This window comes from Coprococcus intestinalis, assembly GCF_023656595.1.
GTDB classification, from domain to species: Bacteria; Bacillota; Clostridia; order Lachnospirales; family Lachnospiraceae; genus Coprococcus_A; species Coprococcus_A intestinihominis.
In genome coordinates this window covers 1-57,671 of record NZ_JAMOKJ010000003.1, presented here as the reverse complement: position 1 = coordinate 57,671, position 57,671 = coordinate 1, and the positions used below count along the sequence as shown (strand labels likewise).

The following is a 57,671-nucleotide window of genomic DNA, read 5'->3' as shown; positions in this document are numbered from 1 at the left end:
ATACAGGTGATGCAGTTATGATTGAATTGCCTGATCCGGTTATTCTGGATATTCAGCCGGAGAATATACCCTTGGATATTTTATATGAGGATCAGGACATTCTGATTATCAATAAGCCAAAGGATATGGTTGTGCATCCAGCGCCGGGACATTATACCGGGACCCTTGTGAATGCAGTGATGTATCACTGCGGGGAGGACCTCTCAACCATCAATGGCGTATTAAGGCCCGGAATAGTGCATAGAATTGATAAGGATACAACAGGTGTGCTTGTTATCTGCAAAAATGACAGGGCGCATCGCGCCATTGCGGAACAGCTCAGCGTGCACAGTATTACAAGGGCCTATTATGCGATTGTTTATAATAATATCAAAGAAGATGAGGGAATCGTTGATGCACCGATTGGCCGTATGGATGCCGATCGGAAGAAAATGGGCATTAACCATAAGAACGGCAGACATGCAGTGACGCACTACCGTGTACTTGAGCGATTTGGCAAATACACCTATATTGAGTGCCGCCTTGAGACAGGCAGAACACATCAGATCCGTGTGCATATGGCCAGTATCGGCCATCCTCTGCTGGGGGATACTGTTTATGGTCCGTCTAAGGATCCGTTTAAGCTGGAGGGGCAGGCGCTTCACGCAAAGCTGCTTGGATTTATCCATCCGTCCACCGGTCAGTATGTGGAATTTGAATCACCGCTTCCGCCATATTTTACAGCACTGCTGGACAGACTGCGGCAGTCAGCCGGCAGATAAAGATCCTACTGTTCATGCAGTACAATATGTGATAAAATAGAGTCAGAAAAGGCAGGGGATAGAGATGAAGAAGCACAAGAAGGATCCACTCTATAAAAGTTTTGGTTATGCCTTTCAGGGAATTTATACATGTATCAGCAAGGAACGCAATATGAAGATTCATTGCTGTGTTTCACTGCTTGTAGTGATTGCGGGCATTATCTTTCAATTGTCAGTGACAGAATGGTGTATCTGTCTGACATTGTTTGGACTTGTGATGGCATTGGAGCTGGTGAACACATCGATAGAGGCAGTGGTGGATCTTGTAACAGAGGAGCGAAAGCCTTTGGCGAAGATTGCCAAGGATACGGCGGCAGGAGCTGTACTCATTGCAGCTATTATGGCAGCGATTATCGGCTGTGTTATTTTTGTTCCCAAGGTCATGCAGTTTTTGACAGGGCTTTAGTGATTTGTTGATTGGTTTCATGGATGCATTGCAGCTGCAGAGAGAGAATCCGGCGGTTGTGATGTCTGACAGTAAAGGAGAGATGTAAGATGGAAAAACTCGGAGAAAGCCTTAAGAAGCTTTTACTTATCGGTATCGGAACAGCAGCTGTTACAGCAGAGAAATCCAAGGAAGTATTAGACGATCTGGTGAAGAAGGGTGAGCTGACAGTTGAACAGGGCAAGGTCCTGAACAAAGAACTGAAGCACAATATCAAAGAGACATTGAAGGACAATGTGAATGTTTCTGTGAAAGCATCCACACCAGAAGAATTGCAGACCCTTCTTGAGAAGATGACACCGGAACAGATTGAACAGCTGAAACAGCAGATTAGCAATATGGAGCAGACCGCTGAGGAGAAGACAGAGACAGTGGAATCAGAAGAAGCACCGGCTGAAGCTACAGAGGACGCTCCGGCTGCGGAAGAGGCAGCTGATGCTGAATAAGAAGAATGAATACAAAGTCTGAAAAAGTCAGATCAAGCGGTTATGGAGAACGGTTGAAGGAGATTACAGCCGTTCTCCATAAACATGCTATTACGCGTGGTGTATCTCCGGAGAAGTTGAGAATGATTCTGGAGGACCTTGGACCGACATATATCAAGCTGGGTCAGATTATGTCGTTGAGATCAGATATTTTGCCGAAGCGATACTGCGATGAATTGATGAAGCTATGCTCGGATGTGGCACCTATGCCCTTTGACCAGGTGGTGGATGTGATCCAGGATGCCTTTGGTTGTCTGTGGCAGGAGGAGTTCCAGTCAATTGAAGAAAAGCCTCTTGGTTCAGCTTCTATTGCACAGGTTCATCGTGCGGTTTTGAAGAGTGGAGAACAGGTTGTGATCAAGGTCCAGCGTAAAGGTATTTACAGGACCATGGCCAGAGATATCGGATTGATGCATAAGGTTGTGCGTTTATTGCCACCGGTGAGTATCAAAGAGATGGTGGATCTGGATCTTGTTCTTGATGAACTGTGGAAGGTCACACAGGAGGAAATGAATTTCCTTACAGAGGCAGCCAATATAGAGGAGTTCCATCGCAAGAACAGAGATGTGGCTTTTGTGGATACGCCGGTGTTATATCGGGAGTATACAACTCCGCATGTTATTGTGATGGAGTATATCGATGGCTTTTCCATTGATGATAAGGAGAATCTTCAGGAAAACGGCTATGATCTGAATGAGGTCGGCAGTAAGCTCATTGATAATTTTATTAAGCAGGTTATGGTAGATGGCTTTTTCCATGCCGATCCGCATCCTGGTAATCTTCGTGTGCGGGACGGCAAGATCGTCTGGATTGATATGGGAATGATGGGCCGTCTGTCTGAGCATGACAGGGAAGAAATCGGACGGGCCATTGAAGGTATTGCGCTGAATGATATCGGTATGATCCAGGATGCTGTTCTGGCAATCGGAGAATTCCGTGGGAAGCCGGATCAGAGCAAACTGTTTGAAGATATACGCAATCTGATGGCCAAATACGGTTCGGAAGATCTTGGCAATATTGATATTGCAGAGATTATGCAGGATCTGATGGAGGTCATGAAGGAGAACAAGATTACAATGCCTCACGGTCTGACGATGCTTGCCAGAGGCCTGACACATATTGAGGGAGTCCTTGCAGACATCAGTCCGGAGATTAACATGATGGAGATCGCATCTGCCCGTGTGAAGAGCCAGATGTTTGAGGAGATGGACTGGAAGAAGGAATTGAAAAACAGTGGAAAAACACTGTATCGTTCTCTGAGAAAGGCGATAGATATCCCCACCTTGCTGGCAGATATTCTGCAGGGTCAGATGAAAGGTCAGACAAAGGTGAATCTCGATCTTCATGCCGGAGAAGATGTATCGAATCTGCTTCGAAGGGTAACAAGAAATATTGTTATGGGTCTGTGGGTAATGGCATTGCTTATAAGCTCCAGTATTATCTGTACCACGGATATGAAACCGAAATTCCTTGGCATACCGGCATTGGGGGCCTTTGGCTATTTCATTGCCGTTATTATCGTATTTTATGTGTTTGCAAAACATATTTTTTCAAAAAGAAAGTAAAAATAAACTGAGGCTATTACTGTGATTGGCAGCTAATTCCTCAGTTTATTTTTTGCGGATAGATTTATATAGATGGTTTTGTTGTCTTTTTTTCCCGGATAAGAATGAGCGGCGTACATTGGAGGCCCTGACCGGCAGGGTTGTCACTAATTTGCCTGATAGAACCTTTACTCATTGTTAATGCCTCCTTAAATATAGTATTTATTATTATAGAAAAAAGCTATAAAAATATGACGATGCATACTTTTATAGCTTTCCCTTTATTTTTCCCTTATACGATTAGTGGGTATCCATTTTGTATTTATACACGTTCTGCAATATCGTACAGCAGTCTTTCAGAATCTTCCCAGCCAAGGCAAGGGTCAGTGATGGACTTGCCGTAGACATGGTTCTCACCGCCCACCTTCTGGTTGCCTTCAACGATATAGCTCTCAATCATCACACCTTTGACAAGCTTGCGGATGTCATCGGAATGCTGACGGCTGCTTAAGACTTCCTTGACAATACGGATCTGTTCTTTATGCTTCTTGCCGGAGTTGGAATGGTTGGCGTCAATGATGCAGGCCGGATTCTTGAGTCCTTTTTCGGCATACATTTCATTGAGAAGCTGCAGATCTTCATAGTGATAGTTCGGATGTGTCTGACCATGCTTATCAACAGCACCACGAAGAATCGTGTGTGCATAAGGATTGCCGTCTGTTGTGGCATCCCATCCGCGGTAGAGGAAATTATGACCATGCTGAGCAGCAACAACAGAGTTCAGCATAACGGATAAGTCACCGCTGGTCGGATTCTTCATACCGGTTGGCACTTCAATGCCACTGGCAACCAGACGATGTTGCTGATTCTCAACGGAGCGTGCACCAACAGCAACATAAGAGAGGATATCGGACAGATATCTGAAGTTTTCAGGGTAAAGCATCTCATCAGCAATTGGCATATGAAATGTCTGCAGGGCATGCATATGGATCTTTCTGATGGCAATCAGACCATTTAAAAGATCGGGTGCCTTTTCAGGATCTGGCTGATGAAGCATACCTTTGTAGCCTTCGCCGGTTGTACGCGGCTTGTTCGTGTAAATACGCGGTACAAGGACAAGCTTATCTTTGACTTTTTCCTGAACTTTTGTAAGACGGCCGATGTAATCACAAACAGCTTCTTCGTTGTCGGCGGAGCAAGGACCGATAATGACCATAAATTTGTCTGAGGCACCTGTAATAATATCAATCAGTTCCTGGTCTTTCTCTGCTTTTAAAGCAGCCAGTTCTTCGGAAACAGGATATAATTCTTTGATTTCCATTGGTGTCGGAAGTTTTTTTGTTAATACAAAGCTCATAGTGTTTCTCTCCTTGGTAACATTTGTACAACGGCAAAAAGAATAAGCAGTTATACTTTTCTGCAATCAATTATAGCTGAAAAGGAAAATGATGTAAAGGCATAAGTTAACAGGCACAAACGTAAACTGTAAAAAAAGCACGGTGACAGTTATGAAGAATAAAATTATAGCAGCTATCCTGTTGATGGGTATTTTATGGAATGGACAAATGGTTTATGCAGAAGATACTGCTGTCGGAGAAGTGATAGCAACGGAATCAGAAAATTCAGAATCAACAAATGCAGAAACGACAGAGATGGAATTGGAAAGGAAGTCGGAAAGTCAGGGGGTAGTATCAACTGAATCGGCGGTAACTGTCATATCGGAGGCGGCTGTTTTAATGGAAGCAGGAACCGGAACAGTCATTTATGAGAAAAATCAGGATGTTCGGGTCAGTCCTGCCAGTATCACAAAGATTATGACACTGCTTCTGATCTACGATGCGCTGTATAACGGAAAAATCCAGCTGACAGATGAAGTTGTAACAAGTGCCCGGGCAAAATCCATGGGCGGCTCCCAGGTTTTCCTTGAGGAAGGCGAAAAACAAACAGTGGAAACGCTGATCAAATGTATTGTGATTGCTTCAGGTAATGATGCTTCAGTGGCAATGGCAGAGTATGTAAGCGGCAGTGAGGAGGCCTTTGTGGGGGAAATGAATCAAAAAGCCGCCGATTTGGGCATGAACGGGACACATTTTGTGGATTGCTGCGGGCTGACAGATTCAAATGACCATTATACAACGGCAAAAGATGTGGCCATCATGGCCCGGGCGCTTATTACAAATTATCCTGACATTTCGCAATATGCGACGATCTGGATGGAAAATATCACGCATGTAACAGCAAAAGGCAGTAGTGAATTCGGTCTTTCCAACACGAATAAACTTCTGAAAATGGCAAATAATTTTGAAGTAACAGGGTTAAAAACAGGCTCTACAGCAAAGGCGGGATATTGCTTTTGCGGAACAGCTGTCAAAGACGGATTGAGTCTCATTGCCGTGGTGATGGATGCACCGGATTATAAAATACGTTTTTCCGAGGCACAGCAGCTTCTGAATTACGGCTTTGCCAACTGCAGCGCATACAGGGATGATCATCCGCCGGTACTTTTGCCAATGGCGATAAAAGACGGAAAAACAGAAAGTGTTGAATTGATGTATGACGGCCAGTTTTCCTATGTGGCGCTGCGAGGGGAAAATCTTGAAAATATCCATTCAAAACTGCAACTGGATGAAAGCCTGTCTCCGCCTTTTGAAGCAGGAACAAAGGCAGGACGTCTGATCTATTATCTGGATGATACGGAGATTGGTGAAGTGCCTGTTGTGACAAAGGAGGGGATACAAAAAGCCGGTTTCAGTGATTATTTAGAAAAAGTTTACAGGAATTTTATGAGCATCTGCGGATAAATATAGGCTATTTTACAAAAACATGGTATAATGAACTTTATTGAAAAACATATCGGAGGTTTATGTGCGATGGAGCAGCGTGTGTTACTTATGGTGAATCCAATGGCCGGACGTCAGAAGATACGTAATGAATTGCTTTATGTCGTTGATACACTGACGAAAGCAGGGTATGAGACGATTATTTATACAACACAGGGTAAGGATGCAACAAGAGATCTGTTGGCTGAGAAGGATAGTCAGTTTGACAGAGTTATTTGCTGCGGTGGAGATGGCACCTTTAATGAGATTTTGTCGGCAACGATGCATTGGGATAAGCGCCCTATTCTGGGGTATATTCCTGCAGGAACCACCAATGATTTTGCAGCAGGTCTGAAGCTGCCTTCAGATATCAGGGAGGCAGCGGTGAACATTGTTAGGGGAACGCCGCATACCGTTGATGCAGGTTTGTTTAATACGTCCTATTTTTCTTATGTCGCTTCTTTCGGTGCTTTTACGGAGACATCCTATTCAACACCGCAGAACTTTAAGAATGCATTGGGGCATCTGGCCTATATTCTTGAGGGCATCAAAGAGATTCCGGCATTTACACCCTATACGGTCTGTGTGGAAGCGGATGGACAGATTTATAAAGATTCCTATATTTTCGGTGCAGTCAGCAATGCCAGAAGTGTGGGGGGTATTTTGAAGATCAGTGATTCTCTTGTGGATTTAAATGACGGTGTGTTTGAAGTGATGATGATCAAGATGCCGAAGACATTGATGGATCTCAGTGCAATTGTGACATCGCTGACATCTTTGAATCCGCTGAAGTATGATCCGTCCATGTTTTTATTCCTGCAGACAAAGGAATTGAAGATTACTTTTGAACAGGAGATGGTGTGGTCCCTGGACGGAGAACGTGTAAGCGGCGGTAAAGAGGCAAGAATTGCCTGCATCAAAGATGCATTCAAAATATTAACCGTATAATGGAGGCCGAATGAAAGATAAAAAGAAATGGATGATGGCTGCCGCAGCGGCAACCGGTGCCCTCATAGGGCGGATATGCTATGAATGCAGACATTTTACGACAGAATATTATGATGTAGCATCAGATAAAATACCGGAAGCTTTTGAAGGCTTCCGTTTTGTTGTGCTGTCGGATCTTCACAACTATGACTTTGATCAGGGCAACAGGCAGCTGCTTGGGGCGATAGAGCGTTTGAAACCGGATGCAGTGATGATTGCCGGCGATATGATAGATGCACATCCGGGAGCGGATATGTCCGCAGCAGTTCGGATGGTCCGTGATCTCTGTGACCGATGGCCGGTTTATTTCGGCAATGGGAATCATGAACAGCGGATTACCCTGTATCCGGAAACATACGGTGACATGCATGCGCGTTGGTGCAAAGCGATTCGTCATCCGAATCTTCATTTGCTGCGCAATCAGCATACGGTGATCAGGAAAGACGGCGCATACATCAATATTTATGGATTAGAATTGAACAGAACATATTATAAACGTTTCAGAAAAGTGCCGATGAAGAAATGGTATCTTACGGAGCAGCTGGGCATCTGTGACAGAAAAGCATTCAATCTCCTTTTAGCCCACAATCCGCTGTATTTTGATGAATATGCTGATTGGGGGGCTGATCTGGTCCTCTCAGGGCATGTGCATGGCGGTGTTGTGATCTTGCCGTTTTTGGGCGGCGTGATTTCGCCGCAGGTGCGTTTGTTCCCTAAATATTATGCGGGAACTTATTTTCATGGCAAAAGCGAGATGATTCTGAGCCGTGGACTGCACATGCACAGTTTTCGTATTCGATTGTTCAATATGCCAGAGCTGTCATGTGTCACACTGCATCATTCCTGAAGAAAATGATTGACAGAAATGCCGGAAGATGCCACAATAGATAGACGAAAGGTAACGATTCAGTGAATACTGCCTTCTGGATAGTTACGACGAAAGGTTCAAAAGCAGAATATGATGGAAATGACATTTAAATTAGAGGTTTTTGAAGGTCCTCTGGATTTACTGCTTCACCTCATCGATATCAATAAGATCGATATTTATGATATTCCCATTGCGATGATTACGGATCAATATATGGATTATATTCATCGCATGCAGATTGAAGATATGGATGTGACCAGTGATTTTCTGGTGATGGCGGCGACACTTCTTCGGATCAAGTCCAAGATGCTGCTGCCGGTGGAGAAAGCCGATGCAGAGGAAACAGGTGAGGATCCGAGAATGGAACTGGTGAATCGCCTGTTAGAATACAAAACCTACAAATACATTGCCCAGGAACTGAAGGACAGGGCTTTTCTGGCTGCTCAGACGCTGTATAAACCGACAACGATTCCTGATGATATGGTTTATACAGAACCGCCGGTGGATTTAGATGCGCTGGTGGGGGATATGAATCTTGAGAAGCTTCACAGGATTTTTCAGTCTGTGATGAAGCGACAGTTTGACAAGATCGACCCGATCAGAAGCAAATACGGACGGATTGAGCAGGAGCCGGTGAAATTGTCGGACAAAATGACCAGTATCCGCCGTATCGTGACAGACAGGAAGAAACCGGTCAGCTTCAGGGGCCTTTTGACGTCGCAGTCAACAAAAGAGGAAGTGATTGTGACATTTCTGGCGATACTCGAATTGATGAAGGATGGCTCTGTGACGATCGTGCAGGAGCATCTTTTTGATGATATACTGATTTCGCCGGGGGACAATATGGACAAATCCGAAGAGAATCAGATATCCGATGAAAATGCAACAGGAGTGACAGAGTAGACATGGAAGAAGTTTTAAAGCCGGATGAGGCGGAAGCGGCCATAGAGGCGCTTCTTTTTACGATGGGAGAAGCCATCAGCGCAGAGGCCATCGGTGCTGTTATTGGACATGATAAGGCGACAGTGATCAGGCTTGTACATCATCTGATGGACAGATATCAGAATGAGAAGAGAGGCATCCGTATTATTGAGCTGGATGGCTCTTTTCAGATGTGTACAAGCCCTGAGATGTATGATTATGTGATTAAGCTGACGCATCAGCCGAAGAAGCAGGTACTGACAGATGTCATGCTTGAGACGTTGGCGATCGTGGCTTACAAGCAGCCTGTGACAAAGGCGGAAATAGAACAGATTCGAGGCGTCAGCTGCAGCCATGCCATCAATAAGCTGTTGGAGTACGGTCTGATCACAGAGGCCGGAAGGCTGAATGCTCCGGGACGGCCGATTCTTTTGGCAACAACTGAAGAATTTTTAAGAACATTTGGCGTTCAGTCGGTGGAGGGATTGCCGTCCGTTTCACCGGAAGAGATGGAGACACTGAAGACAGAGGCGGAAGAAGAAGTTCAGATGACACTTGATGTATAGAGAGGAACAGTTATGAAGAATTCTAAGAAAAAAACAATGCGTTTTTATTTAACGCTGGCAGGTATCAAAGTATTGATCAAAGTTCTGCAGCTTTGCGGCAGGAATGCCACACATGTACCCGGCCGAAAGGCGATTAATATCTGTCCGGATTTTCTGGATCAGATTGATAAACCGGAGTTTATCATCGGTATTACCGGTACCAACGGCAAGACAACCGTTTCAAATCTGATTGCGGATGTGATGCAGGATAATGGCTATGATATTATTGACAATCGTTTCGGCGGCAATATCGATTCAGGTATCGCTTCTTCGCTGATCAAGAATTCTACTATGGGCGGTCATATGAAGAAGAAATATGCTGTTCTTGAAATTGATGAGCGAATGACAACGAAGATATTTCCATATGTGAAACCGGATATTCTTGTATGTACGAATCTTTTCAGAGACTCTTACAAGAGAAATGCCCATTCTGAATTTATTGCAGGTATTTTGAATCAGACGATTCCATCAACATCCAAACTGATTTTAAATGGAGAGGACTTAGTGAGCAATCATCTGGCACCGGACAATGACAGAGTTTATTTTGGTATTGCCTGTGAGGATGAGAAGACAACTTCCACCAACAACATCATCAAAGATGTGGTTGCCTGCCCGAAATGCGGTGCAAAACTGAACTATGAATATATCCGTTATAACCACATCGGACGTGCGTTCTGTCCGAACTGTGATTTTGGTTCACCGGAGATGGATTATGCCGTGGAAGCAATTGATTATGAGAAACGTAAAGTGCATATCCGTACACCGAAGGGCAATATGGAAGTGAAGCTGCTGGGTGATAATATTACAGATGTTTACAATACCGTGACAGCTGTTGCTGCCTTGGAGGAGTTTGGCCTGTCAGCGGAGGCTATCAGTCGTTCCTTCGAGAAAATGAAGATTGCAGGTACACGTTTTAACTGTGTGGAAGTCAAAGGCAAGAAGCTGATCACAGATGTTGCAAAGGGTCAGAATCCGATTGCAGTATCAAGAGTTTGTGACTTCGTGCGTCATGAACCGGGTCAAAAGGCAGTTGTACTGATTGTGGATGATTTCTATGATCGGCAGGAGTCATCAGAGAATATTGCATGGTTTTTTGATACAGATTTTGAATTTTTAAATGATCCCGGCATTGAACAAATCATTGTGGGTGGTTTTCGCTGTCCGGATATGCATCTGAGACTTCTGATGGCCGGCATTCCTGAGGAGAAGATCGTATGTTGCGATAAAGAGCCGGACACAGCAGCGTATGTGGATTTTGATAAAGTTGACAATGTGTATATTCTGCATGATATTTACACAACGCAATATGCTAAGGCTATTCAAAAGAGCTTAAGTGAACAGTTAGAAAAGGAGGGCAGATAATCATGACACGTATTGAAGTTTTATTTCCAGAATTCTGCAGTCTTTTTGCGGATTCCAGTAATATCCGTTACCTCGAAAAATGTCTGCCTGATGCGGAATTTGTGTTCACGTCTTATATGGATGAGCCGTTGTTTGTAAAAGAACAGCCGGATTTGATCTACATGGGAGCCATGACAGAAAGTGCCCAGGAGAAGATCATCAGGAAACTGATGCCTTATAAGGCGCGTATTGCAGAGCTGATCGCAGCAGATGTGCCCATGTTATTTACCAATAATGCAGTCGAGATTTTTGGACAGTATATTGAGAATGAAGACGGTTCAAAGATCGAAGCGCTGGATTTATATCCGATTTATGCCAAAAGGGATATGATGCATCGTTTCAACTGCCTGGAGAGAGGCCATTTTGATGATATTGAGATTGTCGGTTTTAAGACACAGTTTACTATGGCTTACGGTGAGACGGAGAAATATCCGTTTATTCATGTCGATAAGGGAACAGGCATGAACAAAGGAACAGCCAATGAAGGCATTCGTGACCATAATTTCTTTGCGACTTATCTGGTAGGCCCTTTCTTGATCCTAAATCCGCTGTTCACGAAATACCTGTTGAATGATGTGATGAAACTGGATGCAAAGTTGGCCTTTGAACCGGTGATCATGCAGGCATATGAACGCCGCGTCAAAGAATTTAATGATCCGAAGACCGAATTTTAAAATCTAATCTTATATACTGCATAGGCAGCATATTTTTGCACAGACTAAGAGCAGCTTACAGAACTGTTTTTGGAGGTGTGCAAAAGTGATGAATATACAGAAATGTGCAATTGTAGGCTGCGGCGCCGTTGGGGCGACCGCAGCCTATACTTTACTTGGGAGCGGTCTTTTTAATGAACTGGTGCTGATCGATATCAATCAGAAAAAGGCAGAAGGAGAAGCCATGGATATCGGTCACGGTGTGCCCTTTATCCATCCCGTGGAAATTTATGCGGGTACCTATGAGGATTTGGCGGATGCGTATCTGGTGATTGTAACAGCCGGAGCCAATCAGCTGCCGGGAGAGTCGAGGATCAATCTGACAGAAAAAAATGCCCGGATTTTTCAGTCCATTATTCCGGAAATTGTCCGTTACAATACGGAATGCCTGCTGCTTATTGTTGCCAATCCGGTGGATATTCTGACAACTGTGGCCCTACGTCTGTCCGGTTTTCCACCGGAGAGAGTTATCGGCAGCGGAACAGTACTGGATTCTTCCAGGTTCAAGTACCGTCTGGGAGAGTATATCGGTATCGACCACCGCAATGTTCATGCATTTATTATTGGGGAACATGGTGACAGTGAGGTGGCGGTCTGGAGTTCAGCCACAGTATCCGGCATAGCTGTGAGGGATTTTTGTGATGAACTGGGGATTGTCTTTACACGGGAGCAGATGGATGAGATCGTCCGGGACGTGAAAAACAGTGCCTATGAGATTATAGAGAAAAAAGGAGCCACATTTTATGCAGTAGCGCTGGCAATCCGCCGTATTGCGGAAGCGCTGATCCGGGATGAACATTCCCTGTTGACCGTGTCCGGGTATTGCAGTGGAGCCTATGAGATTGAAGATGTCTGTATTGGGCTTCCGATGATCCTAGGCAGGGATGGCATTGAGAATATTGTGGAAATTCCGTTGAATCAGTTAGAAAAAGATAATCTTCATGAATCTGCCGATGCGCTGAAAAAGGTTTTGACGGATATGGGTATTAATTAAGATGAAAAATGCATAGATTAAGCCAGGAGTATCAATAGATAAGGTGATGCCCTGGCCTTTCAATAAAAGGCGGCAGGCAGAACCTGAAAGGACGGTTTGTGAGTGAATGACTGGATTAAACAAATAGGTCAATTCCTAATGGTTGCTTTAGGCATATTCTGTACATTGTTCATTCTAATACAAAATCCTGCGGCAGCGGCGGAGACTGGGCAGCAGGAGGAAAAAGAGAAGCTGTCATTAAACGCCCGCGCAGCAGTACTGATGGATGCTGACAGTGGGCGTATTCTTTACGGCAAAAATGAAACAATGGTCTTTCCTATGGCCAGCACAACAAAAATTATGACATTGATCGTGGCATTGGAACATAATGAACCGGATCAGATTGTGATGGCTTCAGCAGGGGCATCTGCTATGCCGGAAGTTCGTCTGGGTGTTCATGAGGGGGAACGCTACCGTATGGAAGATCTGTATTATGCCATGATGCTGGAATCTTTTAATGACGCAGCTATGATGATTGCTGAAGGTACCGTCGGCAGCGTAGAAAATTTTGCAGAACTGATGAATGAAAAAGCGATATCCCTTGGATGTACGCAGACATATTTTATAACGCCGAACGGGTTGGACGCTGCGGACGAAAAAGGTGTGCACAGCTCTACAGCAGAGGATATGGCGAAGATCATGCGATATGCGATCGACAATGAAGATTTTTTAAAAATTACACAGACAGCGGATTATTCTTTTACGGATTGTGATAGGAAAAGAAGTTTTGAGGTACATAATAAAAACGTCCTTTTGACCATGATGGATGGTGTACTATCCGGAAAAACCGGGTATACGGCAGATGCGGGCTACTGTTATGTCTGCGCTGTAAAAAAAGATGACCGTACATTTATCGCAGCACTTCTTGGCAGCGGATGGCCGCCGCATAAAGGTTACAAGTGGTCGGATGTACAGACACTGCTGGACTATGGCGACAAGAATTATCGTTATCAGACTATTGATATCAGCAAAGGAGTTCCGGATAGGCAGGTACATGTTATGAAGGGGGAACATGATTTTGCTACCGTGAGAGCAAAACAGACAAATTACAGGTTCCTTTTAAGTTCGGAGGATAAAGTACATGTGGAGAGCGTGCTTCCTGGACAGTTGGAAGCACCGGTGGAGGCAGGACAGTCAGTGGGCAGTATTCGGATATTTGTGAATGGTGATTTGACGGCGGAAAATGATTATGTCACAATAAATAAAATAGATGCCCGATGTACTTGGATGGAACGCTTGTTAAGAAAATAAAGAATTGTCTGTCGGAGGCAGATAGGAAGCTTTTTGTTTTGTTGATAAATTATTGAAATAATACAAAAATTATCGATAAAAATAGTAAAAATATACAAATGTACTTGAAGCAATACAATTAGTCTGGTAAAATAACAGATAAGAAACGGCAAAGTTTTTGTCAGTTAAGAGAGGATGAGGGCATAATTATGAGTCGGGTTAAGGCAATGTCTGCCGTGGAACGTATTGAGAGTTTGTTGGATGCCGGAAGTTTTATCGAAATCGGTGCTTCTGTTCATGCAAGAAATACGGATTTTAACATGCCGGAAAAGCAGACGCCGGCAGATGGCGTAATCACAGGATATGGTACGATCGACAGCAATCTTGTCTATGTATTTAGTCAGGATCCATCTGTGATGGGCGGAGCGATCGGAGAGATGCATGCGCGCAAGATTGAGAAGATCTATGAACTGGCGTTGAAGATGGGTGCGCCGGTGATTGGTATGTACGATTGTGCGGGCTTAAGATTGCAGGAAGCAACAGACGCACTGGATGCACTTGGAAGATTATACAGACAGCAGACGGCGGCTTCAGGTGTAATTCCGCAGTATGCAGCTGTGTTTGGTCAGTGCGGCGGCGGTACAGCTTTGCTGGCGGCATTATCAGATTTTACTTTTATGGTGAAGGACACAAGCGCACTTTTTGTGAATGCACCGAATACACTGGATGATAGTTGCGGTGCAGCTGAGCGGTATGCCGGTGCAGAGTTTCAGGGCAGGGAGACAGGCAATGCGGATTTTGTCTGCGAGAACGAAGAGACATTGCTGGCACAGCTGCGTGAGCTGGTGCTGATGCTTCCGTTTAATCAGGAGGATGTTCTGGATTATGACGTATGCGAAGATGATTTGAACAGAAAGATTGCAGACTATTCAGGAACAGGTGATGCGGCACAGGTACTGAAGGATATCACGGATGTCGGCAGATATGTGGAAGTAACGGCCGGTTATGCCAGAGAGATGGTGACAGCTTTTGTTAAACTGAACGGACTTACTGTCGGTGCAGTGGCCAATAGAACAGAGATTCTGGATGAGAATGGTGAGGCAGCTGAATCATTTAACGGCAAGTTGACAACAGAAGGACTTCAGAAAGCAGCAGATTTTATTCGTTTCTGTGATGCATTTTCAATTCCGGTGCTGTCCCTGGTTTCTGCAACCGGCTTTGATACAACCGTGGCCAATGAAAAGAGTGTTGCCAGAGAAGCAGCCAGACTGATTCATACTTTTGCGGATGCATCCGCACCGAAGGTGACATTGTTGACAGGTGAAGCTTACGGCAGTGCTTATCTGACCATGAATTCAGGACATATCGGTGCAGATCTTGTTTATGCATGGCCGACGGCGTCTGTTGGCATGATGCCTGCAGAGAATGCGGTAAAGATTATCTATAATGATGAGATAGATGCTTCTGATGATGCACAGGGACTGATCGCAGAGAAGGCAGCAGCTTATGCGGCACTTCAGACGAGTCCTGAATCTGCGGCAGGCAGAGGTTATGTGGATGCGGTGATTGAACCGGAGAGCACAAGACAGCATTTGATCGCAGCATTTGAGATGCTTTATTCAAAGCGAGCCGTACGACCTTCTAAGAAGCACAGTACGCTGTAATTGGAGGCGCTATCTATGAAGAAGAAATTAATGGCTTGTGAGGCTCTTTTGCTGCCGACGCTGGCGCTTACCGGCTGTGGTTCACAGTTTGGAGATAAGATGGTAAGAGCCGGAATGAATACATTGATGGGTATGGGAACAGTCTTTGTTGTTCTGATATTCATTGCATTTCTCATATCAAGATTTAAATACATCAGTCAGCTGGAGAACTGGTTTAGAAACCGTAAGACGAAGAATGAACAGGCAGTTACTGAGACTGTTGCTGAAGAACCGGCGGCAGATGAGGAAGAAATTGATGAAACGGATGATCTGGCTCTTGTGGCAGTGATTACTGCTGCGCTGGCTGCATCCCTTGAAACATCACCGGATAAGTTAATCGTCCGTTCAATTCGAAGAAAAAGTACGAACCGCTGGTAGGAGGACAAGTAATTATGAAAAACTATATTGTGACCGTTAATGGTGTCAGCTATGAAGTTTCTGTTGAGGAAGTAGGAGAGGGTCAGGCAGCAGCGCCTGCAGCCGCTCCAGTGAAAGCCGCTCCTGTAAAGGCAGCAGCCCCTGCTAAGAAGGCCAAAGCATCCGGAGCAGCAGGCTCTGTGAAGGTTTCTGCACCAATGCCAGGCAAGATCATTGCAGTGAAGAAAGATGCCGGTGCTGCAGTGAAGAAGGGCGAAGTCATTCTTGTCCTTGAAGCGATGAAGATGGAGAACGAAATTGTTGCACCGCAGGATGGCACAGTTGCATCTGTGAATGTTGGAGCCGGTGATGCGGTTGAAGCCGGTGATGTTCTCGCAACGATGAATTAATGTCACTGTTAATTTAATTCATCTGTACGGGAGGCTTCAATATGGATTATATTTTTACAACATTAGGAAATCTCGTCCATCAGACTGCATTTTTCAATCTGACGGTGGGAAATTTCATCATGATATTTGTGGCATGCTTTTTCCTGTATCTGGCCATTGGACGCGGTTATGAGCCGCTTCTTCTTGTGCCGATCGCATTTGGTATGCTTCTGGTCAATCTGTATCCGGATATCATGAAAACTGTGGAGGAGGCCGCTGCGGACGGCAGTACATCAGCGGGACTTTTGCATTATTTCTTTCTGGGAGACGAGTGGGGCATATGGCCGTCACTGATCTTCCTTGGTGTCGGTGCCATGACAGACTTTGGACCGCTGATTGCCAATCCTGCCAGCTTTCTTCTGGGAGCAGCAGCACAGTTTGGTATTTTCTTTGCTTATATTGGCGCTATGTGTCTTGGATTTGAAGATGCAGCGGCTGCAGCTATTTCCATTATCGGCGGTGCGGACGGCCCGACATCCATATATCTGGCTAGTAAGCTGGGACAGGCACATCTTATGGGACCGATTGCCGTAGCGGCATATTCCTATATGTCCCTGGTGCCGATCATTCAGCCGCCGATCATGAAGGCACTGACAACAAAAGAAGAACGTTCCATCAAGATGGAGCAGTTAAGACCAGTATCCAAACTGGAGAAAATCCTTTTCCCTATCATTGTTACTGTTGTGGTCGTACTGATTTTGCCTTCAACAGCACCTCTTGTAGGTATGCTGATGCTGGGTAATCTTTTCAGGGAAAGCGGTGTGGTTAAACAGCTTGCTGAAACAGCATCCAATGCCATGATGTATATCATCGTTATTCTTCTTGGTACATCCGTTGGTGCCACAACAAGTGCAGAAGCATTCCTGAATTGGACAACCATCAAGATTGTAGCCCTTGGCCTGATAGCTTTTGCAGTGGGAACAGCATCCGGTGTCCTGTTTGGCAAAATTATGTGCAAAGTAACCGGAGGCAAGGTAAATCCTCTGATTGGTTCCGCGGGCGTATCCGCAGTACCGATGGCAGCCCGTGTTTCTCAGAAAGTCGGTGCAGAAGAGGATCCGACAAATTTCCTGCTGATGCATGCCATGGGACCGAACGTTGCCGGTGTTATCGGTACAGCAGTTGCTGCCGGTGTATTTATGGCTATTTTTGGTGCATAAGGATTCGACTTTTACGATGTATCTGCAGTGCAGACATGGACTTGGCGCCGGTGTCTGCGGGCAGATTCTGAGTTTGATATATGAATGATAGGAGAATGAAAAATGTCCGAGATTAAGAAAAAACCTGTGGGTATTACTGAGACCATTCTCAGAGATGCCCATCAGTCACAGATTGCCACACGAATGACGACAGAGCAGATGCTGCCGATTATCGACAAGATGGATCAGGTTGGCTACCATTCTGTAGAATGCTGGGGCGGAGCCACTTTTGATGCCTGTCTGCGTTTCCTGAAGGAGGACCCATGGGAAAGACTTCGTAAGCTAAGAGACGGATTTAAGCATACAAAGCTTCAGATGCTGTTCAGAGGTCAGAATATTCTTGGTTATCGTCATTACGCAGATGATGTGGTTGAGTATTTTGTTCAGAAATCCATTGCAAATGGTATTGATATTATTCGTATTTTTGATGCGTTTAATGATCTCCGCAACCTTGAAACATCTGTTAAGGCCTGCAAAAAGGAAGGCGGCCATGCACAGATCGCGCTTTGTTATACACTGGGAGAAGCGTATACTCTGGATTACTGGAAAGAAATTGCCAAGAAAATCGAGGAGATGGGGGCTGATTCCATTTGTATCAAGGATATGGCGGGCTTGCTTGTGCCTTATGAGGCAGAAGCACTTGTAAAAGCGTTAAAGGCTTCTACAAAATTGCCAATTCAGCTTCATACCCATTACACAAGCGGTGTCGCTTCTATGACGTATATGAAGGCTGTTGAGGCAGGATGTGATATCATTGATACAGCGATGTCACCGTTCGCCCTGGGCACCAGTCAGCCGGCTACAGAGGTGATGTGTGAGACATTCAGGGAAACACCGTTTGATACAGGCCTTGATCAGAAACTGTTGGCAGAGATTGCAGATTATTTCAGACCGATCCAGGAAGAAGCTTTAAAGAGCGGTCTGCTGAATCCGAAGGTGCTTGGCGTTAATATCAAGACACTGATGTATCAGGTACCCGGCGGTATGCTTTCCAATCTGGTATCGCAGTTGAAAGATGCACATGCTGAGGATAAATATTATGACGTACTTGAGGAAATCCCTCGTGTAAGAAAAGACTTTGGTGAACCGCCGCTTGTAACACCATCATCACAGATTGTTGGTACCCAGGCTGTACTGAACGTTCTGATGGGGGAACGCTATAAAATGATTACCAAAGAAAGCAAGGCCCTGCTTCATGGCGAATACGGTCAGACCGTGAAGCCATTTAATCCAGAAGTTCAGAAGAAAGCCTGCGGTGATGAGACACCGATCACTTGTCGTCCGGCAGACCTTCTGGAACCTGAGCTGAGGGAAATGGAGAAAGAGGTGGCCCGCTATAAACAGCAGGATGAAGATGTATTATCCTACGCTTTATTCCCGCAGGTAGCCGTTGATTTCTTCAAGTACCGTGAGGCGCAGCAGGAGAAAGTCGATCCTACCCGGGCGGACACGAAAGCCGGAGCTTATCCAGTGTAGGAAATAGATAAATTGGTTCAGCCAATCACGTTAGATTATTAACATGTAATTGGCTGGGCCAATTTGCTTTTTGCGAGCACTCGTCAATCAATAGTGCTGAAAGAAATTGCCGAACAGGGATGATTTTCAGACAAAAAATAAAAAACTTTAAAAAATTAAAAAAAAGTACTGTACAAATCAGAAATTCATGATATAATAACATCAACACGATGTTAAAGAATTAACGAATGCTCATGGGAGTTGAAAATGGTTCAAAAGTTTTTCAAAGAGTTTCGTTAATACGCACGTGACATTGCAGCTTTATTAATATTTTATCATGTTATGTTAATTGAAAGGGAGAACAAGATCATGGGAGAAATTGTAATTGCAAGTGCATGTAGAACAGCTATCGGTACATTTGGCGGTACATTAAAGGATGTTCCAGCAGCAGAACTTGGTGCAATCGTTGTTAAGGAAGCAGTTAAGAGAGCAGGCATCAAACCTGAGATGGTTGATGAAGTTATTTTCGGTAACGTATTACAGGCAGGTCTTGGCCAGAATATCGCTCGTCAGGTTACTTTAAAGGCAGGTCTTCCTATTGAGACAACAGCTATGACAATTAATATCGTTTGTGGTTCTGGTCTGAAGAGTGTTGCTCTTGCAGCTAACCAGATTCTTGCAGGCGAATCTGAAATCGTTGTTTGTGGTGGTACAGAGAACATGAGTGCTGCTCCATATGCAATTCCTAGTGCTCGTTGGGGCGCAAGAATGAACAATTCTAAGATGATCGACGTTATGGTTAATGATGGCCTGTGGGATGCTTTCAACCAGTATCACATGGGTATCACAGCTGAAAACGTTGCTGAGAAATACGGTATCACAAGAGAAATGCAGGATGAATTTGCAGTAGCTTCCCAGAGCAAAGCAGAAGCAGCTATCAAAGCAGGCAAGTTCAAAGATGAAATCGTTCCTGTAGTTATCCATGGCAAGAAGGGTGATACAGTATTTGATACAGATGAACATCCTAAATTCGGCACAACACTTGAAAAAGTGGCTAAATTAAAACCAGCTTTCAAGAGAGATGGCGGTACAGTTACAGCAGCTAATGCTTCAGGTATCAACGACAGTGCAGCAGCTCTGGTTGTTATGTCCAAAGAAAAAGCTGATGAATTAGGTATCAAACCTCTTGCAACAATCGTTTCCTATGCTACAGGCGGTGTAGATCCATCTATCATGGGTGTTGGCCCTGTCCCTGCAGTTACTAAGGCAATGGCTAGAGCTAACATGACAGTTGATGATTTTGATCTGATCGAAGCAAATGAAGCTTTCGCAGCTCAGTCTCTGGCAGTTGCTCAGGATCTTAAGTTTGATATGAGCAAGGTTAACGTTAATGGTGGTGCTATTGCTCTTGGCCATCCAATTGGTGCATCAGGTGCCAGAATCCTTGTTACATTATTATATGAAATGCAGAAGAGAGAAGACGCCCATACAGGTCTTGCTACACTGTGTATCGGTGGTGGCCAGGGCCAGGCTCTTATCGTTAAAAAATAATTCCTTTTCTTCTAACATACATAGAGGATGAAAGAAAGGCTGTTTCAAAACATGTTTTGGAACAGCCTTTTCTTCGCATTATTCACAAAGAAGTATAAGTTTGTGTGCATTCTTTGATTACTTGCGGGAATGAAAAATCTGTGTTATGATAAAACAGACTGATGAAAAAACTGGAGGCAAATATGGATACATCGGCAGATGTGCTGCAATTAATAGAGGAAGCTTATAAAACATTCAGCAAAGGACAGAGATATATAGCAGATTATATATGTAATAATTATGATAAGGCAGTGGATATGACAGCGGCTCGCCTTGGAAAGATTGTCGGAGTCAGTGAATCGACGGTTGTTCGATTTGCAACAGAGCTTGGCTTTAAAGGATATCCGCAGTTTCAGAAGGCACTGGGAGAACTTGTGAAACAGAGATTGAGTTCTGTTCAGAGAATTTCACTGGCATACGAGAGATTATCTGAGAGCCCGGATCTTATTTCTTCTGTGCTCCATAATGATATACAGAATTTGAAACATACGGAAGAAATGATTGACCGGGATGCATTTTACAGGGCGGTTGATCTGATTGGGGATGCCAGGAAGATTTATGTGATCGGCGGGAGAAGCTGCAGTACGCTTGCTTCATTTTTAAACTATTATCTGAGCTATATCTTTGATGATGTTCGATTAATACGTTCAGACAGTGTGACAGAATCAATTGAGGAGATTCATCGTATTGGAGAGCAGGATGTGATTCTTGCAATCAGTTTTCCACGTTATTCAGTGAAGACAATACAGACCGTTTCATTCGCCAAGAACCGTAAGGCGAAGATCATCGCTATTACAGACGGCGAACAGTCACCATTGGCTAAATATGCAGATTGTTCGATTTATGCAGGCAGTGATATGGTTTCCTTTGTGGATTCGCTTGTTGCACCGCTCAGTGTTGTCAATGCATTGCTGGCAGCACTGAGTATGCGGTATAAGGATTCCGTAACGGATACAATGTTGTCTATGGAATCAATATGGAATACGATGAACGAATATGAACGCATTGATTAATGATTCGGATGGAGTCTTTTTATGAAGAAAATAATAATTGTCGGCGGTGGAGCCGCCGGTATGTTTGCGGCTGTTTCGGCAGCAAATGAACATACGGAAGTTCATATATATGAACATAATGAGAAACTTGGGAAGAAACTCTTTATTACCGGTAAGGGTCGATGCAATATTACAAACGGATGCGATGATGTGGAGGAATTGCTGAGTCATGTCGTGACAAATGCACGATTTTTATATTCTGCATTTTATACATTCAGCAATCAGGATATGATGCAGTTCCTGACTGAACAGGGACTGGAATTGAAGACAGAAAGAGGCCAGAGAGTATTTCCGGTTTCAGATAAATCCTCTGATGTGATCCGTACACTGGAACGTGTTTTGAAGGACAGGCATGTGCAGGTCCATTTGAAACAGCAAGTCTGTGATTTGTGGATTGAAGACAATGAGATAAGAGGGATTTTCTTGTCCGGCGGAGAGAAGGTTGAAGCAGATGTGGTGATCCTGGCTGCCGGCGGTGTCTCTTATCCTTCAACAGGTTCTACCGGAGACGGTTATCGGATGGCTGAGCATGCGGGTCATCATGTGACGCCAAGGGTGCCTTCACTTGTACCGATGGTTGTGGATGATGCATGGTGTACAGAACTTCAGGGACTGTCTTTGAAAAATATCAGTTTTTCCCTTCGATGCGGGAAGAAAGAATTTTACCGGGAATTCGGAGAGATGATGTTTACACATTTTGGCATTACCGGACCGGTTGTATTAAGCGGCAGTACCCGGATAGCCCCTTATCTGAAGAAAGGCACTGTTACGGCTGAGATTGATATGAAACCTTCATTGACCGAAGAACAGTTGGATGCACGGCTGCTTAGGGATTTTGATAAGAACATGAATAAGCAGATCAGAAATGCATTGTCAGAACTTTTACCGTCCAGTCTGATACCTGTGATTATCAGACTTTCGGGGATTGATCCTTACATGATCGTGCATGATGTGACGAAACAGCAGCGCCAGAAATTGATTCATACAATGCGTCATCTGACTATGACGGTGACAGGTGTGCGCGGTTTTAATGAGGCAATCATTACCCAGGGAGGCATCCGTGTTAAAGAGGTGGACCCGAGTACGATGGCATCGAAGCTTGTGAAGGGGCTGTATTTTGCCGGTGAGATCCTGGATCTGGATGCAGTTACCGGCGGTTATAATCTTCAGATTGCCTGGTCAACGGCTTATCTGGCGGGCAGGTCTGCGGCAGAAGCAATCACAGAGTAAAGGAATGAGAATAATGAGTATAAATGTAGCGATAGATGGACCAGCTGGTGCAGGAAAGAGCACAATCGCCAAAAAGCTTGCCAAGGAGCTGGACTATATTTATGTGGATACTGGTGCGATGTATCGAGCCATGGCATTATATATGATAGAGCAGAAGACGGACATTCAGCATATGGATGCTGTCAGAAGTGCCTGTGATGCAATCACAATCGATATCCGATACAGCGATGGTGAACAGCAGGTTATTCTGAATGGAAGGAATGTTAATGATTTTATCCGTACGGAGGCAGTCAGTGAGATGTCCAGCAAGATTTCGGCAATACCTGAAGTGCGGGCTAAACTGCTTTCTCTGCAGCGTTCTCTGGCAGCTGCATCAAATGTCATTATGGATGGCAGAGATATCGGAACGCATGTTTTACCGAATGCGGATGTGAAGATTTTCCTGACGGCGGATGCGCATGTGCGTGCCCTGCGACGATATGAAGAATTTACAGCGAAGGGAATCGATTGTACCTTGGAGAATGTTGAACGTGAGGTCATTGAGCGTGATGAACGTGATATGAACCGGGTAATCGCACCGCTTAAACAGGCAGAGGATGCGGTCAGAGTGGATACATCACAGATGAATATTGATGAAGTCGTTAATTGCCTTAGACAGCTGATTCTTGACCGCATTTAGAAGGTGAATAGAATGAAGAATGTTATATTGGCAAAGACAGCAGGATTTTGTTTCGGTGTCCGTCGGGCGGTTGATATGGCTTATGGCATTGCCGGCAGGGACAAGGTCTACACGTATGGCCCGATCATACATAATGAAACGGTTGTTGAGGACCTTGAGGCCAAAGGGATAAAGGTGGTTCATTCCATCGAAGAAGCAGCTGCCCTTGCAGGCGGGACGATGATCATTCGGTCACACGGAGTATCCAAAGAGGAGATTGATCTTCTGAAACAGATGGGATTTGATATTGTGGATGCCACATGTCCTTTTGTTAAGAAAATCCATCACATTGTCGAGGAATACAGCGAACAGGGATATGGCATTATTATTATAGGCAGTGCGGATCATCCGGAGGTGCAGGCAATCAGCGGGTGGTGCAAGGAACCGCCGGTGATTATCGAATCTGAGGAAGAAGCCCGGAATTTTAAGACTGATCCGGACAAAAAATTGTGTCTTGTATCACAAACGACATTTAATTACAATAAATTTCAATTATTAGTTGAAATTATTTCAAAAAAGGGTTATGATATAAGATGTCTAAATACTATATGCAATGCGACTGAGGAACGCCAGTCAGAAGCCCGGGAGATAGCCGGACGCGTTGATGCAATGATTGTCATTGGCGGAAGACAGAGTTCCAATACGCAGAAATTATATGATATTTGCAAAAACGAATGTAAAAATACTTACTATATACAGACACTTGTTGACTTGGATTTGAAGACATTTGAATCTATAGGTAATGTAGGTATTACAGCAGGGGCATCGACCCCAAATAATATTATCGAGGAGGTTCACACCAATATGTCAGAAATGGGTAATGAACAGAGTTTTGAACAGATGCTGGAAGCATCATTAAAAACTATCAGAACAGGAGAAGTCGTTGAAGGTACCGTCATCGATGTCAAAGAAGACGAGATCATTCTTAATATAGGCTACAAGGCAGACGGAATCATCACGAGAAATGAGTATTCCAATACATCTAATCTCGACCTTAGAACAGTTGTCAATGTTGGCGATACAATGCAGGCTAAAGTTCTGAAAGTAAATGATGGCGAAGGTCAGGTTCTCTTAACATATAAGAGACTGCTGGCTGAAAGAGGCAACAAGAGAATTGAAGAAGCTTATAACAACAAGGAAGTCCTTACAGCAAAAGTTGCTAACGTTCTTGACGGTGGCTTAAGCGTTGTTGTAGAAGAAGCAAGAGTATTTATTCCTGCAAGCCTTGTTTCCGATACTTATGAGAAGAACCTGTCCAAGTACCAGGATCAGGAGATCTCTTTTGTAATCACAGAGTTTAATCCACGCAAGAGAAGAATCATCGGTGACAGAAAGCAGCTGATCCTTGCTGAGAAAGCTCAGAAACAGAAAGAATTATTCGAAAAGATCAATATCGGTGATACAGTTGAAGGCCGTGTAAAGAATGTAACAGATTTTGGCGCATTCATCGATCTTGGCGGTGCAGATGGTCTGCTTCACATTTCTGAAATGTCATGGGGCAGAGTTGAGAATCCAAAGAAGGTTCTTAAAGTCGGTGATACACTTAAAGTCCTGATCAAAGATATTCAGGGCGAAAAGATTGCATTAAGCCTGAAATTCCCTGAAACAAATCCATGGCTTACAGCTGCTGATAAGTATGCGGTAGGCAATGTTGTTGAAGGTAAAGTTGCAAGAATGACAGACTTTGGTGCATTCGTTGAACTTGAACCAGGCGTAGATGCACTTCTTCATGTATCTCAGATTTCCAGAGATCATGTTGACAAACCATCTGATGTTCTTTCATATGGTCAGACAATCACAGCAAAGGTTGTAGATTTCAATGAAGAATCTCAGAAGATCAGCCTGAGCATGAAAGCACTTGATGCAAAGGAAGAAACTGAAGAATAAATTATCATTTATGATTTCAGGAGAGGCTTTGCCTGCTGTTGGCAGGTAAGGCCTCTTTTTTCAAAAGGAGGTTTTATATGCAGCCTTACTATGCGATAAAGTTAAAATGCTTTGTATTACGCTTGATGATGGGATGCTCACTGCTGTTGATTTCGGCAGGGATTGTCGTCTCTATTTTGCAGGAAGTCATGAACAGTTATGATGCCAACAGCAGACTTGCATATATATTAGGACTGCTGATCTGCGCATTGATGGTTGCGTTGGGAACTGTGCTGATTTATCAGGCTTTTCATTTTGAAAGATTCGTTTTTGGACGAAGTCAGCGAAGTTATGATCTGTTGAAGAAAGATATGCAGGACAAGTCAGTGGTCAGTGCAGGCAATCTGATTGTAACGGATCAGTTTATGCTACTCTTTTCCAAGCATATTTTTAATATGTGTAAGGTGATACGGCTGGAGAATGTTATTGCCTGTTTTGAAGAGCCTGTTTATGGAACTGTTGCAAAGCCTTCAGAATATACACTGTATATTTATGACCGGGATTTTAAGTGCCATACCATTGTATTGGATGCGAAGCAATCAGAGGCCGGACACCAGGCAAAGGAGAAGATTTGTCAGACACATCCGTGGATTTATGCAGTCAGTCGTGATACTTTTCTTGATCGCACGATGTCTAAAAACAGCAGAAGGAATTTTCTGAATCAGATTGAGAAGAGAAAGTATGAAATGAATTCCACGGTCAATGTGGATAAGGAGGCTGAAGCAGAAATTGATCAGATGGTCAATGATGCCAGAAATAAGCTGGATTTTCACTCCATCCTCGGCAAAAATAAAAAAGATGCAGAATCGAAGCAAAAATAAAAGGGCACAGAGCCCTTTTATTTTTGCTTTTTAAATCATACGGAAAAACGGTGTTACACAGAAGCAACTTCTTTGATGAGAGAGGATATATAAGACCTGAGAAATGCCGGGTCAGATGTCAATTTTTCTGTATCACACAGGATATACAGCTGCTTGTCATCGAAGCTTTTCTTGAAAGTAGGCTGCAGTGAAGTGTCAAAAGATGGGAGGAAAATCCCCTCCTGGCGGATGTAACAGGTGGCTGCGGTTGCTTTTTGACGGTATGCTTTATCGACGTAACAGGCAATAGAGCGATGGATGGCACGGTCTTCTTTGGGAAGATAATAATAGTCTTTGACGGGGCCTGGGAGAAAATATTTCAATTCACCGGATAAAACCGGAATGACAAGATGTGCCGTATCTTTCTCTAAAGAGAGAGAAAGCAGAGCGTTCGCCAGTTGGACCCTTTGGGGGACCGGTGTCTCTAATATGAGAGCAAGGTGACAGAAATTCTCTTCTAACCTGCAAAGATGTACTTTGGCGAACCTTCCTCTGAAAAATTGTGTATAGGCAGAGAGTGAATGGAGGTGGAGTAGTCCGATCATATCCGCTTCATGATGGGACTTCAGCTGTAAAAGCAGCGTATCTTCTTTGGAAAGCTCCCATGATGTATAGCATTTAACCAATGCTTCAGGGTCAAGATGCTCAGGACGGGTATAGCGAATAAAGGCTTCAGCGGTGGCTTTTCGGGTGTTTTCCAGAGAAAGCAGATGCCTGAAAGGAGAGATATCTTTTTGAATATCCAGCTGTCGGACGCTTTGAAAGAGTGTCAGATCAGCAGTATCTTCGCTGGAAAAACAGTCGGCGTCGCTGTAATTGCGCCAGCGGTTGTTGAGAAAGCGGTAAGTAAAACTGTGACCGCCATAGGTGAGTACCTGGCTGAAATTCTCAAGTATCTGTTGGAAAGACTGCATCAGTTCACGCTCATCCATTTTCTTTTCGGCCAGCAGGCATTGAAAATGCCATCCTTTTTCTTCCTGCCATCCCAGTCCGATCATAAACACAAAAGCGTTCCTGGGGGAAAGACCGGTTGTCTCGATGTTCAGAAGCAGCGTCTGATCAGTAATATGTATGTCTGATGGATAAAATGTATCAAATGTAAGCATAATAGATCCTCCTGACGCTATCTTATCATAAAGAGACATAGTTGAACAGCCTTTATCGACTGAACAGTTGTTTTGTGTTTGGACTGGACTGAACAGTTGTTTTGTGGTATGATGATTTTCGAAGAGGTGAAATGAGTGATAGCGTTTATTCAGGGAGAATTATGTGATGCCGGCCAGGATACGATTGTTGTTGCCTGTCATGGTATTGGCTATGAAATACAGATACCCGTGTCGGTAGCTCAGGTACTGCCGGATCCAGGGAATGTTGTTAAGATATATACGTATACTTATGTGAGAGAAGATGCATTGGGATTATTTGGCTTTTTGACGCAAGATGATCTGAAGATCTTCAAGCTGCTGATCACTGTCAATGGTGTCGGACCGAAAGCGGCATTGGCAATTTTGTCAGCGATGACAGCTGACGAGCTCCGTTTTGCAATATTAGCGGAAGATGCCAAGGCAATTGCCAAGGCTCCGGGGATCGGACCGAAGACGGCGAAGCGAATGATTATTGAATTGAAGGACAAGCTGAATCTTGAATCCATGATCGAAGGTCATGGCGATGCAGAGATGAGTCTTTCGGACCCTGGCGATGCGGCTGCGAATGTTCGGGATGAAGTCATTATGGCATTGACAGCACTGGGTTATGGTAATACGGAGGCTGTTCGTGCGGTGCGTGCTGTTTCAGGGGCAGATGAGATGGACAGTGAGACGCTTTTGAAACAGGCTTTGAAGAAAATTATGATATTTTAGGTGAGAGACAATGGCAAAACGAATTATTACAACCGAGTTTGCAGAGGAAGATGTCAAGATCGAGAATCATCTCAGGCCTCAGCTTCTGAAGGATTATATCGGACAGCAGAAAGTGAAGGAAACACTTTCTATTTATATTGAGGCAGCCAGACAGAGAGAAGAACCACTTGATCATGTCCTGTTCTATGGACCTCCGGGATTAGGAAAGACGACGTTGGCGGGAATTATTGCCAATGAAATGGGCGTGAAGATGAAAGTGACATCGGGACCGGCCATTGAGAAACCGGGTGAGGTTGCTGCTATATTGAATAATCTGTCGGAGGGGGATGTTCTCTTCATTGATGAAATTCATCGCTTGAACAGACAGGTAGAAGAGGTCCTTTATCCGGCGATGGAAGATTTTGCAATTGATATTGTGATTGGCAAAGGCGCAGCTGCAAGATCCATCCGTCTGGATCTTCCGAAGTTTACACTGGTGGGGGCAACGACAAGAGCCGGACTGTTGACGGCGCCACTCAGAGATCGTTTTGGTGTTGTCAGTCGTCTGGAATTTTATTCAACCCAGGATTTAATGACGATTATCAGGCGGTCAGCAGAAGTTTTACATGTGAAGATCGATGAGCGGGGAGCAGAGGAGCTTGCCAGACGTTCCAGAGGAACCCCGCGTCTGGCCAATCGGCTGCTAAAGCGTGTACGCGATTATGCCCAGGTTTGTCACGATGGTGTGATCACGCTGCAGGTTGCCAATGAAGCACTGGATCTTCTGGATGTGGATAAGTATGGTCTGGATCAGTCAGATAGAAACATTTTACTCACCATGATGAATAAGTTCAGAGGCGGACCGGTTGGTCTTGATACACTGGCGGCAGCTCTTGGAGAGGATTCCGGAACATTGGAAGAGGTGTATGAACCATATCTGATCAAGAATGGATTTATACAGAGAACACCGCGGGGAAGAGTTGTAACAGAACTTGCCAGAGCTCACTGCGGAATTCCGGCTGATGCGTCATAACAGGAGACAATGCCTGCTTGAAGGACTTGAATTAAGACTTGTAATTCCGGTTAATTCGTTTATAATGGTAACAGACGGGATTGGGTGACAATGAACCTTGTAAGGACTGAAGATAAAAGGAGGATATGGAATGGCATCAAAGACAGATGTTCAGGTTTTGCTCGGTGGAAAGGTCTATACACTGAGCGGCTATGAGAGCGAGGAATATCTTCAGAAGATTGCATTATATATCAACAATAAGATGACAGAGCTTAATCAGATGCCGGGGTATAAGCGGATGGGCAGCGATATGCAGAAGACTTTGCTGGAGCTGAACATGGCAGATGATTATTATAAAGCAAGAAAACGAATCAGCGAGCTTGAAGCAGATCTGGAAGATAAGGATAAGGCTGAGTATGATCTAAAGCACGAATTGATCTCAGCACAGATTCAGTTGGATGAATCCACGAAGAAGATTGATCAGCTGAAAGACGAGATTAATGAACTTCAGAAACAGATTGTAAAGCTTGAGGCGAAGGCCGAACGCCAGAATGATTAATCGGCTTTCTTGACGATGTAAAAAGGGTTGCTGTACGGATTCAGTAGTGATAAGTTGCGGCGCCCTTTCTTTTTTCACGGCAGGACAGGAGATAGAGAATGAGAGAAATAGAGGTACTGGCACCGGCAGGCTCTTTTGATACGATGAAGGCGGCCTATAAGGCAGGCGCGGATGCTGTGTATATGGGCGGACCGATGTTCGGCGCAAGAGCCTATGCAGATAATGCGGATGCAGGGCAGATGCTGTCAGCGATTGACTATGCGCATCTTCATGGGCGGAAGCTTTATATGACGGTGAATACACTTTTGAAAAACACAGAAATAGAAGGGCAGCTGGAAGATTATATCCGGCCTTTTTATGAACAGGGACTGGACGCGGTCATTGTACAGGATTTGGGCGTTATGGAAATGATTCATACACTTTTTCCGGATATGGCGATACATGCCAGTACACAGATGACAGTCTGCGGAACGGATTACGGCAAATGGCTCAGAGATCATGGTGCATCAAGAATTGTTACACCCCGTGAGCTGGATTTATCAGAAATTGCGGATATGAAACAGCAGACAGGGGTGGAGATTGAGACATTTGTGCATGGAGCACTTTGTTACTGCTATTCGGGACAGTGCCTGATGAGCAGTATGATCGGAGGAAGAAGCGGTAATCGCGGCAGATGTGCACAGCCATGCCGCCTTCCATGGACCTTTCGTTCGGACAGCAGGGAGAAGAGCGGCTATCTTCTCAGTCCGAAGGATTTGTGCAGCCTGCAGCTGCTGCCGGATCTGATTGATGCAGGTGTGGATTCTCTGAAGATAGAAGGCCGCATGAAAAAGCCGGAATACGCAGCACTGACAGCTTATTTATATCGCAAGTATACAGACCTATATCTGACAGGTGGGCGTGAACATTATCATGTGGATCAGGCAGATCTGGAGCAGTTAATGGATCTGTATAACAGAGGCGGTTTCACGGACGGCTATTTTTACAGGCACAATGGGCAGGAGATGATGTCGGTTAAACGTCCGAACCATTCGGGCTTGAATATCGGACAAGGAAGAATAAACCGCAGGGGTGAAATGGAGATACAGCCTATGAAGGCCCTGGGAGCGGGTGATGTTCTGGAATTGCCGGATGGACAGTCAGTCAAACTGGACAAAGCTGTTTCGGTGGGTGGACAGCTGAAGGTGAAGTATACAGGCAAACCATTTAAGCAGACATGTTCCGTTATGAGAACACGAAATCAATCGCTGATCCAGTCGGTTACCGAGCAGTATGTCAAAAACAGTGACCTGAAAGAGAAGCTTTATGGATATGTAAGTATTTCGAAAGATTTACCTGCTAGAATAGATGTATATTATAGAGATATGCATGTCTGCAGTGAGGGAGCGATTGTCCAGCCAGCCCAGAAGCGGCCGCTTACAGAAGAGGAGATTCGCAGGCGCCTGATGAAGACGGGGGGGACACCTTTTGAATTCGATCAGCTGGAGATTTTCCTTGAAGAGGACTGCTATATGACGGTCCAGGAATTGAACCAGTTTAGGCGTGAGGCGCTTGATACTGTGGAAAGAGCCGTACTGACACCATTCAGAAGACAGCAGCCGTCGATTTTACAGTCGTCGAATGATAGCAGAAAGCGAGAAAAGAGACCTGTATCCATCAGTGTTCTGGCATCTTCAAGAGCACAGGTGCTTGCAGCATCAAAGGTGGATGGTATCAGCCGCATTTATTTTAATTACGAAGGCAATGACAATCTTGCAGTTGAAGCAGCTGCTATGACACATGGTGCGGGCAAAGAATTCTATCTGGCAATGCCTTATATTTTAAGAAATGATACAAAGAAGCAGTGTCTGTCTAAAATTCAGAAGCTGAAGTCAACGACAGACGGCTTCCTGGTGAGAAATATGGAGACGCTGCTGATGCTGAGAAAGGCAGGATTTGACCAACCGTGTATATCGGATTATAATATGTATTGTATGAATGACAGAGCCGGCCGTGTATATGAGCAGATGATGGATCAGATGACCTTACCTGTGGAACTGAATCGAAGGGAGATTGCAGGACTTCGATCTGCGGTGAACAGCGAGATGATCGTCTACGGATATCAGCCGCTTATGGTGTCGGCACAATGCCTTATGAAGACAACCGGCAAATGCACCAAAGAACCCGGGTATTATGAACTGGAAGATCGCAGACACAAGAAGTTTCTGGTGCATAATGTCTGCGCTTTCTGCTATAATCTTATTTACAATTCAGTGCCGTTATACTTAATGGATGTATTGGATGAGGCAACGGAAAGTGGTATTGGCGGTGTACGCCTTCAATTTGTCAATGAGACAGGCGATACTGTCAGAGCAATGGCAGAAGCATGCATCCGTGCCCTTCAGGGAGAACGGGTGACAGCTGCCGGAGATTTCACGAAAGGACATTATAAAAGAGGAGTAGAATAGGGACAGGATGGTTAATGTTATTACGCAGTTATTTAAGTACATGGTTGCATTGATCATGGCGATTTATACGATTCGCTGTTTTACGGTTTTCAGTGTCAAAAAAGAAAAGAAAAAGCGAAGGATTTACAGAAGCCAGAATTTTCTGATGCTCTGGATTCATCTCATGCTTTATACGATTATTTTTCTGAATGAGAAATCCATGTATGTACTTGTCTTTTACGGCGCACAGCTGTGTTTCTTTATTGTTGCGTTGTTTATGTACAACAATATTTACAGGAATGCGTCAAAGCTTTTGATCAACAATATGTTTTTTCTGATGATGATCGGTTTTGTAATGCTGACAAGACTGGACATGACACTTGCAGTGAAGCAATTTTTAATTGCTGTTGCATCTGTTGCCTTCAGTCTGACAGTGCCGGTGATTGTGGAGAAAGTCGGTTTTTTGAGCAGGCTCGGTATTGTTTACGGCATTATCGGTCTCGGAGTTGTTGGTTCCGTATTTATTTTTGGTACAAAGGTTTATGGTGCGACCAACTGGATCAGCATTGCGGGTATTGGTTTTCAGCCATCAGAATTAGCAAAGATTATTTTTGTGTTTTTTGTAGCAGCTATGCTGTATAAAAACACCAGTCTGAAGCAGATTATGCTCACCTCCGCTCTGGCGGGAGTGCATGTGCTGATGCTTGTTGTTGAGAAAGACCTTGGTGCGGCAGTTATTTTCTTTGTTACGTATATTGTGATGCTTTACGTGGCAACACGTAGAGCCATGTGGCCGCTTATGGGCCTTGCGGCAGGAGCCGGTGCTTCTGTTGTTGCTTATCATCTGTTTGACCATGTCAAACGAAGAGTTGTTGCCTGGAAGGATCCTTGGGGCAATTATAACGATGCTGGATATCAGATCGCTCAGTCACTGTTTGCCATCGGAACAGGCGGATGGTTTGGCATGGGTCTGTATCAGGGAATGCCAAAGGATATTCCTGTAAGGGAAAGTGACTTTATTTTTGCGGTGATCGCTGAGGAACTGGGTGGTTTTTTTGCCATCTGTCTTATTTTGGTATTTATGAGCTGTTTTATTATGTTCATTAATATTTCGCTGCGTTTGACCAATAATTTCTATAAGCTTCTGGCAATTGGCCTGAGCATTGCATATGGTTTTCAGCTGTTCCTGTGTATCGGTGGTGTTATCAAGTTTATTCCGCATACCGGTGTTACATTGCCACTGATCAGTTACGGCGGAAGTTCCATTCTTTCCACAATCATTGTATTTGCAGTGATTCAGGGACTTTATCTGTTGAAACAGAAGGAGGTGAAAGAGATTGAAGAAAAACGACGAGAATCAGAACAACGACAGTGGAATGACCAGACGCGTGTATAAGAAGGCCAGTTTGGATGATACTGTTGTCAATGTCAGGAAAGATCCATCGGATAACTTTGATCTGCTTTCGGATGATGGAATGATGGACTATGTGCCGGGTGTGGATGATGTGGATCATTTTGATTTTGATGAGAAGGATATCGAACACTACCGCAAGGTCAATGAACAGGAAGCGGCTGAGAGAGACAGACGCAGGAAGCAGCGTGCGCTGGAGAAACAGTGTACTGCTCAGAAACAGCAGTGTGAAACAAAGAAATCAGATGAACAGCCGCAGGGAAAAAGACAGAATAAACAGGCCGCTAAGGCTGTTGCAGACGAGGTTCCTGTGAAAAAGACAAATACCAAAAAGAAAAAACGCCGCAGAAGAAAAGATGAAGAGACGGATATTGATGATATAGAACTGCGCCGTGAACTCAGTGAAAAGAAACGCACGAACAAAGAGATCATGCGTATTACGTATGTGATGATGCTGCTTTTCTTCGGAATGATCGGTTACTTTATTTATTTTGACGGCGTGACAAGCAAGGAAGTTATTAATAATCCACATAACAGCCGTCTGGCCAAGATGGCGGACAGTGTTGTCAGAGGAGAGATTCTTTCAGCGGACGGAGAAGTTCTGGCAGAATCCATCAGGGATGATAATGGCAATTATTACCGTTATTATCCGTATGGATGTACATTTGCCCATGTGGTGGGAACAAGTGATGTGAACAAGTCCGGTGTGGAGCTGACAGCCGATTACAATCTGATTACGTCAGATATCCAGCCAGTGGAGAAGATTATTAATGAGATCAGAGGTCAGAAGAATCCGGCGGATAATGTGGTGACAACATTAAATGCCAATCTGCAGCAGGTGGCTCATGATGCTCTGGGAGACAGGGAGGGCGCTGTAGTGGCAATAGAACCATCCACAGGTAAGGTACTGGCGATGATTTCAAAACCGGACTACGACCCGAATTCACTGGTTGATAATTATCAGGACATTATTAGTGATGAGAACAGCAAAGTTCTTCTGAATCAGTCAACGCAGGGACTTTTTGTACCGGGGTCTATATTCAAGATGGTGACGTCATTGGCATATCTTCGCAGCGGCGGTGACCCGGATAATTACAGCTATTACTGTGATGGTTCGATTTCACTGCAGTCTGACAGCGGTGACAGCTATATTAAGTGTTATGACGGTGAAGAGCATGGACAGGTGGATCTGCTTGAATCTTTTGCAGAATCCTGTAATGCATCATTTGCTAATCTGGGGCTATCCATCAGTGTAGATAAAATGAATGAAGTGGCCAATTCGCTGCTGTTTAATCAGACACTGCCAACGAAGTTTACGACGGCTAAAAGCCAGTTCAGTCTGTCTAACACAGACAGCCAGTGGCAGATTGGTGCAACGGCTATTGGCCAGGGCAATACAGTTATTTCTCCGATCCATGCAGCTATGCTCGTCAGTGCCATTGCCAACGGCGGAACATTGATGAAGCCGTATGTGATTGATTCTGTTCAGAGCACGGAAGGTTCTGTGATTGAACAATATGAATCAGAGAACTATGGAACGCTGATGTCAGCTTCAGAATCTTCACAGCTGACCAAGATGATGAAGGCGGTTGTTGAAGAGGGTACCGGTTACAAACTTTCCGGCAAGAATTACTCTGTTGCCGGAAAGACAGGAACAGCGGAAGTTGTCGGAAGAGGCAACAATGCCTGGTTTGTCGGTTTTGCACCGGCGGATGATCCGAAGATTGCCATCTGCGTATTGGTGGAAGATGCCGGAACAGCCAGCAGCGAAGCGGTTCCTATTGCCGGAGAGATACTGGATGCTTATCTGAATAATTAAATGGACAGGTATTCCTTTACAAACAACAGGTTAAATTCCTGTGATATTATTGTAAAATACCTCAAAGCATTGTATACTAATAGATAGAATACTTGATTGACACACCAATGAGCAGGGAGGAATTGCGATGACAAAGGCAACGAGCTGTGGCGGTGTGGTTATATTCAGAGGTAAAATCCTTCTGCTGTATAAGAATTACAGAAATAAATATGAAGGATGGGTGTTACCGAAAGGTACTGTTGAGGCAGGCGAAGAATTTAAGGAAACGGCACTCAGAGAAGTGAAAGAAGAAACGGGTGTAGACGCATCTATTGTGAAATATGTAGGCAAGAGCCAGTACAGCTTCAATACATCCCAGGATGTGGTGATGAAGGAAGTCCACTGGTATTTGATGATGTCTGACAGCTATTTCAGCAAACCACAGCGTGAAGAGTATTTCGTGGATTCGGGGTATTATAAGTATCACGAAGCTTATCATTTACTGAAATTTACGAATGAGAGGCAGATCCTTGAGAAGGCTTACAGTGAATATATAGAATTCAAGAAGAGCAATCTCTGGGGAAGAAAAAAGTATTATTGATCTATCTGTCCTGCGGACGGAGCACAAAAGAGGGGATGTTGTAAAATACGGAGAGGTCGCAGTACCTTTTCCGGGTATGTCATTTTACGGCATCTCCTTTTGTTTTATTTGCAGAGGAGAATGAAATGCTGAGAGAAGTCGATTTAAATAAAAATCTTACCAAAAAAGAATACAAAGAAATGATGGATAAACTGGCGCCGAAGTTTGCTGCGCTTCAGCGAGAAGCGCGGGCTAAGGGTTTGCCGGTGATGGTTATTTTTGAAGGATGGGGCGCATCCGGTAAGGGAACGATGATCAGTCGCCTGATACAGCCGCTGGATCCGCGTGGATTTAAGGTATTTACCATTCAGGCAGAAAATGAAGAAGAGCATATGCATCCGTTTTTGTGGCGTTTCTGGACGAAGACACCGGCGAAGGGGCGCATGCATATTTTTGACCGAAGCTGGTATCGGCGCGTGATCACAGAACAGATGGATGCGCCAATGGATCAGAAGCGCCTGGATGCAGCGTATCATCAGATTCTTTCATTCGAGGAACAGCTGTCGGCTGACGGAACATTGATCATCAAATTTTTCCTGCATATTTCTGCCGATGAACAGGAGAAGCGTCTGAAGAAGCTGGAACGTTCATCTGAGACGAAGTGGCGTGTGACCAAAGCGGACTGGAAGCATTTTAAGCAGTACAAGGCGTATCTGCCGATGTATGATCATATGCTGGAACAGACCGATATGTCATGGGCACCATGGCATGTCATTGAGGCAACAGACAGGGAATATGCAGCAGTGAAAGTCATGACAATTGTTGCCGGGATGATAGAAGAACGTTTGAATGAAGAGAATGCAAAAGAGAGCCGCAGTCATTTGGCAGAGAGGGCGCAGGAAGAATTGCCGGGTACGGAAGAGACAATGCGTACAACGGTTCTTGACGGTGTGGATGTCAGTCTGACAATGACAAAGGAAGATTACAAGAAGCGTTTATCTGTTCTGCAGAAAGAATTGACCCGTCTGCAGAATGAGATGTATCTGAAGCGGATTCCTGTTGTTGTGGCTTTGGAAGGCTGGGATGCGGCAGGAAAGGGCGGTGCGATCAAGCGTTTGACAGAGCCTCTGGATCCGCGCGGATACGAGGTGGTTCCGACGGCGGCACCGAATGATATAGAAAAGGCCCATCATTATCTGTGGCGCTTCTGGCGAGCCATGCCGAAGGATGGTCATATGACGATTTTTGATCGGACATGGTATGGACGTGTGATGGTGGAGCGTATTGAAGGCTTCTGTAGCCAGGCAGAATGGCGCCGTGCATACAGAGAGATCAACCAGATGGAGCAGAATTTGACAGACCACGGGGTGATCGTTCTGAAATTCTGGCTTCAGATTGATAAGGATGAACAGGAACGACGTTTTAATGAGAGAATGGAGGATCCTGAGAAACAGTGGAAGATTACGGATGAGGACTGGCGCAACCGTGAGAAGTGGGATGCGTATGTCAAGGCTGTCGATGAGATGATCTTGAGAACTTCTACTACCTATGCACCGTGGACGATTGTTGAGGCTGATTCCAAGTATTATGCAAGGATTAAGATACTCGAGACGGTTGTTCGAGCCTTAAAGAACAGAATCTGATTTCTGACGTAGAAAAATAACACAAGAAAAAGTGATTTATCCATTGCATTCTGTTAAAAAATATTGTACAATAACAATTGCATCTGTAGCTCAGTGGATAGAGCAACGGTTTCCGGAGCCGTGTGCGAGGGTTCGATTCCCTTCAGGTGTATTTTTTTAACAGAATTCGCAGAATGATTCTGCAGTGCTGCAGATGAATGTTCAGGAATGAAAGCATCGTTATGATGAGTAATTGTATGGAGGAATAGAGAGGAATGAAAAGTCCATTAGGAGATAGAGAGAGCAGAAGAAACAATTCTGCCGGTGAGGAGAATATAGCTATGAATCGAAACAGTATATTGATTATTATATTGTCGGTTGTTGTCGTTGTTGCTGCCATTGCAGGTCTGGTGGTGAACCTTGGAAGCAAGGAGAATAAAGGGACGGCCGCCAATTCCGGCAGCTTGACTGCAGAATCAACCATCAGTGTCGATGAGAATACCAATGCCCTTCAGGAGAATCAGTATCCTGCAGTGAATGAACTGATTGCCAATTACCGTAAGGCATTTAAAGAGAGTGACACAGATCTTCTGAAGAAGGTTTATAATTCTGATCAGGAGATCAATGCAGATGTATTGACAGCAACTTCACAGATTATTGAGGATTACCAGAATACGCAGTATTATACCAAACGCGGTCTGAATTCCGGAGAATATGTTGTTTTTGTATATGATGAGTTGAAGTTGGCAGATATTAAGACACTGGCACCGAATCTTTCCGTATTTTATGTGAAGTCAGCGGATGACGGAACATTGTATATTTATCGCGGTGATTATAATGCTGCCACAGGTTCTTTTCAGTATGATGAGGCCACTCAGAATTACATCAATCAGCTTTACCAGGATCAGGATGTCATGGATCTTATTTCTACAGTGAATACCAAGATGGACAGTGCATGTGCGAATGATTCAAGCTTGATGGAATTCATGCAGAAGGTGCGCTCTAAGACAAGTGTAACGAATTCAGCATCTACTGATACCAGCGATACATCTTCAACTGAATCAGGACAGTCAGAGACTGAATCTGCAGCAGAGACTGAGTCGGCCGGTGAGACAGAATCACAGACGGACAGTAGTACAGCTACACAGAACTAATTAGATGAACGAATGATAAAAGCTTTTGCTGGAGGTGTCTGCAGCAAAAGCTTTTTTTGTAACAGAGGTATAGAAATGAGTAATTTTAAAAAGGATATATTACATGAGAATGAAGATAAATCAGATGTTCGTCTTAATCGTTTCCTGAGTGATGCGGGTTTTTGTTCCAGAAGAGAAGCAGATCGTCTGATTGAGGCAGGACGCGTGACAGTGGATGGCACGAAGGCTGAGCTTGGTACCCGGGTGAGGCCGGGGCAGGTGGTTAAGGTAGGATCGAAGGTTGTCAGACAAAACGACAGGATGGTTTTGATCGCTTTTAATAAACCAAGGGGAATTGTCTGTACAACAGATAGAGTCCGTGAGAAGAATAATATTATAGATTATATTCATTATCCGGAGCGGATTTACCCGATCGGACGTCTGGACAAGGATTCGGAGGGATTGATTCTTCTGACGAATGATGGTACAATTGTCAATCATATTCTGAAGGCCAGTCAGTATCATGAGAAAGAGTATATTGTCCGGGTGAATAAGAAGATAACAGATGAATTTATCCAGGGCATGTCAAAGGGTGTGCCGATTCTGGATACGGTGACACGTCCGTGTACGCTTCGGAGGATAGATGATTACACATTTTCTATTATTCTAACACAAGGGTTGAACCGGCAGATTCGGTATATGTGCCGACATTTTGATTACCATGTAACGAAGCTTAAGCGGGTCCGTATTATGAATATCCGTCTTGGCAGTCTGCCGGTTGGAAAGTGGCGGGATGTAACAGCGGAAGAACTTGAGCAGCTGAAAAGACAGTTTATTGCAAATGATCGCAGGAATCAGTCGAAGCGGAGAAAGCGTATATAAAATCAGATAGGGTATTGGAGAAATAATATATGAATAGAGAAGAATATAATACGCTCATTAAAACAATCAATTATCATATGAATCTTTATTATAACCAGGACGAATCAGAAATCAGTGACTATGAATATGATCAGTTGATGCTTCAATTAAAAGCAGCTGAAAAAGAACACCCGGAATGGGTCACATCGGATTCGCCATCGCAAAAGATTGGTGGAACTGCAAAGAGGGAAGCCGGTGTTAAGGTAACGCATGATGTGCCTATGCTTTCAATTGAAGATGTTTTCACAAAAGAGGATATCGTTGCCTGGGTAGAAAAGGTTAAGGCTGTTCATCCTGAATGCCAATTTTCTGTTGAAACAAAAATTGATGGCCTTTCAATGACTTTGAGATATGAAAAAGATGAAAATGGTTTGTTAAGATTGTCTTTGGCGGAAACTAGAGGAGATGGACTTGTTGGAGAGGATGTAACAGCAAATGCACTTGTTGTACCAGATGTAAAAAAATATTTAAAGTTGCCATATGATGCATTGCAACTTCGAGGAGAAGTCTATATGTCTCATAGTGCTTTTGAAAAATATAATGATGAACAGGAAAAGACAGGAAAAAAACTGGCGGCTAATCCACGAAATCTGGCAGCAGGTACATTAAGGCAACTGAATCCAGCAATTACAAAAGAGCGCGGGTTAAAGATGTTTGTATTTAATGTTCAGCAAGGACCGGAAGAAGTGATGGAAAGCCATTGTGATGCAATGGATTTTTTATCGGCAAATGGTATTCCGACGGTATTCCATAAAAAATGCACAACGGTGGATGAAATTATTCAGGCAATTGATGAGATTGCAGAAATGCGTGATAAACTCGAATATGATATTGATGGTGCTGTTGTCAAAATAGACCAGATTCAGTATCGAGACGACTTCCCGGCAGGAAGTAAATATTCCAGCGGTCATATTGCTTATAAATATCCTCCAGAAGAGCGTGTTGTCGTGATGGATGAAATTCTGGTAGATGTAGGACGAACAGGAAAGATAACTTATACGGGCGTTTTCCATGATGAAGAAACAGAAAAACCAGCCAGACTTTGCGGAACGAATGTTTCAAGAGCGACACTTCATAATCAGGATTATATTAATGAGATGAAGATTGGCATTGGAGGCTCATATAAATTATTTAAGAGCGGAGAAATTATTCCAAAGTTAAATGGATGTGTTAAGACGCCAAAAGTTGTTTTTAAAACGCCTACGCGCTGCCCAGTATGCGGCAGTGGGTTGATAAATGAAGAAGATACGGCAGATATCCGCTGTGTCAATGTGTTATGTTCAGCACAATTGGCAAGAACTCTTTCGTATTTTTGTTCACTTGATGCGATGAATATTGTAGGACTGGGAGATTCTATTATTGATGCATTAATCAAAAATGGTTATGTGAAAACCTTTGCAGATATTTACAAATTAAATGATTTGAAGGATGAACTGATTAGAAATAATATATTTGGCAAAGAAAAAGGAACAGGCAGAGTATTGGAAGCGATTGAGAAATCTAAAACAAACGATCCTACAAAGCTGTTGACCGGACTTGGAATAAGAAATGTCGGAAAGAATACAGCAAAGTCAATTATGAAGCATTTTTCTTCAATTGAAGAATTGATGAATGCATCATACGAAGATTTAATAGCCATTGATGATATTGGCGGGGTTACAGCTACATGCATCAGGCAGTATTTTGATAATCCCAAGAACCGTACAGTTATAGATGAACTGGAGTCTGTAGGTGTTACAATGAAGATGCCGAAAGGATCAACTTCTAGTGAAAAACTGGCAGGATTAACAATTGTTGTGACGGGTGCTTTACCAACCCTTGGTCGAAAAGAAGTTTCAGATTTAATTGAGAATAATGGCGGTAAATGTACAGGCTCTGTAAGTAAGAAAACAGATTATCTAGTTGCAGGTGAGAAGGCAGGAAGTAAGCTGACAAAAGCACAGGCTTTGGGAATTCCAATAATTACAGAAGAAGAACTGTTGAACATGATTTCATAAAGAAGAAGCTTGTTTGAGAATCGTATTATTTTGGAATAGTAGCTTTATAATTTATAAATACATTCAGATGAATCGTGGGAGGCTTTATGGCAACGGGATTTATACAGCTAAATGAGAATGACACAAAAGAGTTAAGAAAAGAAATCGGCTTATCTGTTACAACTTCTGAGGATTATTCAATATCGAATGTCAATAATAAAGATGAATTAGTTGAAGTTGGTGATTTAGATGAAGGGTGGCAGGGAAAACTCCTATCGAAGTTCGGGAAACTTGAAAGTGAGTTTGGTCTGATGGAACATTCCTTTTCTATTATGGCAAATGCTGGAAAAGATGGAAAAATATCTTCTTACGCAATTTGTGTTTATGAACCGGACCTTGTTGAAGACAGGAGAGACAGCAGTAAGAATACGGTCCTTGCGAGAGTGAAAGAAGATGTCCTCAAGTCAAATGCCGATATCGTTGAAGTATACTCAAAGTACTTTGGAAAAAATGACGAGAAAAAAAGATATGATAAGGATTCTGATGAGTTTATTAATTGCCTGATGGAATGTATGCGATTTGGCATTAATAATTATATTCCAAAGGCTGCGGGATTTGCGTGCTGTTCTAGATATAAGGAATGTTCTGATGCAAAGAAATGTATTCATCCGAATCGACTTTATGCAAAAGCATGTCAATATCGAAAGAATCTGGAAGAAGGAAATATTTTTTATTAGATGAGATATTTAAATGATTCTGAATAAGTACATTTCCCTACCAAAATAGTATGAAAAAGACTTGACGAATATGTGATGAAATGTTAAGATAAAAAGGCAAGTTTTCATTAAAAATGCGGGACATATAACATAGAGAATGATTATGCATATATATAAGAGACGGGGAGATTTTCTTTCCCCTCGCTTTGGAAATATGTCACCAATGATAAATTTTGAATAATTGAAGGAGATGAGCAAAATGGATCATTTAGTTTATCTGGATCATGCGGCAACAACTGCTGCAAGACCTGAAGTCGTTGAGGCCATGCTGCCTTACTTTACAGAGAAATACGGCAATCCATCCAGTATCTACAGTTTAGGCTCAGAAACAAAGGCAGCTATTACACATGCGCGTGAGATTATGGCGAAGTCCATCGGTACAACGTCTGAGAATATATATTTTACAGCCGGCGGCAGTGAATCAGATAACTGGGCACTTGTTGCGACTGCTGAAGCATATGCTTCAAAGGGCAAGCATATCATCACATCCAAGATTGAACATCATGCGATTCTGCATACATGCGATTATCTGGCATCCAGAGGATATGAGATCACTTATATTGATGTCGATGAGAACGGTGTGATCAAACTGGATCAGCTGAAAGCAGCTATCCGCCCGGATACGATCCTGATTTCTGTTATGTTTGCCAACAATGAGATCGGAACGATTCAGCCAATTGAAGAGATTGGTGCTATTGCGAAAGAGCATGGTATTTTATTCCATACAGATGCCGTACAGGCTTATTGTCAGGTGCCTATTGATGTAGACAAGATGCATATTGATATGCTCAGCATCAGTGGTCACAAGATCAATGGACCGAAGGGGATTGGATTCCTTTATATCCGCAAGGGTGTGAAGATCCGCTCATTTATTCACGGCGGTGCTCAGGAACGTAAGCGTCGTGCCGGTACAGAGAATGTTCCGAGTATTGTCGGTCTTGGCAAGGCAGTTGAGATGGCAGTGGCTGATATGGAAGAACGTACATCGAAGGAAATCGAATTAAGAGACCGCATGATTGATGCCATTTATAAGAGAATCCCTTATGCACGTCTGAATGGTGACAGAACACGCAGATTGCCGAATAATGTCAACTTCAGTTTCCAGTTTGTTGAGGGTGAATCCATGCTGATCATGCTGGATATGGCACATATTTGTGCATCCAGTGGTTCTGCCTGTACATCAGGTTCCCTGGATCCATCCCATGTCCTTCTGGCGATTGGTCTGCCTCATGAGATTGCACATGGTTCTCTGAGACTGACACTGGGTTATGATAATACACAGGAAGAAATTGACGGTGTTGTAGATGAAATTGAGAAGATTGTTGCACGTCTTCGTTCCATGTCACCGTTATATGAAGATTTCATCAAGAAAACAGGAGGAAATAAATAATGTACAGCGAGAAAGTTATGGATCATTTCCAGCATCCGCGTAATGTTGGAGAGATTGAAAATGCAAGTGGTGTCGGCACAGTAGGCAATGCGAAGTGCGGCGATATCATGAGAATATATTTTGATATTGATGAGAACCAGGTGATCAGAGATGTCAAATTCAAAACATTTGGCTGCGGTGCCGCTGTTGCAACTAGCAGTATGGCAACAGAACTTGTCAAAGGCAAGACAATTTATGAAGCGTTGGAAGTAACCAACAAAGCGGTTATGGAAGCGCTTGATGGTCTGCCTCCGGTCAAGGTACACTGTTCTCTTCTTGCTGAAGAAGCAATTCATGCTGCCCTTTGGGATTATGCAGAAAAGAATGGCATCAAGATTGAAGGCCTCCAGAAACCGAAGAACGATATCAGTGAAGGTGAAGAGGAAGAAGACTATTAATGAATGATAAGGGAGGACTGCTGCGTTATGACAGATGATGCGGCAGTCCTTTTGTTACATGAGAAGGAGGATGCATATGGCATCGAAAAAGGTTGTAGTAGGTATGTCCGGTGGTGTGGATTCTTCTGTAGCTGCCTGGCTGCTCAAACAGCAAGGGTATGATGTGATCGGAGTGACCATGCAGATCTGGCAGGAAGAGGAGGATGAAATCGTCGAAGAAAACGGCGGTTGCTGCGGTTTATCTGCAGTGGATGATGCCAGAAGAGTGGCGGAGAGAATCGGTATACCGTATTATGTGATGAATTTCCGGGAAGTGTTCAGAGAGAAAGTGATTGACAATTTTGTTTCTGAGTACGAAAAAGGGCGGACACCGAATCCATGTATTGTCTGCAATCGTTATGTCAAATGGGAAGCACTACTTGAGAAGGCATTGGCTCTGGGTGCCGATTATATTGCAACGGGCCACTATGCCAGAATCGTTCATCTTCCAAATGGCAGATATGCGATTGAAAAGGCAGCATTTGACAGAAAAGATCAGACGTATGCATTGTATAATCTGAATCAGCATCAGCTGGCGCATACCCTGATGCCGGTGGGGGCTTATGATAAATCAGAAGTGCGTCGTATAGCTGGAGAAATCGGTCTGTCTGTGGCCAATAAGATGGACAGCCAGGATATCTGTTTTGTATCAGACGGCAATTATCAGGCGTTCATTGAAGATTATACAGGCAAAAAACTGCCGGAAGGTGATTTTGTCGACAAGAATGGCAAAGTGCTGGGACATCACAGAGGTATCGGTGCTTATACCATTGGTCAGCGAAAGGGGCTGAATCTGGCCATGGGACATCCGGTTTTTGTTACCGGTATTAATCCTGAAGAAAACAAAATCATTATCGGTGAGAATGATGAATTGTTCCAACGGGCATTGTATGCATCTAATGTGAATCTGATGTCCCGTGCGTCTTTGGATGAACCGGTGCGCCTGACGGCCAAGATACGTTACGCCCACAAAGCAGCACCGTGCATAGCCAGACAGTTGCCGGACGGAAGTTTATATGTATGTTTTGATGAGCCTCAGCGTGCGATCACACCGGGCCAGGCAGTTGTTTTGTATGACGGAGATCTTGTCGCAGGCGGTGGAATTATCGAGAAAATTGCGCCGGAATTAGATGATGCGAGTTAAAAGATTGTCAAATCTGGATAGAACTGTGTGTATAATCCTGGATTTTTTGCAAATAATGTACAGATGTAAAAACAAAAAACTTCAATTTGCGAAAAAATCATGAAAATTATGCAGTAATCTGCATCAAATTATAAGGATTGTTAAAAAATTAATAAAGTGGTTTTTTGTACTTGAAAAAAACATTAAAATCCGATACAATAGGGACAGAGCGAAAGTGGTAAGAAAATTCTTTAAGCTTTCGGCAAAATAATAAATGATATACAATATCAGGAGGAGTTATTATGGCAGTAAAAGTAGCAATTAATGGATTTGGTCGTATTGGTCGTCTTGCATTCAGACAGATGTTTGCAGCAGAAGGTTATGAAGTAGTTGCAATCAACGATTTAACAGATCCTAAGATGCTTGCACATCTTTTGAAATATGATTCATCTCAGGGCAGATATGCCGGACATACAGTAACTGTTGGCGAAGACAACGCATCTATCGTTGTTGACGGCAAACAGATTACAATCTACAAAGAAGCAGATGCTTCTAACTTACCATGGGGTGACCTGGATGTTGATGTTGTTCTTGAGTGTACAGGTTTCTATACATCCAAGGCAAAAGCTGAAGCACATATCAAAGCAGGTGCTAAGAAAGTTGTTATTTCTGCACCAGCAGGCAATGATCTTCCTACAATCGTATATAGCGTTAACGAGAAGACACTTACAGCTGATGACAAGATTATCTCTGCTGCATCCTGTACAACAAACTGTCTTGCACCTATGGCAAAGGCTTTGAATGATTATGCTCCAATCCAGAGTGGTATCATGTCTACAATCCATGCTTACACAGGTGACCAGATGATTCTTGACGGACCACACAGAAAAGGTGATTTAAGAAGAGCAAGAGCAGGTGCTGTCAACATTGTTCCTAACTCAACAGGTGCTGCTAAAGCAATCGGTCTTGTTATTCCTGAATTAAAGGGCAAACTTATCGGTTCTGCTCAGCGTGTACCGGTTCCTACAGGTTCTACAACAATCCTTACAGCTGTAGTTAAAGGCAGTGATGTAACAGTTGACGGTATCAACGCTGCTATGAAGGCTGCTGAAAGTGATTCCTTTGGTTACAACGAAGATCAGATCGTATCATCTGATATTGTAGGTATCACATATGGTTCTTTATTTGATTCTACACAGACAATGGTTTCTCCGATTGGCGATGATTTATATCAGGTGCAGGTTGTTTCATGGTATGATAATGAAAACTCCTACACAAGCCAGATGGTTAGAACAATCAAATATTTTGCTGAATTGGCTTAATTTTGAAATCAGAATAAGTAAATAAGATCCTTGGCGGGTCCGGTCTCATTGGACCGGACCCGTTTTTGCGCTTAAAGGGCGCTTAAATATAGTCAGACAAAAGGAGATAATAATATGCTGAATAAAGTTTCTGTTGATGATATTAATGTTAAAGGCCAGAGAGTCTTAGTAAGATGCGATTTTAATGTTCCTTTACAGGATGGAAAGATTACAGATGAGAACAGACTGGTAGCATCCCTGCCGACAATCAAGAAACTCATCGCTGACGGCGGCAAAGTTATCCTTTGCTCACATCTTGGTAAGCCAAAGGGCGAAGCAAAGCCTGAACTTTCTCTGGCACCTGTTGCTGTTCGTTTAAGCGAACTTCTTGGTCAGGACGTAAAATTTGCTGCAGATCCTGAGGTCGTTGGTCCAAATGCAAAAGCTGCTGTAGCTGCCATGAAAGATGGCGATGTTGTTCTTCTTGAGAACACACGTTACAGAATTGAAGAGACAAAGAATGGGGAAGCCTTCAGCAAAGAACTGGCAAGCCTTTGCGATGTTTATGTGGATGATGCTTTCGGTACAGCTCACAGAGCACATTGCTCCAACGTCGGTGTCACTCAGTATGTGAAGACAGCAGCTGTTGGCTATTTGATGCAGAAGGAAATCGATTTCCTTGGCAATGCAGTCAATAACCCTGCAAGACCTTTTGTTGCTATTCTTGGCGGTTCCAAGGTATCCAGCAAGATTTCTGTTATCAACAACCTGCTTGACAAAGTGGATACTCTGATCATCGGCGGCGGTATGGCTTATACATTTATGAAGGCTCAGGGCGGTAAGATCGGTACATCTCTTTGTGAAGATGATTATCTTGATTATGCCAACGATATGATCAAGAAGGCTGCTGATAAGGGCGTGAAGATGCTTATTCCTGTAGATACAGTAACTGCTGATGCATTTTCTAATGATGCCAATGTGAAAGTAGTCGATGCCGGCCAGATCGATGACGGCTGGATGGGCCTTGATATCGGACCGAAGACAAGAGAACTGTTTGCCAACGCTGTCAAAGATGCGAAGACAGTTGTATGGAACGGACCGATGGGCGTATTCGAGATGCCTAACTTTGCAGCTGGTACTGTTGCAGTTGCTCAGGCACTGGCTGATACAGATGCAGTGACGATCATCGGTGGCGGTGATTCAGCAGCTGCTGTTAACCAGCTTGGTTTTGGTGACAAGATGACACATATCTCCACAGGCGGTGGTGCATCTCTTGAATTCCTTGAAGGCAAAGAACTTCCGGGCGTTGCAGCAGCAACAGACAAATAATTTAAGTGGATAATGAGTCAATTATTTATTAGTTAGATAGAAGGGATCGTAATATCATGCGTAAGAAGATTATTGCAGGCAACTGGAAAATGAACAAAACACCAAGTGAGGCAGTGGCTCTTGTAGAAACACTGAAACCACTTGTAGCAAATGATGACGTGGATGTTGTTTTCTGCGTACCTGCTATCGATATCATTCCATGTATGGAAGCAGCTAAAGGCAGCAACATCAATATTGGTGCTGAGAATATGTATTTTGAAGAATCCGGTGCTTATACAGGCGAGATTTCTCCTGCTATGCTGACAGATGCCGGTGTGAAATATGTTGTACTTGGTCATTCTGAGAGAAGAGAATACTTTGCTGAAACAGATGAAACTGTCAACCGTAAGGTTCTCAAGGCTTTTGAACACGGTATTACACCGATTGTCTGCTGCGGCGAGTCTCTGACACAGCGCAAACAGGGAATTTACATCGAATGGATCCGTATGCAGATCAAGATCGCATTTCAGAATGTAACAGCAGATCAGGCAAAGACAGCAGTTATTGCTTATGAGCCAATCTGGGCAATCGGAACCGGTGAAACTGCAACAGCAGATCAGGCTGAGGAAGTTTGCGGTGCAATTCGTCAGTGTATCCGTGAAATCTATGATGAAGCAACAGCAGAAGCTATCCGTATCCAGTACGGCGGTTCTGTGAATGCAGGCAATGCAGCTGAACTTTTCGCAAAACCGGATATTGACGGCGGCCTTGTAGGCGGTGCATCTCTGAAACCGGACTTCGGCAAGATTGTTAACTACAACAAATAATTTTTATCAATAACAATATCAATTGGGGCGCGTCTTGAATAATTCGGCGCCCTTTTTTGAAGAAAGTGAGAGAAAATGAGTAAAAAACCTACAGTTTTAATGATTCTTGATGGTTTTGGTTTAAATGACAAAAAAGATGCCAATGCTGTTTATGAAGCAAAGACACCTGTCATTGATAATTTAATGGCAACCTATCCATTTGTCAAAGGCAATGCCAGCGGGTTGTCCGTTGGTCTTCCGGAAGGTCAGATGGGCAACTCTGAGGTCGGACATATGAACATGGGCGCCGGACGTATTGTTTATCAGGATCTTACAAGAATTACCAAAGAGATCCAGGATGGTACATTCTTTGAAAATCCGGCTTTATTAAAGGCCATTGAGAATGTTAAAGCCAACAATTCTGCACTGCACTTATATGGTCTGTTGTCCGACGGTGGTGTCCACAGCCATAATACACATCTGTATGGGTTGCTGGAGCTGGCAAAACGTCATGGACTTGAGCAGGTCTATGTTCACTGCTTCCTGGATGGCCGTGATACACCGCCGGCATCAGGTGCAGATTATATCAAAGAATTATACGAGAAGATGCAGGAACTGGGTGTTGGACAGATTGCTTCTGTTATGGGCCGTTACTATGCCATGGACCGTGACAACAGATGGGACCGTGTAGAAAAAGCTTATCGTGCCATCGCTTTTGGTGAAGGCATACAGGCAGAATGCCCATATGATGCGGTTAAGGCATCCTATGAGAAGGAAGTTTATGATGAATTTGTTGTACCGACTGTCATTATGAGAGACGGCAAGCCAACGGCTACAGTCAATGACGGTGATTCCATTATCTTCTTCAACTTCAGACCGGACCGCGCCCGTGAGATCACAAGAGCTTTCTGCGCAGATGAATTTGATGGTTTTGACAGAGGCGAACGCAAGAAAGTAACCTATATCTGTTTTACAGAATATGATGTAACAATCCCGAATAAAGAAGTGGCATTCAACAAAGTAGAAATCAAAAATACATTTGGTGAATTCCTGGCTTCTAAAGGACTGAAGCAGGCAAGAATTGCTGAGACAGAGAAATATGCACATGTGACATTCTTCTTTAACGGCGGTGTCGAAGCACCAAATCCGGGAGAGGACAGAATCCTTGTGAATTCTCCAAAGGTAGCAACTTATGATCTGAAGCCTGAGATGAGTGCTTATGAAGTGTGCGATAAACTCGTAGAAGCCATCAAATCAGATAAATACGACGTGATCATCATCAATTTCGCTAATCCGGATATGGTGGGTCATACAGGTGTTGAATCTGCAGCGATTAAAGCAGTTGAAGCAGTGGATACATGTGTCGGCCGTGCTGTTGAGGCATTGAAAGAAGTGGATGGTCAGATGATTCTCTGTGCAGACCATGGCAACTGTGAACAGTTGGTTGATTATACAACAGGGGTGCCTTTCACTGCTCATACAACCAATCCGGTGCCATTTATTTTGATTAATTATGATCCGGCCTACACACTGAAAGAGGGAGGCTGCCTGGCAGACCTGGCGCCAACACTCATCGATATGATGGGGCTGGAGAAACCGGTAGAGATGACTGGTCATTCACTTCTTGTGAAACGATAAAATATACTTTACATGCTGTAGGAACCTGTGCTATAATGATTTAGATTGAATGCAGGAGGTGTACGCATGAGCGGTATCAGAATTGCAGCCACAGTGGTATATATCATTGTATGTTTAGTACTTGTATTTTTAGTATTTAAAGGAAAAGGTCAGGGTGCGGATCTGTCTGGCGGAATTACAGGCAGAAGCAACGACACATATTTCACGACCCATGGTAAGAAGCACACAGAAGATGCTTTACTTGAGAGATCAACAGCTATTTTGGCAGCGATCTTTATTGTATTATCTCTTGTGATGAACATGAGCTGGGGATACTAAGAATGTCAGACTGCTGAAGGCAGTATCATTCAGCCGGTAATACTTCCGGCCTGAACATGTACAGCAAGATGAATAGAAACACTCCTTCGGGAGTGTTTTTGTTCTTTCTGCAGATAGAATGTATAGAATGCACAGAGAATGTTAGCGGCGGATACAGATCCGGCCGAAGAATAGAAAAGCGAGTATAGAAACAGGAGGTGACAAACATGGACAAGGTTATTTTTGATGTAAGAAGAAAAATGGTCCTGGATTTTATTGAAGAGAAGAACTACAAACCGATGAAGTTCAAAGAGCTTTGCATGGTATTTTCAGTGCCGAAGCGTGAGAAGGAGGAATTCAAGGAATTTCTGGATCAGCTCATTGCTGGCGGAGAACTGGCATTGACTGAGAATGGGCGATATAAGAAGGCAGAACCGGATACCTTCACAGGCAAGTTCTGCGGCAGTACAAGGGGCTTTGGTTTTGTGACAGTTGAGGGTATGGAGCATGACGTATTTATCCCGGCGGATGAGACAAAGGGTGCTTTTCACGGGGATACGGTTCTGATCCAGTTGGTGGCACCGGCTGTCCCGGCGGGCGGTACAAGGGCAGCCAAGAGGGCTGAAGGAAAGGTACTTCAGATTGTTGAGCGCGGTTTTACGGAAGTAACCGGTATTTTTCAGAAGAATAAGAATTATGGTTTTGTGATCCCGGATAACCAGAAGATTGGCAGTGATATTTTTATCCCGTGCGGGAAGACCATGCGGGCGGTGAATGGCCATCGTGTTGTGGTGAAACTGACGGATTATGGCAATGATCGTAAGAATCCGGAAGGAACTGTGACAGAGATTCTCGGCCATGCGGATGATCCGAAGACAGATATTCTGGCGGTTGTGAAAGCCTTCGATCTGCCGACGGAATTTCCGGAGGATGTGAAAATACAGCTTTTATCTGTTCCGGAATCTGTCAGCCCGGAAGAGACTGAAGGGCGCAGAGATTTGAGAGATCGGATGACCGTGACCATTGATGGAGAAGATGCCAAGGATCTGGATGATGCGATTACTCTTGAAATGAAGGATGGCCACTATTTTCTGGGGGTGCATATTGCAGATGTGACGCATTATGTCAAGGAGGGATCTCCACTTGACAAAGAGGCACTGAAGCGAGGCACCAGCGTCTATCTGGTCAATAAGGTGATTCCGATGTTGCCCCATGCCCTTTCCAATGGTATCTGTTCCCTGAATGAAGGGGTGGACAGACTGGCACTCAGCTGTCTGATGGAGCTGGATGAACGGGGCGGTATTATCGGCCATGAAATTACGGAGAGTGTGATCAGAGTCAATCACCGTATGTCTTACAACCAGGTTAGTCGTATATTGGATGGGGACAAAGAATTAATGGTCGTATATGCGGATGCGGTGAAGATGTTTAAAGAAATGAAGACATTGTCGGATCTTCTTCGCAAGAAACGCAAGGAGCGCGGAGGTATTGATTTTGATTTTCCTGAATCCAAGATTGAACTGAACGATCGGGATTTCCCGGTGGATATTCATCCATATGACAGAAATCCGGCAACGAAGATCATCGAGGATTTCATGCTGATGGCCAATGAGACCATTGCAGAGGATTTCTTCTGGCAGGAACTGCCATTTCTTTATAGAAGTCATGAATCCCCGGATACAGACCGTATTAAACGTCTGATGATCCTGATTAAGAACTATGGATATTATATGAATATCCGTCAGGACAGCATTCATCCGATGGAATTTCAGAAATTGTTAGGTAAGATTGAAGGAACGCCGGAAGAAACCATGATTTCAAGACTGGTACTGCGATCCATGAAGCAGGCCCGCTATACAACGGAAAATCTCGGCCATTTTGGACTTGCAGTTTCCTACTATTGTCATTTTACGTCACCAATCCGAAGATATCCGGATCTTCAGATCCATCGTATCATCAAGGAGAATCTTCACGGTCAGCTAGACGACGGGCGTCAGGCGCATTATCATCATATTCTGCCGGATGTCGCTGTTCAGACGAGCAGTACAGAGCGCAGGGCGGATGAGGCTGAACGTGAAGTTGAGAAGATGAAGAAGGCAGAGTATATGTCCAAACGGATTGGTCAGAGATACGAAGGCGTCGTCTCAGGCATTACCAACTGGGGCATGTATGTGGAATTGCCGAATACCTGTGAGGGTCTGATCAGACTGCAGGATATGGACGATGATTATTATATTTTTGATGAGAATACGTATACATTAACGGGAGAAGATACCGGAAGAACCTTCAAGCTGGGTGAACATGTCCGTATCATTGTCAAAGATGTAGATTTTCTGGCGAAAGCCGTGAATTTTATGCTGGAGGACAGCATTTTTGCAGAGGGGGAAATGTAATGGCCGGAAAAGGAACCAAACTGATCGCCAATAACAAGAAAGCGTATCATGATTATTTTATCGAGGATAAGTATGAGGCGGGTATCGTTCTGCACGGTACAGAGGTAAAGTCTCTCCGCATGGGCAAGTGCAGCATTAAGGAATCTTTTATTCATGCAGATCATGGAGAGATTTATATTGAGCATATGCATATAGCGCCTTATGAGAAAGGCAACATTTTCAACAAAGACCCGCTTCGTACAAGAAAGCTTCTGCTGCATAAACGCGAGATTACGAAGCTTCTGGGACAGGTTTCTCAGAAAGGTTATACGATCATGCCGCTGCAGGTGTATTTCAAGGACAGCCTTGTGAAAGTCCAGATTGGCCTTGCCCGAGGAAAGAAGCTATATGATAAACGTGAGGATATTGCCAAGAAGGATCAGCGGCGAGAAGCAGAACGCGAGATGAAGATCCGCCTTCGCTGATTGACGAATCGGGATGCAGCCTTTATAAGACAAAAATTAATAAAATTTTTACAGTTTGGTCAAGACTTTGATGCAAAGTTTTTGCTATAATATTAAGAAATAAAGGGGCTGCGATATATGAGAAAAAGAAGAACACGTTATTCAGAACGAAATACAAGGTACCATAGTAGAAAAGGACAGACATTTCAGCAGATTATTTTATCGATAGTGGCTTTGTTTCTTGTTGTTATATTTCTGGTTGTGCTGTGCACGGATCCAATGGGGAATAACGGCAGTGTGCCGCCGGAGAGTGTCATGGCCGCCAAAGATGCGGATGAGACAGCGGACAGCAATGTTTCACAGAGCGATGAGAGTGTATCAGATACAGCATCCGCAGATGGATTAGATCAGACATCTGACGGTCAAACAGACAGTACCGCTTCAAGTTCAGACTGGCGGCTGCTCCTGGTGAACAGTACCCATCCGATTGCTGATGATTACAGTATTGATCTGACGGAATTACGCAATGGTCAGTCTGTTGACTCACGTATTCTCACAGATCTTCAGGAGATGTTTGATGCGGCCAGATCGGAGGATATCTATCCGATCGTCAGCGATGCATACAGAACACGGGAAGAGCAGCAGGCGCTGATGGACGATACGATCCAGAATTATGAGGATGAAGGCTATTCTGCAGAAGAAGCAACAAGTAAGGCTGAACAGGTGATTGCAAAGCCCGGAACCAGTGAACATGAAACCGGTCTGGCAATTGATATTGCCGGTGATGAAGACTATGGACAGGATACAGACAGTGTCCTGGCATGGATGAATGACAATGCGTATAAGTATGGCTTTGTCCTGCGTTATCCATCCGGAAAGGAATCAGTGACGGGGGCTGCGGCTGAGGATGATCATTATCGCTATGTCGGCAAGGAAGCGGCTAAGGTGATGTATGATAAGGGCATTTGTCTGGAGGAATATCTGAGTCAGAACAATTAAAAATGATTGGATATAAAAATTAACCCGCAGCGTAAATCTGAAAATTTGGCAGCGGGTTAATTTTTGAGCATTTATTCCACAGAGACGGAAGATAGCTATAATATATACTTTTCTTTTTTTGCCCGATTAGTTCCTCTATCTTTAATGTGTGAAAATCAATGTCTTCTATGCCGACTTGAACAAAATTACCTATTTCACAAATACATTGCTTAATATTTTCTTCAGAAGCGGATGGATTTTGTTCTAAAAAAATATTAACATGTTCCTAGATGATATCCATAATTGCTCGAACATCTTCTTTAGAATAAACAAGCGACAACTGATATTTCATGTTTTTCAAATAATTTTTGATTTTTTTTGGTGTATTCATTTTTCTCCATTAATTTGAGATTACTTTAAGATTCTCAAAAGCTGTGTCGATAATCCAGTTTCTTATTTCTAGTGAAAGGATACTTAAACAAATAAAAATAAGTATGCAAAATGCAATAATGATAATTATTTTTTTATTAATAACTTTTGTATCTATTTTGCTGATAACATGGTCAACAGGCGCGTTTTCTATCCAATCGCATAATACGTCATTTATTTGAATATGTTCTTTAAATTGTTCCAGTGAAGCTCTGATTTGGCAACTGCCCAATGGGCAGTGCCAAGAATCAAGAATGTTGATTATGGGATTTTAAATTAAGATATACATGAAAAAAGAGAACAGCTTTCGCCATTCTCTTTCCTACAAACTGGAAGTTATCGCCTAATCTTTTAAATTAGTTAAATCCTCTAAGTACATTTCTGTATAACCGCACTCTGGGCAGACTGCAACTTTTACATCATCTATAATTGTTGCCTTTTGCTTTTCATCTACACGAACAACAATCCCATAGCCACCACCATTTACTTTAAGCCTTAAATCTGATACCATAACTTTTCCGCATTTTACACATTTTCTCATTGTTTACCACCTCCAAATGTATAAATTAAATCCCGATTTGTTAAATTTATATCCACAGTATAGCATAAAAATAACGACACTGTATATCACTTTCGCAACATACAATGTCGTTACTTTTATTTTCTTCGATACACCAAACAAAACATATTCCTGTATACGATAATAGCATATACAGAGATTAACGTGTTCAGTTTTAGTGGACCTGCGGGGAGTCGAACCCCGGTCCGAAGATATCTCCATCCAAGCATCTCCCATCACAGTCATTATACATTCATTCCCTCTGCAATATGCCTAATGACAGGCCTACAGCATCAGTAGCTTCATAAATTTTCCAAAGCTGCAAAGCTTAAGCTCTGGAGGTCCTCACCTTCTTCGATGCCGGTAACCGGAATGGTGAGCAGTCCCGGGCCGACAAGCGCCTAATTAGGCAGCTAAAGCTAACTTATCGTCTGCTTTTATATTTAGGTTCCGGCTTTTAACGCAGCTCCGGAGTCTGCGGATGGCTTCTCAAACTTCAACATCCCCGTCGAAACCAGTACAAGCCCTTATGATGATGATTCACTTACAATTACAATAATCTATCATCTGAACATGCGCGGTATGCAAACGAATGGATAAAGCATAGTTTATTATAGCAGATTTTATTTTAAAGTCAACGGGTTAATCAAAATGTGTGGTCGTATTTTTTTGGAATGTCCCGGATTGAAATCATTCAGCTGGATGTGCGTGCTTATCTTGAAATTCAACCTCAATTCCAGTATAATAAAATCACCAGAGAAAGGGTGAGGTTATCCTGTGAATACAGAAATCACGAATGCGCTGAAAGCGACCAGTGACACAGCTCAGTATGATAACAGCGCCAAACGCTTACTTGGCAATAAGTATATTTTGGCGCAGATACTGGTCTATACTGTAGATGAATTCAAGGGGATGCAGCCGATGGATGTAGTTCCTTTGATAGAGGGAGAACCAAAGATAGGAATTGTTCCGGTAGAACCGGGACTCACAAATGAACGTCAGGGAGATAAGATTATCGGTTTAAATACCGAGAATACAGAAGAAAAAGAAGGTCTTATACGATTTGACATTGTATTTTACGCTCGAATGAGAGATGGACTCACACAGATCATTATCAATGTGGAAGCACAGAAGGATGATCCTGATGAGTATGATATTCTGAACAGAGCTATTTTCTATGTCAGTCGAATGGTTTCATCTCAAAAGGAACGGGATTTTGTTCATCAACACTATAACGATATCAAGAAAGTTTACTCAATCTGGGTGTGCATGAATAACAAGGCGAATACGCTGAATCATATTCATTTGAAAGATGATAAAATCATCGGTCATCGCACATGGGCCGGAAAACTGGATTTGATAAATATCATTATGATTGGCTTGGCGGATGAAGTTCCAAATCATGACGAAAGACTTCAGTTGCATCGTTTATTGAGTGTACTGTTGTCAATGGAGATGAAGGCAAAGGATAAAATAAAAATCATGGAAGCAGAATATGGTATTCCGATTGAGGATGGTATCAGAGAGGAAGTGAATATCATGTGTAATCTTGGTGAAGGACTTGCAATCAATTATATGAAGCGAGGTTGGGAACAGGGACTTAGTAAAGGTATGAAGGAGGGGATAGAATAAAATATACCCCATAGAATGGACACGATAAGAAGAAGGGTTCCTTAAAAATGGACACAAGAAGAAGGGATAAAATCCTGGTTAGTGGACAATAAAAGAAGGGATTTCTTCTGGTAGATGATGTATAATAAAAGTATCTATCGGAGGAAATATGAAAGAATACACACCGAAACAAATTAAGGAACTCAAAGCTAACCCGTACACACTTAATGTGACAAAGAGCAAGCTTTATTTTACAGCTAAATTTAAAGAGGATTTTTGGATCAGCTATCAGGCTGGTAACGCTCCAAGAAAAATTCTTCTGGATTTTGGATATAATCTAGAGTACTTTGGACAAAAACAGATAGATGACATTGTGCAAAGAATAAAGCGTCAGGCTCTATCGGGCAATGGCTTTACCGAGGGCGAAAACAGACAAAAAAGAATTCCTATGAAAGCAACAAATGAAGAGGATTTGTC

At 43.6% G+C, this 57,671-nt stretch carries 52 protein-coding genes, 1 tRNA gene and 1 other RNA gene (1 of these 54 running past the window's edge); 50 read left to right on the top strand and 4 right to left on the bottom strand.

The window, feature by feature from the left end; translation table 11 throughout:
- The 4 genes from NBH03_RS03105 to NBH03_RS03090 form a co-directional block, all read left to right on the top strand.
- On the top strand, window positions 1–761 hold the 3' portion of the coding sequence (locus NBH03_RS03105) for an RluA family pseudouridine synthase (protein WP_250797008.1). 166 nt of this gene lie to the left of the window's left edge; 761 of the gene's 927 nt are visible here — the last part of the coding sequence; its start codon lies off the left edge, out of view; its stop codon occupies window positions 759–761.
- A 64-nt stretch (window positions 762–825) separates the two neighbouring features.
- The gene (locus NBH03_RS03100) at window positions 826–1,206 is read left to right on the top strand and encodes a diacylglycerol kinase family protein (RefSeq protein WP_015514132.1); all 381 of its coding nucleotides are present in this window, start codon (window positions 826–828) and stop codon (window positions 1,204–1,206) included.
- 89 nt (window positions 1,207–1,295) lie between these two features.
- Window positions 1,296–1,691 (top strand): phasin family protein, encoded by a 396-nt coding sequence (locus tag NBH03_RS03095; protein ID WP_015514133.1) that lies wholly within the window; start codon window positions 1,296–1,298, stop codon window positions 1,689–1,691.
- Between the two features lie 5 nt (window positions 1,692–1,696).
- On the top strand, window positions 1,697–3,295 hold the full coding sequence (locus NBH03_RS03090; protein ID WP_250797001.1) for an ABC1 kinase family protein: 1,599 nt from the start codon (window positions 1,697–1,699) through the stop codon (window positions 3,293–3,295).
- Window positions 3,296–3,596: 301 nt separating this feature from the next.
- On the opposite strand, the gene NBH03_RS03085 is transcribed toward NBH03_RS03090, so the two are convergent.
- Window positions 3,597–4,685: a 3-deoxy-7-phosphoheptulonate synthase gene (locus tag NBH03_RS03085; RefSeq protein WP_256166817.1), complete on the bottom strand. Its 1,089-nt coding sequence runs from the start codon at window positions 4,683–4,685 to the stop codon at window positions 3,597–3,599.
- A 97-nt stretch (window positions 4,686–4,782) separates the two neighbouring features.
- On the opposite strand from NBH03_RS03085, the gene NBH03_RS03080 reads away from it, so the two are divergent.
- From NBH03_RS03080 to NBH03_RS02985, 20 genes are all read left to right on the top strand, one after another.
- Window positions 4,783–6,075 carry a D-alanyl-D-alanine carboxypeptidase family protein gene (locus NBH03_RS03080; RefSeq protein WP_331476038.1) on the top strand — a complete coding sequence of 431 codons (1,293 nt, stop codon included), beginning with the start codon at window positions 4,783–4,785 and terminating at the stop codon, window positions 6,073–6,075.
- Between the two features lie 69 nt (window positions 6,076–6,144).
- Window positions 6,145–7,041, top strand: coding sequence for a diacylglycerol/lipid kinase family protein (locus NBH03_RS03075; RefSeq protein WP_250797000.1), 897 nt, complete (start codon window positions 6,145–6,147; stop codon window positions 7,039–7,041).
- Between the two features lie 10 nt (window positions 7,042–7,051).
- Entirely contained in the window at window positions 7,052–7,927 is an 876-nt protein-coding gene (locus NBH03_RS03070) for a metallophosphoesterase (protein WP_250796999.1), read from the top strand.
- 114 nt (window positions 7,928–8,041) lie between these two features.
- On the top strand, window positions 8,042–8,851 hold the full coding sequence (locus tag NBH03_RS03065; protein WP_117526807.1) for a segregation and condensation protein A: 810 nt from the start codon (window positions 8,042–8,044) through the stop codon (window positions 8,849–8,851).
- A 2-nt stretch (window positions 8,852–8,853) separates the two neighbouring features.
- Window positions 8,854–9,435 (top strand): SMC-Scp complex subunit ScpB, encoded by a 582-nt coding sequence (gene scpB, locus NBH03_RS03060; RefSeq protein ID WP_117539574.1) that lies wholly within the window; start codon window positions 8,854–8,856, stop codon window positions 9,433–9,435.
- A 12-nt stretch (window positions 9,436–9,447) separates the two neighbouring features.
- Window positions 9,448–10,836, top strand: coding sequence for a Mur ligase family protein (locus NBH03_RS03055; RefSeq protein WP_015514141.1), 1,389 nt, complete (start codon window positions 9,448–9,450; stop codon window positions 10,834–10,836).
- 2 nt (window positions 10,837–10,838) lie between these two features.
- Window positions 10,839–11,549, top strand: a complete 711-nt coding sequence (locus NBH03_RS03050; protein WP_250796998.1) for a hypothetical protein — start codon at window positions 10,839–10,841, stop codon at window positions 11,547–11,549.
- Between the two features lie 88 nt (window positions 11,550–11,637).
- Entirely contained in the window at window positions 11,638–12,582 is a 945-nt protein-coding gene (locus NBH03_RS03045; RefSeq protein WP_250796992.1) for an L-lactate dehydrogenase, read from the top strand.
- A 138-nt stretch (window positions 12,583–12,720) separates the two neighbouring features.
- On the top strand, window positions 12,721–13,872 hold the full coding sequence (locus tag NBH03_RS03040; RefSeq protein WP_250796985.1) for a D-alanyl-D-alanine carboxypeptidase family protein: 1,152 nt from the start codon (window positions 12,721–12,723) through the stop codon (window positions 13,870–13,872).
- 188 nt (window positions 13,873–14,060) lie between these two features.
- Window positions 14,061–15,515: an acyl-CoA carboxylase subunit beta gene (locus NBH03_RS03035; protein ID WP_250796983.1), complete on the top strand. Its 1,455-nt coding sequence runs from the start codon at window positions 14,061–14,063 to the stop codon at window positions 15,513–15,515.
- Between the two features lie 15 nt (window positions 15,516–15,530).
- Complete coding sequence (locus NBH03_RS03030; protein WP_215631247.1) at window positions 15,531–15,932, top strand: OadG family protein; 402 nt, start codon at window positions 15,531–15,533, stop codon at window positions 15,930–15,932.
- A 14-nt stretch (window positions 15,933–15,946) separates the two neighbouring features.
- The gene (locus tag NBH03_RS03025; RefSeq protein WP_117526813.1) at window positions 15,947–16,321 is read left to right on the top strand and encodes a biotin/lipoyl-containing protein; all 375 of its coding nucleotides are present in this window, start codon (window positions 15,947–15,949) and stop codon (window positions 16,319–16,321) included.
- Window positions 16,322–16,362: 41 nt separating this feature from the next.
- Window positions 16,363–17,520, top strand: coding sequence for a sodium ion-translocating decarboxylase subunit beta (locus NBH03_RS03020; protein ID WP_015514147.1), 1,158 nt, complete (start codon window positions 16,363–16,365; stop codon window positions 17,518–17,520).
- A 102-nt stretch (window positions 17,521–17,622) separates the two neighbouring features.
- Window positions 17,623–19,035 carry an oxaloacetate decarboxylase subunit alpha gene (locus NBH03_RS03015; protein WP_250796976.1) on the top strand — a complete coding sequence of 471 codons (1,413 nt, stop codon included), beginning with the start codon at window positions 17,623–17,625 and terminating at the stop codon, window positions 19,033–19,035.
- 348 nt (window positions 19,036–19,383) lie between these two features.
- Complete coding sequence (locus NBH03_RS03010) at window positions 19,384–20,565, top strand: acetyl-CoA C-acetyltransferase (protein WP_117539587.1); 1,182 nt, start codon at window positions 19,384–19,386, stop codon at window positions 20,563–20,565.
- Window positions 20,566–20,747: 182 nt separating this feature from the next.
- Entirely contained in the window at window positions 20,748–21,617 is an 870-nt protein-coding gene (locus tag NBH03_RS03005) for a MurR/RpiR family transcriptional regulator (RefSeq protein ID WP_015514151.1), read from the top strand.
- Between the two features lie 21 nt (window positions 21,618–21,638).
- A complete protein-coding gene (locus NBH03_RS03000) occupies window positions 21,639–22,886 on the top strand; it encodes a BaiN/RdsA family NAD(P)/FAD-dependent oxidoreductase (RefSeq protein ID WP_227082754.1) in 1,248 nt (415 codons plus the stop codon).
- 13 nt (window positions 22,887–22,899) lie between these two features.
- Complete coding sequence (gene cmk / locus NBH03_RS02995; RefSeq protein WP_250796974.1) at window positions 22,900–23,565, top strand: (d)CMP kinase; 666 nt, start codon at window positions 22,900–22,902, stop codon at window positions 23,563–23,565.
- Between the two features lie 12 nt (window positions 23,566–23,577).
- Window positions 23,578–25,491 carry a bifunctional 4-hydroxy-3-methylbut-2-enyl diphosphate reductase/30S ribosomal protein S1 gene (locus NBH03_RS02990; RefSeq protein WP_250796972.1) on the top strand — a complete coding sequence of 638 codons (1,914 nt, stop codon included), beginning with the start codon at window positions 23,578–23,580 and terminating at the stop codon, window positions 25,489–25,491.
- A gap of 77 nt (window positions 25,492–25,568) precedes the next feature.
- On the top strand, window positions 25,569–26,351 hold the full coding sequence (locus tag NBH03_RS02985; protein WP_250796970.1) for a hypothetical protein: 783 nt from the start codon (window positions 25,569–25,571) through the stop codon (window positions 26,349–26,351).
- A gap of 53 nt (window positions 26,352–26,404) precedes the next feature.
- Here NBH03_RS02985 and NBH03_RS02980 read toward each other — a convergent pair whose 3' ends face one another.
- Window positions 26,405–27,496: a ribonuclease H-like domain-containing protein gene (locus tag NBH03_RS02980; protein ID WP_250796965.1), complete on the bottom strand. Its 1,092-nt coding sequence runs from the start codon at window positions 27,494–27,496 to the stop codon at window positions 26,405–26,407.
- Window positions 27,497–27,631: 135 nt separating this feature from the next.
- Here NBH03_RS02980 and ruvA point away from each other — a divergent pair, with 135 nt between their 5' ends.
- The 24 genes from ruvA (at window position 27,632) to NBH03_RS02860 (ending at window position 54,616) form a co-directional block, all read left to right on the top strand.
- Window positions 27,632–28,249 (top strand): Holliday junction branch migration protein RuvA, encoded by a 618-nt coding sequence (gene ruvA, locus NBH03_RS02975; RefSeq protein ID WP_181967463.1) that lies wholly within the window; start codon window positions 27,632–27,634, stop codon window positions 28,247–28,249.
- 10 nt (window positions 28,250–28,259) lie between these two features.
- Window positions 28,260–29,261: a Holliday junction branch migration DNA helicase RuvB gene (gene ruvB, locus NBH03_RS02970; protein WP_250796959.1), complete on the top strand. Its 1,002-nt coding sequence runs from the start codon at window positions 28,260–28,262 to the stop codon at window positions 29,259–29,261.
- 130 nt (window positions 29,262–29,391) lie between these two features.
- Window positions 29,392–29,799 (top strand): cell division protein ZapA, encoded by a 408-nt coding sequence (locus NBH03_RS02965; RefSeq protein WP_015514158.1) that lies wholly within the window; start codon window positions 29,392–29,394, stop codon window positions 29,797–29,799.
- A gap of 98 nt (window positions 29,800–29,897) precedes the next feature.
- Window positions 29,898–32,246 carry a U32 family peptidase gene (locus NBH03_RS02960; protein WP_250796952.1) on the top strand — a complete coding sequence of 783 codons (2,349 nt, stop codon included), beginning with the start codon at window positions 29,898–29,900 and terminating at the stop codon, window positions 32,244–32,246.
- A 7-nt stretch (window positions 32,247–32,253) separates the two neighbouring features.
- A complete protein-coding gene (locus NBH03_RS02955) occupies window positions 32,254–33,621 on the top strand; it encodes an FtsW/RodA/SpoVE family cell cycle protein (RefSeq protein ID WP_250796946.1) in 1,368 nt (455 codons plus the stop codon).
- On the top strand, window positions 33,563–35,455 hold the full coding sequence (locus NBH03_RS02950; RefSeq protein ID WP_250796941.1) for a peptidoglycan D,D-transpeptidase FtsI family protein: 1,893 nt from the start codon (window positions 33,563–33,565) through the stop codon (window positions 35,453–35,455). Before NBH03_RS02955 ends, NBH03_RS02950 begins: the two co-directional genes overlap by 59 nt.
- A gap of 127 nt (window positions 35,456–35,582) precedes the next feature.
- Window positions 35,583–36,035 (top strand): NUDIX hydrolase, encoded by a 453-nt coding sequence (locus tag NBH03_RS02945; RefSeq protein WP_117526832.1) that lies wholly within the window; start codon window positions 35,583–35,585, stop codon window positions 36,033–36,035.
- A gap of 125 nt (window positions 36,036–36,160) precedes the next feature.
- The gene (locus NBH03_RS02940; protein ID WP_250796935.1) at window positions 36,161–37,657 is read left to right on the top strand and encodes a phosphate--AMP phosphotransferase; all 1,497 of its coding nucleotides are present in this window, start codon (window positions 36,161–36,163) and stop codon (window positions 37,655–37,657) included.
- 79 nt (window positions 37,658–37,736) lie between these two features.
- Window positions 37,737–37,808 (top strand) — tRNA-Arg (locus NBH03_RS02935).
- 103 nt (window positions 37,809–37,911) lie between these two features.
- A complete protein-coding gene (locus tag NBH03_RS02930; RefSeq protein WP_250796929.1) occupies window positions 37,912–38,790 on the top strand; it encodes a hypothetical protein in 879 nt (292 codons plus the stop codon).
- Window positions 38,791–38,865: 75 nt separating this feature from the next.
- Window positions 38,866–39,651 carry a pseudouridine synthase gene (locus NBH03_RS02925; RefSeq protein ID WP_250796926.1) on the top strand — a complete coding sequence of 262 codons (786 nt, stop codon included), beginning with the start codon at window positions 38,866–38,868 and terminating at the stop codon, window positions 39,649–39,651.
- Window positions 39,652–39,680: 29 nt separating this feature from the next.
- The gene (gene ligA, locus NBH03_RS02920) at window positions 39,681–41,687 is read left to right on the top strand and encodes an NAD-dependent DNA ligase LigA (protein WP_250796925.1); all 2,007 of its coding nucleotides are present in this window, start codon (window positions 39,681–39,683) and stop codon (window positions 41,685–41,687) included.
- 86 nt (window positions 41,688–41,773) lie between these two features.
- Window positions 41,774–42,403, top strand: a complete 630-nt coding sequence (locus tag NBH03_RS02915; protein ID WP_250796920.1) for a hypothetical protein — start codon at window positions 41,774–41,776, stop codon at window positions 42,401–42,403.
- 238 nt (window positions 42,404–42,641) lie between these two features.
- Window positions 42,642–43,832, top strand: a complete 1,191-nt coding sequence (gene nifS, locus NBH03_RS02910) for a cysteine desulfurase NifS (RefSeq protein ID WP_015514166.1) — start codon at window positions 42,642–42,644, stop codon at window positions 43,830–43,832.
- A complete protein-coding gene (nifU, locus tag NBH03_RS02905) occupies window positions 43,832–44,269 on the top strand; it encodes a Fe-S cluster assembly scaffold protein NifU (protein ID WP_015514167.1) in 438 nt (145 codons plus the stop codon). Before nifS ends, nifU begins: the two co-directional genes overlap by 1 nt.
- 76 nt (window positions 44,270–44,345) lie before the next feature.
- Window positions 44,346–45,452 carry a tRNA 2-thiouridine(34) synthase MnmA gene (mnmA, locus tag NBH03_RS02900; protein ID WP_015514168.1) on the top strand — a complete coding sequence of 369 codons (1,107 nt, stop codon included), beginning with the start codon at window positions 44,346–44,348 and terminating at the stop codon, window positions 45,450–45,452.
- A gap of 281 nt (window positions 45,453–45,733) precedes the next feature.
- Entirely contained in the window at window positions 45,734–46,753 is a 1,020-nt protein-coding gene (gap, locus tag NBH03_RS02895; RefSeq protein ID WP_015514169.1) for a type I glyceraldehyde-3-phosphate dehydrogenase, read from the top strand.
- A gap of 114 nt (window positions 46,754–46,867) precedes the next feature.
- Complete coding sequence (locus NBH03_RS02890) at window positions 46,868–48,061, top strand: phosphoglycerate kinase (RefSeq protein WP_015514170.1); 1,194 nt, start codon at window positions 46,868–46,870, stop codon at window positions 48,059–48,061.
- Window positions 48,062–48,114: 53 nt separating this feature from the next.
- A complete protein-coding gene (gene tpiA / locus NBH03_RS02885) occupies window positions 48,115–48,867 on the top strand; it encodes a triose-phosphate isomerase (RefSeq protein WP_117526842.1) in 753 nt (250 codons plus the stop codon).
- 75 nt (window positions 48,868–48,942) lie between these two features.
- On the top strand, window positions 48,943–50,484 hold the full coding sequence (gene gpmI / locus NBH03_RS02880) for a 2,3-bisphosphoglycerate-independent phosphoglycerate mutase (protein ID WP_117529228.1): 1,542 nt from the start codon (window positions 48,943–48,945) through the stop codon (window positions 50,482–50,484).
- A 66-nt stretch (window positions 50,485–50,550) separates the two neighbouring features.
- The gene (secG, locus tag NBH03_RS02875) at window positions 50,551–50,802 is read left to right on the top strand and encodes a preprotein translocase subunit SecG (protein WP_015514173.1); all 252 of its coding nucleotides are present in this window, start codon (window positions 50,551–50,553) and stop codon (window positions 50,800–50,802) included.
- 206 nt (window positions 50,803–51,008) lie between these two features.
- On the top strand, window positions 51,009–53,174 hold the full coding sequence (gene rnr / locus NBH03_RS02870; RefSeq protein ID WP_250796916.1) for a ribonuclease R: 2,166 nt from the start codon (window positions 51,009–51,011) through the stop codon (window positions 53,172–53,174).
- Window positions 53,174–53,638 carry an SsrA-binding protein SmpB gene (gene smpB, locus NBH03_RS02865; RefSeq protein ID WP_015514175.1) on the top strand — a complete coding sequence of 155 codons (465 nt, stop codon included), beginning with the start codon at window positions 53,174–53,176 and terminating at the stop codon, window positions 53,636–53,638. Before rnr ends, smpB begins: the two co-directional genes overlap by 1 nt.
- Before the next feature lie 117 nt (window positions 53,639–53,755).
- Window positions 53,756–54,616 (top strand): M15 family metallopeptidase, encoded by an 861-nt coding sequence (locus NBH03_RS02860; protein ID WP_250796911.1) that lies wholly within the window; start codon window positions 53,756–53,758, stop codon window positions 54,614–54,616.
- A gap of 751 nt (window positions 54,617–55,367) precedes the next feature.
- Here NBH03_RS02860 and NBH03_RS02855 read toward each other — a convergent pair.
- Together NBH03_RS02855 and ssrA are read right to left on the bottom strand one after the other, a co-directional pair.
- The gene (locus tag NBH03_RS02855; RefSeq protein ID WP_015514177.1) at window positions 55,368–55,565 is read right to left on the bottom strand and encodes a zinc ribbon domain-containing protein; all 198 of its coding nucleotides are present in this window, start codon (window positions 55,563–55,565) and stop codon (window positions 55,368–55,370) included.
- A 194-nt stretch (window positions 55,566–55,759) separates the two neighbouring features.
- Window positions 55,760–56,110, bottom strand: a transfer-messenger RNA (tmRNA) gene (ssrA, locus tag NBH03_RS02850).
- A 250-nt stretch (window positions 56,111–56,360) separates the two neighbouring features.
- Here ssrA and NBH03_RS02845 point away from each other — a divergent pair.
- Entirely contained in the window at window positions 56,361–57,215 is an 855-nt protein-coding gene (locus NBH03_RS02845) for a PD-(D/E)XK nuclease family transposase (protein ID WP_250796908.1), read from the top strand.
- 148 nt (window positions 57,216–57,363) lie between these two features.
- A partial coding sequence (locus tag NBH03_RS02840; protein ID WP_250796903.1) for an HTH domain-containing protein occupies window positions 57,364–57,671 on the top strand: 308 nt, incomplete at its 3' end.

Excerpts from the sequence above, each read along its gene's own strand:
- ligA (WP_250796925.1), top strand. The coding sequence starts at position 39,681 with ATGAATAGAGAAGAATATAATACGCTCATTAAAACAATCAATTATCAT.
- NBH03_RS03005 (WP_015514151.1), top strand. The coding sequence starts at position 20,748 with ATGGATACATCGGCAGATGTGCTGCAATTAATAGAGGAAGCTTATAAA.
- NBH03_RS03040 (WP_250796985.1), top strand. The coding sequence starts at position 12,721 with ATGGTTGCTTTAGGCATATTCTGTACATTGTTCATTCTAATACAAAAT.
- mnmA (WP_015514168.1), top strand. The coding sequence starts at position 44,346 with ATGGCATCGAAAAAGGTTGTAGTAGGTATGTCCGGTGGTGTGGATTCT.
- NBH03_RS03075 (WP_250797000.1), top strand. The coding sequence starts at position 6,145 with ATGGAGCAGCGTGTGTTACTTATGGTGAATCCAATGGCCGGACGTCAG.
- NBH03_RS03095 (WP_015514133.1), top strand. The coding sequence starts at position 1,296 with ATGGAAAAACTCGGAGAAAGCCTTAAGAAGCTTTTACTTATCGGTATC.
- NBH03_RS03045 (WP_250796992.1), top strand. The coding sequence starts at position 11,638 with ATGAATATACAGAAATGTGCAATTGTAGGCTGCGGCGCCGTTGGGGCG.
- secG (WP_015514173.1), top strand. The coding sequence starts at position 50,551 with ATGAGCGGTATCAGAATTGCAGCCACAGTGGTATATATCATTGTATGT.
- ruvB (WP_250796959.1), top strand. The coding sequence starts at position 28,260 with ATGGCAAAACGAATTATTACAACCGAGTTTGCAGAGGAAGATGTCAAG.
- NBH03_RS03010 (WP_117539587.1), top strand. The coding sequence starts at position 19,384 with ATGGGAGAAATTGTAATTGCAAGTGCATGTAGAACAGCTATCGGTACA.
- NBH03_RS02915 (WP_250796920.1), top strand. The coding sequence starts at position 41,774 with ATGGCAACGGGATTTATACAGCTAAATGAGAATGACACAAAAGAGTTA.
- NBH03_RS02980 (WP_250796965.1), bottom strand. The coding sequence starts at position 27,496 with ATGCTTACATTTGATACATTTTATCCATCAGACATACATATTACTGAT.
- NBH03_RS03025 (WP_117526813.1), top strand. The coding sequence starts at position 15,947 with ATGAAAAACTATATTGTGACCGTTAATGGTGTCAGCTATGAAGTTTCT.
- NBH03_RS03000 (WP_227082754.1), top strand. The coding sequence starts at position 21,639 with ATGAAGAAAATAATAATTGTCGGCGGTGGAGCCGCCGGTATGTTTGCG.
- NBH03_RS02930 (WP_250796929.1), top strand. The coding sequence starts at position 37,912 with ATGAAAAGTCCATTAGGAGATAGAGAGAGCAGAAGAAACAATTCTGCC.
- NBH03_RS03070 (WP_250796999.1), top strand. The coding sequence starts at position 7,052 with ATGAAAGATAAAAAGAAATGGATGATGGCTGCCGCAGCGGCAACCGGT.
- nifS (WP_015514166.1), top strand. The coding sequence starts at position 42,642 with ATGGATCATTTAGTTTATCTGGATCATGCGGCAACAACTGCTGCAAGA.
- NBH03_RS02955 (WP_250796946.1), top strand. The coding sequence starts at position 32,254 with ATGGTTAATGTTATTACGCAGTTATTTAAGTACATGGTTGCATTGATC.
- smpB (WP_015514175.1), top strand. The coding sequence starts at position 53,174 with ATGGCCGGAAAAGGAACCAAACTGATCGCCAATAACAAGAAAGCGTAT.
- NBH03_RS02860 (WP_250796911.1), top strand. The coding sequence starts at position 53,756 with ATGAGAAAAAGAAGAACACGTTATTCAGAACGAAATACAAGGTACCAT.
- NBH03_RS02985 (WP_250796970.1), top strand. The coding sequence starts at position 25,569 with ATGCAGCCTTACTATGCGATAAAGTTAAAATGCTTTGTATTACGCTTG.
- NBH03_RS02855 (WP_015514177.1), bottom strand. The coding sequence starts at position 55,565 with ATGAGAAAATGTGTAAAATGCGGAAAAGTTATGGTATCAGATTTAAGG.
- NBH03_RS02960 (WP_250796952.1), top strand. The coding sequence starts at position 29,898 with ATGAGAGAAATAGAGGTACTGGCACCGGCAGGCTCTTTTGATACGATG.
- cmk (WP_250796974.1), top strand. The coding sequence starts at position 22,900 with ATGAGTATAAATGTAGCGATAGATGGACCAGCTGGTGCAGGAAAGAGC.
- NBH03_RS03065 (WP_117526807.1), top strand. The coding sequence starts at position 8,042 with ATGGAAATGACATTTAAATTAGAGGTTTTTGAAGGTCCTCTGGATTTA.
- NBH03_RS03055 (WP_015514141.1), top strand. The coding sequence starts at position 9,448 with ATGAAGAATTCTAAGAAAAAAACAATGCGTTTTTATTTAACGCTGGCA.
- NBH03_RS03080 (WP_331476038.1), top strand. The coding sequence starts at position 4,783 with ATGAAGAATAAAATTATAGCAGCTATCCTGTTGATGGGTATTTTATGG.
- NBH03_RS03100 (WP_015514132.1), top strand. The coding sequence starts at position 826 with ATGAAGAAGCACAAGAAGGATCCACTCTATAAAAGTTTTGGTTATGCC.
- rnr (WP_250796916.1), top strand. The coding sequence starts at position 51,009 with ATGGACAAGGTTATTTTTGATGTAAGAAGAAAAATGGTCCTGGATTTT.
- NBH03_RS02945 (WP_117526832.1), top strand. The coding sequence starts at position 35,583 with ATGACAAAGGCAACGAGCTGTGGCGGTGTGGTTATATTCAGAGGTAAA.
- NBH03_RS02990 (WP_250796972.1), top strand. The coding sequence starts at position 23,578 with ATGAAGAATGTTATATTGGCAAAGACAGCAGGATTTTGTTTCGGTGTC.
- NBH03_RS03035 (WP_250796983.1), top strand. The coding sequence starts at position 14,061 with ATGAGTCGGGTTAAGGCAATGTCTGCCGTGGAACGTATTGAGAGTTTG.
- NBH03_RS03020 (WP_015514147.1), top strand. The coding sequence starts at position 16,363 with ATGGATTATATTTTTACAACATTAGGAAATCTCGTCCATCAGACTGCA.
- NBH03_RS03050 (WP_250796998.1), top strand. The coding sequence starts at position 10,839 with ATGACACGTATTGAAGTTTTATTTCCAGAATTCTGCAGTCTTTTTGCG.
- gpmI (WP_117529228.1), top strand. The coding sequence starts at position 48,943 with ATGAGTAAAAAACCTACAGTTTTAATGATTCTTGATGGTTTTGGTTTA.
- gap (WP_015514169.1), top strand. The coding sequence starts at position 45,734 with ATGGCAGTAAAAGTAGCAATTAATGGATTTGGTCGTATTGGTCGTCTT.
- NBH03_RS03090 (WP_250797001.1), top strand. The coding sequence starts at position 1,697 with ATGAATACAAAGTCTGAAAAAGTCAGATCAAGCGGTTATGGAGAACGG.
- NBH03_RS03015 (WP_250796976.1), top strand. The coding sequence starts at position 17,623 with ATGTCCGAGATTAAGAAAAAACCTGTGGGTATTACTGAGACCATTCTC.
- NBH03_RS02965 (WP_015514158.1), top strand. The coding sequence starts at position 29,392 with ATGGCATCAAAGACAGATGTTCAGGTTTTGCTCGGTGGAAAGGTCTAT.
- NBH03_RS02925 (WP_250796926.1), top strand. The coding sequence starts at position 38,866 with ATGAGTAATTTTAAAAAGGATATATTACATGAGAATGAAGATAAATCA.
- nifU (WP_015514167.1), top strand. The coding sequence starts at position 43,832 with ATGTACAGCGAGAAAGTTATGGATCATTTCCAGCATCCGCGTAATGTT.
- NBH03_RS02940 (WP_250796935.1), top strand. The coding sequence starts at position 36,161 with ATGCTGAGAGAAGTCGATTTAAATAAAAATCTTACCAAAAAAGAATAC.
- NBH03_RS02890 (WP_015514170.1), top strand. The coding sequence starts at position 46,868 with ATGCTGAATAAAGTTTCTGTTGATGATATTAATGTTAAAGGCCAGAGA.
- scpB (WP_117539574.1), top strand. The coding sequence starts at position 8,854 with ATGGAAGAAGTTTTAAAGCCGGATGAGGCGGAAGCGGCCATAGAGGCG.
- NBH03_RS03030 (WP_215631247.1), top strand. The coding sequence starts at position 15,531 with ATGAAGAAGAAATTAATGGCTTGTGAGGCTCTTTTGCTGCCGACGCTG.